This window comes from Nocardioides sp. NPDC101246, assembly GCF_044767415.1.
GTDB lineage: Bacteria > Actinomycetota > Actinomycetes > Propionibacteriales > Nocardioidaceae > Nocardioides.
The window spans coordinates 228,683-285,097 of the sequence record NZ_JBIWNX010000009.1 but is presented as its reverse complement, the minus strand read 5'-3'; the positions used below and the strand labels follow the sequence as shown (position 1 = coordinate 285,097).

Genomic DNA, 56,415 nt, shown 5'->3' with positions numbered 1-56,415 from the left:
TGTGCCCGTGCTGCTGCGCGTGCCCGATGACCGAGGCGACCCAGTCGGCTTGGAAGTCGGTGATCCGAGGGATCGTCCCGGTCACGCTCTGGGCTCCGCCGATCATGAGGAGGTTGGGGAAGCCGGCGGTCATCATGCCGAACCACGTGCGCGGGCCGGCTTCCCAGTGCTCCTTGAGGCTGAGACCGCCCTCGCCGCGGATGTCGATCTTGTTGTACGACCCGACCACGGCGTCGAAGCCGGTGGCGAACACGATCACGTCGACGTCGTAGTGGCCGGCCTCGGTCTCGATTCCGGTCTCGGTGAAGCGGACCATCGGCTCCTCCAAGGTGGCGACGAGCGAGACGTGTGACTCGTTGAAGACCTCGTAGTAGCCGTTCTCCAGCGGGGGACGCTTCTGCCCGAAGCCGTGGTCGGTAGGGATGAGCCGATCAGCGACGACGGGGTCGTCGACACGCGCACGGATCCGCTCGGCGATGTAGGCCGTGCAGAAGTCGTTGGCGCGCTTGTCGAGCGCGACGTCGCGGAAGTTGCCCAGTGCCATCACCAGGCCGGGCGAGTCGTAGAGCTTCGCGAAGCGTCGGCGACGCTCATCGGGGTCGAGGTCCAGGGACGACTCCATCATCGGGCGGTGCGGCGAGCCCGAGGGGGAGAGCTGAGTTGCCTCGAAGATCTCGTCGATCCGGTTGCGGATGTCCTGCATCCGCTCGCTGGTGATGTCGAAGTTGTTGATCGGCGTGCACCAGTTGGGGCGACGTTGGAACACGACCAGGCTCTCGGCCTCCTTGGCAATGATCGGGATGATCTGCACCCCGCTCGAACCGGTGCCGATCACGGCGACCTTCTTGCCGGCGAAGTCGAGTCCGTCGGCCGGCCAGAGACCGGTGTGCGCCCATTCGCCGCGGAAGTCCTCCAGGCCCGGGATCTTGGGGAACGAGGGGGCGGAGAGGATGCCGAGGGCGGTGACGAGGTAGCGCGGTCGCCACACCCCACCGCTCTCGGTCGTCACCGTCCAACGCTGGTCCGAGGCGTCCCAGACGGCCGACGAGACCCGCTGTTCGAGATTGATCCGATCGCGGAGGTCGAACCTGTCGACCGCGTAGTTGAGATAGCGTTCGATCTCCGGCTGAGCGGCGTACTCCTCGCTCCAGTCCCACTCGTCGATGAGCTCCTTGGAGAAGAAGTAGCCGTAGGTGTAGCTCTCCGCATCGAAGCGGGCGCCGGGGTAGCGGTTCCAGTACCACACTCCACCCACTCCGGAGCCGGCATCGAGCGCCTGGACGTCGAGGCCGAGCTCGCGGAGGGTGTAGAGCTGGTAGATACCTGAGATACCCGCGCCGACGACGAGGGCGTCCAGCGTCGTCGGCGCGGTCTGTTGCTCCGTCACAGAGCTTTCCTCCTGTGCACTTGGCGAGCACGCCCGATGGTGCACTCGTGTTATTGATAGACGCCTAACATCATAGCGACATCATTGTAGGATGTGTAGCGCGGTCGGCCGCAGTGGCTCAGGACTGCTCCCGAGGCCCGGGCGCGAAGCGGAGGTGCACGTTCGTGGCGCCCCACGCCTGGCCGAGGTGCTCGTGCGGCGCGGGCTTGTCGGTGTCCAGCTCGAACCGGGGGATCCGCCGGTGCAGCTCCTGGAACGCGATCTTCAGCTCGAGGCGTGCCAGGTGGAGGCCCACGCAGCGATGGGTGCCGATGCCGAAGGCCAGGTGAGGCTTGGCCGGACGGTCGAAGATGACCTCGTCGGGCTTCGGGAAGTACTTCGGGTCGCGGTTGCCGGCGCTGAGCGGCGCATGAATCCGCTCGCCCTGGGGGATCTCGATGCCGCCGATCTCCAGGACATCCGCGGTGACCGTACGCGTCGGGACCGGCGGGGTGAACACCCGCAGCAGCTCCTCGACGGCCGCGTCCAGCGTGTCCGGCTCCGCGAACATCTCGGCCCACTGGTCCTGGCGCCCGGCGAGATAGAGCATCGAGCGGGCGAGCACGCTCTGCACTGTGTCGAGCCCGGCGAGCATCATCAGCAGGGAGAAGTCGAAGAGCTGGTCGTCCGTCATCGGCGCTCCGTCGATCTCGGCATCCAGCATCACCGACATGACGTCGTCCTTGCGGGGCGCGGCGCGCCACTGCGGGATCTTCTCGTCCATGTAGGCGGAGAACGCCTGGTGGGCCTGGCCGCGCGCCGCCAGGTCGTCCGCCTCCGACGCGCCGGCGACCCCGTGCATGATCACGTCGGCCCAGTGGTTCATCCGCTCGAGGTCCTCGCGCGGCCATCCCATGATCGCGAGCACGGTAGCGCCCGGGAACGGCAGGGCGAACCGGTTGCCGAAGTCGACAGTGCCCTCCTCGATGAAGGAGTCGATGAGGCGGTTACAGGCCTCCCGCAGCTCGTCCTCGAGCGCCATCACCTTGCGCGGTGCGAACTGAGGGTCGAGAAGCTGGCGATACTGCTTGTGCAGGGCACCGTCGAGCTCGATCGGAATCATCGCGTCCCGGGTGCCGCCGCGGTTGATCCCGTCGGGCTCGTTCGGGAAGCTGACCACGCCGCGGTTGTTGAGGCGCAGCAGCGCGGAGATGTCGTCATAGGTCGTGAGCACCCAGCAACCGTTGCCGCGGGCGGAGTAGCTCACTGGCATCTCTGTGCGTCGCTCCGCGAGCTCGGCGAGATGCTCCTCGATCGGACGGTCGGCGTACGGGTCGTAGTCCCTACGGTAGGCAGCGTGCAGCTGGTCGATCGCGACGTTGGACATCGAGGCTCCTGAAGATAGTTGCAAATTATGGTCAAACATCAATAAAGCCATCTTGCCGCAGGTAAGGAAACACGACAAGGGCTGCGCCGAGGCGGTCTATCCCGCGTTGTCGAGGGCCTGTTCCAGCAGCAGGAGGCACAGCGGGTCCTCGCCGACGCGGGCGGTGGTCAGGGCGCGCAACGTGTCGCGACCGAGGCGGGCGGCCAACAGCTCTGAGGCATCGGACACGAGTGCCTCGAACCCCGACCAGGCGGTCTCGTCGCGGCCCAGAGCCGCGCTCGGCATCGGGATCAGGACGGCCACCCTGGCGACCAGCTCCGCGGCGCTGACCAGGGGGGAGGTCGACGCCGGGCGGATCGTCCTGGTCGGCATGGCCGACTGCGGGCATTCGCTCCGGCCGAGGCCGCGCGGGTGTCGACCCCCGTGCGGCAGCGGCCGGGGGTCCGCCCGGTGGAGGCCTGTGAACGAGCCTCCGTCATCGTTTCGACCACGCCGGATCTGGCGATTCCGCACGACGTCGTGAGCACGACAGTCCATCTCGATGACCTCCACGTCGGTGTGTCCTGTGTCACCACGAACGATCCGTCAGTGGTCTTCGCCACACATGCGTAGAATTGCGTATCCGGCTACGTATGTGACGTCACTCACGTCGTCGCGATGTGCTGGTGGATGCCCTCAGGTCGGGTCCCGAGGGGTGTCCCGGCCGCCGAGTGTCAAGAGACTGAATGGATGGTGCGCAGGGATGGTGCGCAGAGACGCGCGACCCGGGGACTCACTGCCCGCCGAGGTCACCAGCTTGGTCGGTCGCCAGACCGAGACCGTCGAGATCAAGGGCCTGCTCACCCACTCTCGACTGGTCACCCTGTGTGGTCCCGGCGGTGTGGGGAAGACCCGTCTGGCACGTCACGTCGCCCGCGTGGTGCGTAGCGCGTTCGCGGACGGCGTCTGCATTGTTCCCCTGGCCGACCTTTCCCAGCCTGACCTGATCGCCGCTTCGGTGGCGGCCACGCTGGGTGTGACCCGTTCGTCCGGCGGCGACTTCGGTGGCGACGTGCAGGACCTGCTCGCCGCGATCGGCGACCGGCAGATGCTGCTGGTGCTGGACAACTGCGAGCACCTCGCCGACGCGACGGTGGATCTCGTCTCGGCTCTGCTGCATGGCTGTGGTTCGCTCCGGGTCCTGGCGACGAGCCGTGAGGCACTCCGGGTCGAAGGCGAGGCACTCTTCCGTGTGCCGCCGCTGGCACTCCCTGCGTCGGGAGCCGGCCTGTCGCCCGGCGCGGCCCGAAGCTATGACGGTGTCGCGCTCTTCCTCGAACGGGCGGGTGCGCTCAATCCGGACATCGCTGCGGGCCGCTACGACGAGCAGTCGGTGGTCGAGCTGTGTCGTGAGCTCGACGGTCTGCCCCTCGCCATCGAGCTCGCGGCCGCGGGCAGTCGCTGGCTCTCCGTGGAGTCGATGCTCACCCATGGCGGTGACCCGCTGGCTCCGGCGACCAGGGTGTCGAGATCGCGAGCGGTGCGGCACCGGTCGATGCGTGCCAGTCTCGACTACAGCCTCGACCTGTGCTCGCCGGAGGCTCGCACGCTCTGGGCGAGGTTCTCGGTGTTTCGTGGCGGGGCCACCCTTGCAGCTGTGCAGGCGGTCTGCTCGGACGCGAAGCTCTCCGCCGACGAGGTGTGGACGGCGTTGTGCGAGCTGGCCGACAAGTCGCTCGTGGTGCCGGACGGGTCGCGCTACACCATGTTGGAGACCATCCGGCTCTATGGCGCCCAGCGCCTCGTCGAGGCGGGCGAGGTCGAGGCCGTGCGGGAGGCTCATCTGCGCTACATGCTGCGCCTCGCAGAAGAGGCGCGGGCCGGATGGTTCGGCCCGCACCAGTCGCAGCTGCTGAGCCGGGTGCTCGCGGACCAGGCGAACGTGCGATCGGCCCTCGAAGGCGCTCTCTCCGGGGCGGGAAAAGCCGGCATCGGCCTGCGGATCGCGAGCTCGCTGTGGATGTTCTGGATCGGCTCGGGGCTGCCCGGCGAGGGTCGCCGATGGCTCGGTCGACTGCTGGCGGCCAGTGACCCGAGCGACCCGGAGCGGGCTCCGGCGCTCTGGATCCATGGATTCCTGTGCGCCGTCAACGGCGACACCCCCACCGCTCGAGACCTGCTCGCCGAATGCGCGCGTACGGCCGTCGCGGTCGGCGATGCCAAGACCGCCGCGCACGCCCGGAGTGCGCTCGGTATCGCCGAGCTCTTCGGCGGCCGGCTCGAGGAGGCGATCGATCATCTCGAGGTCGCTGTGGAGATGGAGCGTGCCAGCGCAGGCGAAGCGCCCTATCTGACCGATGCGCTCATCAACCTGGGCCTCGCGTACTGCTATCGGGGGCTCCTCGACGAGGCCCATGCGGTGCTCACCGAGGCCAGGCAGCTGTGTGCCGCCCATGGCGAGGGGCTGCTCCAGTCCTGGGCACTCGCCTTTCTGGGGCTGGAGGCGCTGCTGCGTGGTCAGGCGGAGACGGCCGCAGGCTTTGCGCGTGAGAGCCTGGTCCGCAAGCGCGCCATCAACAACGAGCAGGGCATGGTGTGGGCCATCGAGCTGCTGGCGTGGACGGCAGTGACGTGTGGGGACGCGCATCGTGCTGCGGTGCTGTTCGGGGTCGGCGAGGCTCGAGCGGAGGACTTCGGCCCGGCGTTCCATGGGTTCGCCGGAATGCACGAGTGGCACGACAAGTACGCCGCCCGAGCAGCCGAGATGCTCGGGACGTCCGCACACCGTTCCGCGCTGGCGCATGGCCGGCGGCTCACGTTGGACGAGGCAGCTTCGGTGGCCCTGGGAGAAAGTGTCGCGAAGGTCACCGGTGATCCGGTCCAGGAGCTGCCGCTGACCCCTCGCGAGCAGGAGATCGCCCGGCTGGTGGCGACGGGTAAGACGAATCGTGAGATCGCCGACGATCTGGTGATCGCGTTGCGCACCGTCGACACGCATGTGCAACACATCTTGACCAAGCTCGACTTCACCTCGCGCAGCCAGGTGGCTGCGCTGATCGCCACCTCCCGGTCTGCCGAGCCGTCCACCTCTGCCTGAACCGCCGCTTCCGGCTTCGCCTAATGATCATCGAAGCGGGAATATAGTTGTGTTTTAGTTGTGTCTGTCTTATGGTCAAGGCACCATGAATGATGCAGCGACCGCTCCGACGTCATCGCCGTCAGCCCCCCTCGCCGGGCTGCGGGTCCTCGACCTGTGCAGGGTCGTCTCGGGCCCCTTCGGCTCCCTGCTTCTTGCCGACCTGGGCGCGGAGGTGATCCGGGTCGAGTCGCTTCCCCGGCCAGGGTCCGCGGCCGAGATCGACCCGGCCCGGCTCAGCGAGGACGAGGCCTTCAACTGGGGGCTGAACCGCAACAAGCATTCGGTCAGCATCAACCTCAAGTCCGACGAGGGCCGGCGGATCTTCCATCAGATGGTGGCGCAGGCAGACGTCGTCGTCGACAACTTCCGCCCCGGAGTCACGCAACGGCTGGGTGTCGATCGCGAGTCGCTGTTGGAGTTCAACCCGTCGATCATCACGTGCTCGCTCACCGGGTTCGGTGGTGACGGGCCATGGGCGACGATGCCTGCCTACGACCCGATCGTCCAGGCGATGTGCGGCACGATGAACTACACCCGGCTGGGTGAAGGCATGTCGCCGGTGCGCTGGGGCATCCCGATCGGCGACCTCTTCGCCGGAGTCTTCAGCGCGATCGGCGTCGTCGCGGCGACGATCCATCGCGATCGGACCGGCGCCGGCCAGCACGTGGACGTCTCGATGCTCGACGTCATGCTCGCACTCAACACCTACCGCGTCCCCCAGGCGCTGACCTTCGGCCAGGAGCCGCTTCCCGCTCCCTTCGAGGGCGGCCAGGGGACCGTGCCGTTCGGCAACTTCGAGTGCAGCGACGGCTGGATCGCCACCTGCATCAGCCAGCGGATGTGGCCCGCCGCCGCACGTGTCATGGAGCGCCCCGACCTTCTCACCGACGAGCGGTTCAACACCGGGCCCGCTCGGCACGCGCATCGCGACGAGCTCGTGGCGCTGCTGCAGGACGTCTTCAAGCAGCGCAGTGCCGACTGGTGGCAGGAGAACCTGATGGCCGCCGGCGTCGTGTGCGGCAAGGTCACGCAGGTCGCCGATGTCTTCCGTCATCCGCAGGTCCAGACGCGCGGCATGGCGGTCGACCTCACCGACGAGCTCGGTCGTACGGCGACCGTCGTCGGCGACTCGCTCAAGTTCAGTGACGTCTCGGCATGGCGGGCGCCACGCCAGGTGGGCGCCGACACCGCGATGGTGCTGAGCGCGCTGCTCGGCGTCGATGGTGCCGAGCTGGAGCGTCTGGCCAGCGCAGGCATCATCCATTGCGGTGACGCCGGCGGAAGCGTGCCGCTGCGCGAGCGCACGGCTCCGGTCGGCGAGGTCGACCGTTCCCGGGAGGTCGGGCGCCCGTTGGAAGGTACGACGGTCCTGGAGATGAACGGCGACGAGCCGAGCAAGGCGTTCGCAGCCCAGCTGCTTGCCGACCTGGGGGCCGACGTCATCCGTGTGGAGCGGCCGTTCGGTCAGGTGATGGAGCCCTATCCCGACGAGAGCCGAGAGGCTTCCTTCCGCGCGGGGCTGAACCGCGGCAAGCGCAGCGTCGTCGCGGACCTCAAGACCGCCGACGGACTCGAGTTCCTGCTCGGGCTCGCCGGCCACGCAGACGTGATGATCGACAACTACCGTCCGGGTGTGCTGAAGCGGCTCGGGCTGGACTATGAGGCGCTCAGCGAGAAGAACGACCGGCTGATCGCCACCTCGATCACCGGCTTCGGGCATGACGGCCCGTGGAGTGCGTACCCGGCTTTCGACAACGCGATCCAAGCGCTGGGTGGCGGCATGAGCATCACCGTCGACCACACCCGGCCCGAGGTGCCGATTCGCTGGGGGAACCCGATCGGTGGGCTGACCGGAGCGATGTTCGCGGCACTGGGCACCCTCGGCGCTCTCCGCCTACGAAGCCTGCGGGGCCACGGCCAGCGGCTCGACATCAGCCTGTTCGACTCGCAGGTCGCCCTGTTGTCCTACCGTGCGCCCCAGGCGGTGACGGTCGGCAAGGAGTTCCTGCCCGAACCGCGCCGCGGCGGCACCGGATCCCTGCCCTTCGGCGTGTTCCGTACCGCCGACGACAAGTTCTTCACCATCTGCATCACCCAGCAGTTCTGGGCGAAGTTCTGTGAAGCGGCCGATCATCCGGAGTGGGTGGAGGACCCGCGGTTCGTCACCGAGCCGCTGCGCCGCGAGAACGAGGAGGACCTCTACGCGCTGGTGGAGCCAAGCTTCCTGGAGCGGACCGCGAAGGAGTGGGAGGCGCTCTACTACTCCCTCAAGCTGCCCGGCGCTGTCGTCCTGACCGTGAACGAGGCGTTCGCGCACCCCCAGGCGATCGCCCGCGGCATGCGTCTCCAGCTGTCGGATCCAGATGTCACCGGTGGGGTCATCGAGGTCGCCAACGCCCCGCTGAAGTTCAGCGCCACCCCTGAGCTCGCGCCGGCCGGCGCGCCCCTTCCCGGCGGTGACACGACCGCCGTGGCTGAGGAGTTCGGGCTGCAGGCGCCTGACGTCCAGGTGGCGGCGCCGTCCGCCCGCTGGCGCGACGCCCGCGTCTGACCGAAATCGTCGGCACGATGCTGGAGCAACGGGGGTTCCGGGGAGCGATGTAGCAGGCGCGGTACGACGGCGATGGCCGATCCGAGTCGGATCGGCCATCGCCGTACGTCGTCGTGCGGACCGCCGAGCGTTGTCGACTCGGCGCTCTCCTGATCAGCCGCGCGGCGCGAACGCAGGCACCGGGAACCCAGCGACGGTGCGGAACGCGGCGAGCGCGTCGAGGAGCAGTGTCTCGCAAGGGGCCGTGTCCACGTCGCGGGCGAGCGTGACCGCCAGGGTGGTCACCGACTCGGCGCAGAGGCGCCCGGTCGCGGCGGAGAAGCGCACGGTGGGCAACGGGGTGTGGCTTGTGGTCACATCGTCGGGGACGTAGGACCGGAGGCGCCGCGCCGTGGTGAGCACGAGCTCTTCCCAGGCCAGGTAGCCGAACGCGTCATGAGGAGCTGGGGGCTCTGGCAGCAGCGGCGCGACCTGTCGGGCCATCACCATCAGTCGCTCGTCGGCCACCGTGCGCCCCCTGTCGTGTTGCGGCGGTCGTTGTAACCGTCGTCACACACGCTACGGCGGCTCCGTGGATGCGTCAAGTGATGCCATTGACAAATGAGCATCAATGATGGAGGCTTGGGGTCAGCAGCAGAATGAGGAGTAGATGAGCACCGTTTCCGCCCGAGCCGAGCAGCGTCCTGGCGACGTCGCCGGCCATCTCCCGCGCCACCTGCGGACCGCAGGGCTGTGGGAACGGACGGACCCCGCCTGTGCCCGGGCGGCGGAAGAGCTGATGGGTCACCCCCGTCGGGTCGGCGTGCTCCCCTCGTCGGTGCGGGCCCCTGGCGTCGGACTGGAGGTGCTGGCCGGCCGGAGTGCAGTGGAGAGGTGACGGCTCGATCGCCGGATGATCCGCACGCGGCCGCTCGAGGCGTCGCGGCGGAGTGTTCTTATCTTGAAGTCGATGTGCTATCGTGCTTGTAGTTCGTTCCCGACCGTCGCCCGACCGGCGACAAAGGGTGCGACACGGGCGATACATCACTGGAGGATCAATGTCTCGAGACCGCACCGCACGCACGCGTATCCGGCAGTATCTCGCTGCCTCAGGGCCGATCGTGGACCCCTCCGGATACGCGACAGGCCTGCTCAAGGACGCCGTCGACTACTCCGGATCCTCGGTCGCGTTCATCCAGCTCATCGCCGCGATGGACCGCGATGGTGAGATCGAGCGTGAGATCGTCGGCAAGCGCACGTACAAGATCGAGGGGATCGGTGTCCCGGTGACGCCTTCGCCCGAGGCGCTGACCGCCAGTGGCCACAAGGCAACGGTCGTTGCTCCGGGGCAGCCCGTGATCGAGCTCGACTACAAGCGGCTCGCACAGGCGCTGGTCGCCGAGCTGCTCTCGGCGACGGCGCAGGCTCGCGGGACCTCGGGGACCGATACGGCCGAGGCTCCCAGCGCGGACCAGCTCGAGGTCGAGCGCGACGAGTACGCGCGTCGGCTCGAGATCGCCCGCAACCAGATCGACGAGTTGCTGGGTCAGCCGCTCGGTTCGGCTGCTCGCGGCGACGATGTCGTTGCGGGGCGCTCCACCGACTGACCCGTCGCCAGCTCGCGGCGGGACCTGTTGACCACCCGACCGCGAGGTAACGATGACTTCACGCCAGACTCGGATTCTGCTGGCGGCGCGCCCTGACGGTGCTCCGCGTCTCGAGGACTTCGAGGTCACCTCCGCCCCGATCCCCGAACCTGGAGCAGGCGAGGTTCTGGTCCGGACGTTGTACCTCTCGCTCGACCCCTACCTGCGCGGGCGCATGGGTTCCTCCGCCTCGCACTCCTCCTCGACCCCGCCGGTCGCCCTTGGGGCGGTGATGGAGGGCGGCGCCGTCGCTGAGGTCGTACGCAGTGAGGACCCGCACTTCGGCCCGGGCGACGTCGTCTCCGCAGCGACCGGTTGGCAGGAGTACGGCGTCGTCGCGGCCACGGCCGTGCGGCGCGTCGACCCTGATGAGGCGCCCGTCTCGACGGCCTTGGGCATACGTGGCATGCCGGGGCTGACCGCCTACGGCGCGATCCGGGAGATCGGGCGTCCGCAGCGGGGCGAGACGGTCGTGGTCGCTGCCGCGACCGGCGCCGTCGGTTCGCTCGCCGGCCAGATGGCCAGGCTGGCCGGGGCACGAGTCGTCGGCATCGCTGGGGGTGAGCGAAAGGCCGCCTGGCTGCGTGAGGCGGGATTCGACGTCGCTCTCGACCATCGGGACCCAGCGTTCGAGACTCGTCTCGCAGAGGCCACCCCTGACGGGATCGACGTCTACGTCGAGAACGTCGGCGGGCGAGTCTGGCAGGCGGTCTGGCCCCGTCTCAACAGGCACGCGCGAGTTCCGGTCTGCGGGGTCGCCGCGGCGTACAGCACGACCAGCACCCGAGTCGACACCGACGTCGCGGGGCTGATGTCGGGATTGGTGACGCGGAGCATCACACTGCGTGGGTTCGTCTTCAGCGACTTCGAGCATCTGCGGCCGACCTTCGAGCGAGAGGTTGCCGATTGGCTCCGCTCCGGAGCGGTGAGTCACCACGAGGACATCGTCGACGGGCTGGCCAATGCGCCGGCCGCCTTCCTGGGCATGCTTGCCGGTGAGCACCTCGGCAAACGCCTGGTCCGGGTCTCCGCGGGGTCCGGCTCCTAGACTCAGGCGAGCATCGCCTGGATCTCCGTGGTCGCCGTCTTGGCGGCCTCGGCCTCGGAGACGGCGATGCCGCCGGACTTGATCACACGTGCCACGCCGCGGCGTAGGTCGTCGCGATAGCGGGCCTCGATCACGTCGAACTCGAGGTTCTTCACGTAGATCCGCAGCCGATCGCGCAACGCACCGTCGGTGTGGGCCGCGCTGACGACCTCGGGGAGGAGGCTGGTGGAGACCAGCAGCGAGTGGGCGACCTTGCGTGCCCGCTCGTCACGCATGCCGAGCAGGATCTCCTGCTCCGAGGAGCGGATGATGTGGTCCTTCCACCAGTCGAACTCCTGCTCGGAATCGATCGCGACCAGCTCGACGTTCTGCTGGAGCAGCGTCCGGGTGAGACCGTCGACGGCGTACCGGATGTAGCTGTTGCGCTCCTCCGGCGCCAGGTCGGCCACGTAGGCCTGGAGGTCGCGCCTCGCGTCTGTCGCCGAGAAGCAGTAGCGCCGGATGCCGTGGATGTTGGGATCCAGGAGGCCGTACTCGTAGTTCATCACGCGGAACGGGTTGAGCCCGCTCTCCAGCTCGGCCGGGCGAGCCAGGTGCGCCGCGGAGGACGAGAAGGCCCACGGGTCGGTGGGCCGTGCAGTCCCGGTCATCAGGTCCTGGAAGATCGGGCCGCCGTAGAAGCGGTGGGGGAGCAGGGTGCCGGGACCGCGCGAGTACGCGATGCTCACGCCTGCGGCCTGGGCCTTACGCAGGAAACGGTTGTTGTCCAGATAGGTCAACGACGCGGTGAAGCGGGTCAGCGGCGACCGGCGCAGCTCGCCGAGGTGGAAGACGGCGTCGAGGAAGCGATCCACCCAGTCCTCGCCCCACACCTCGAGCGCGGCAGCTGCGATCTCGCGGCCGGTCTCGGTGTCGGGGCCGGAGTAGCGCGCGCCGACGGTGGCACAGCCGAACAGAGCCAGCAGCGCGGCCGCGGGGGAGTCGAACCCGGCTCTGCCGCTGGCCGACCGGATGAGCAGGCCCAGCGACGAGGTGAGCCGGCCGAACGCGGACGAGGTGTCGAGGGCGATCGCCGGTTCGAGCTGGGAGAGCAGCCGTAGCCCCTCGGGAGTGAACTCGCGCTGCTGCTCGCCGAGCCCCATCGACGCCATCACGAACTCGCCGAGGACCCGGGTCTGCTCGGGTGTGCGGCTCGGGTAGCTGTCGTCCTCCAGCGCGTGCTGGATCTCGACGGCCACCGGGGCGGCGGCGCTGCGGGCGACGAGGCCGAGGAAGTCGAGGAGTTCGCGGCGCCGACGGTTCGAGAACGGCACGTCGCGGGTCCGGCGGTTGGCCGCGATCGCGATCTCGGCCAAGGACACCATCGGACCGTAGCGGCCACTCGTGCCTGACCCGGCGTAGGAGTGCACCACACCGTTTCGCACCCACTGGTTGACCGCCTGGCGGCTGACGCCGACGGTGCGGGACGCCTCCGCCTGCGTGATCAGATCGACGGGCTCGTCGACGGCGGTGACCGACTTGGTGCGAAGCCGCTCTGCGGCACGCTCGAGCGCACGCACCAGTTCGGCGACGGGGACTGCGCCGCTCTCCCCGAGGGTGAGGGCGAGTCGCTCGAGTGCGATCGAGATGGACTCGTCACGTTGGTTCTGCATGATGGCTCGATCCTAGAGCGGCCACGCCTGAACCTGAGTCGAATCGCCCGAGGCCGACCATGGCATTCTAATTGTCGGTCAATGATGTTATCGGTCAGTATCGTCGCGCGCGCCCGGCGGGGCAAGGAGCAGTATCCTCTCGTCATTGCCCGTGTAACGGTGAGATCGCCTGGCGAGGCGAAACTATGTTTGTAATGATGGTTATATGACTTCCAATAGTGATTCTGTGTGCCGGGACGTGTTCGTCGGAGGCGACTGGCGCGCTGGCGGAGCCGGCGAGTTCGAGGTGCTGAACCCAGCCGACGGCAGCCTCGTCTCAGCGATCTCCGACGGTACCGAGGCAGACGGCACCGCTGCCGTCGACGCCGCGGCGGCGGCCCTGCCCGGCTGGGCGTCCACCCCGCCGCGTGAACGCTCCGAGCTCCTCCGCCGTACGTTCGAGCTGATGCTGCGCGACCGCGAGGAGCTGGCTGCGCTGATCAGCGCGGAGAACGGCAAGGCGCTCGCCGACGCTCGTGCCGAGGTGGCGTACGCCGCGGAGTTCTTCCGCTGGTTCGCCGAGGAGGCCGTGCGCTCGGCCGGCGACTACGGGGTAGCGCCGGCCGGCGGCAGCCGTACGATCGTCACCCACAAGCCGGTCGGCGTCGCCGCCCTGGTCACGCCGTGGAACTTCCCGGCGGCGATGGCTACGCGCAAGCTCGCGCCTGCGCTCGCCGCGGGTTGTACCACCGTGCTGAAGCCGGCCTCCCTGACCCCGCTGACGACGCTCGCCATCGTGCGCCTCATGGTCGAGGCCGGTCTGCCGGCCGGCGTCGTCAACGTCGTGCCGAGCAAGCGCTCCGGTCCGTTGGTGTCGACGTGGCTCACCGACCCGAGGGTCCGCAAGATCTCCTTCACCGGGTCGACCGAGGTCGGCCAGACCCTGCTGCGCGAGGCCGCGGGCAGGGTCCTGAACACGTCGATGGAGCTCGGCGGCAATGCGCCGTTCGTGATCACCGAGGATGCGGATCTCGACCTCGCCGTCGAGGCGGCGATGGTGGCGAAGTTCCGTGGTGGCGGCCAAGCCTGCACCGCTGCCAACCGGTTCTACGTCCATGCTGACATCGCCGACGCCTTCGTCGAGCGCTTCGGTGCGGCGATCGAGAAGCTCAGCGTGGGGCCGGCGGCCGAGGGACACGACATCGGTCCGCTGATCTCCGCCGACGCCGTTGCCGACGTCTCCGGTCTGGTCGACAAGGCCGTCGCGGACGGTGCCCGGATCAGTCACCGGGCGACGGCTCCGAGCGGCACCGGCTTCTACTACCCGCCGACCCTCCTTGTCGATGTGAAGCCCGACTCCGCAATCGTCGCGAACGAGATCTTCGGACCGGTGGCGCCGATCGTCACCTGGACCGACGAGGCCGAGATGCTGCGCATGGTCAACGACACCGAGATGGGGCTGGCGGCGTACGTCATCTCCGGCGAGCTCGGCAGGGCGCTGCACATCTCCGAGCGGATCGACGCCGGCATGGTCGGGGTCAACCGCGGTCTCGTCTCCGACCCCTCGGCGCCATTCGGCGGGATGAAGCAGAGCGGCCTGGGCCGCGAGGGCGCCCGCGCCGGTCTGGAGGAGTTCCTCGAGACCCAGTACTTCGCCGTGCACTGGCCGGCGTGACAACCGATCCGAAGGAGAACCACGATGAGTGACATGCTGCAGGACAGGCTCGACATCGAGAAGGCGCTGCGCCACTACGCGATCGGGCTCGACGAGCGTCGCTGGGAGGAGTGGGACCTGGCCTTCGCCCCGGAGGCGGCGATCGACTTCACCCCAATGGGCGGCAAGCGCGAGACGCCGGACGAGATGCGTGCGCGGCTGAGCAAGCCCGATCCCGCTTGGCTGTTCGCCCAGCACCCGCTGTACAACACGGTGATCGAGCTCGACGGCGACACCGCGACGGCCTTCTCGCACTACCAGATGGAGACCGGACGCCGCGGTGACGCCGAGGGCGAGATCATCCGGATCTCGGGCGGGGGAGCCTACGAGGACACCCTCGTACGCACAGCGGCCGGCTGGCGCATCACCGAGCGCAAGGTCTTCATGAAGTGGAAGGAGACCCGGCGGGTGAAGGACGAGGTCACCCGCGGCTGAGGATGCGACGCGCCCGTGCCAGCACGGGCGCGTCGACCATTGCGCCGTCGACGACGACCACGCCGCCACCGCCTGCCGTCATCGCCTCGACGATCCGCCTCGCCCAGGCGATCTCCTCCTCGGTCGGGGAGAACGCGGCATTCACGGTCTCGACCTGGCGCGGATGGATGCAGAGCTTCGCGGCGAGGCCGAGCTCGCCGGACACCGCCAGGTCGGCATCCAGCTGAGCGGGGTCGTCGAGCCGGACCGTGACGCCGTCGATCGGCCCCGGAAGCCCGGCGGCCGCCGAGGCCACGACCAGCCGGCCGCGGCTGTAGGCCATCGCTGCGTACGATGCATGGTCGACGCCCAGCTCGGCGGCGAGGTCGACGGTGCCGAGGGCAAGTCGCGCCACACCCTCGACCGCCGCGATCGCGTCGGCGTCGCGTACGCCGACGGCGGTCTCGACGAGGGCGATCACCGGCTCCCCGGCGAGCCGGGTGACGGTGTCGGTGACCGCGGCGGCCGAGTCCGACTTGGGCAGCATCACCGCCGCGCCGGTCCCGGCCAGTGCGGCGACCTCGGAGTCATGGGTCGGCGTACCGACGCCGTTGATCCGGACGGCGGCGCGGTTGCCCTCGGCAAGCCAGGCCAGTACGTGGGTGAGTGCGGCCTCCTTGGCTGCCGGTGCGACGGCGTCCTCCAGATCGAGGACCACGACGTCGGCGCCACTGGCCGCTGCCTTGGTGAACCGCTCGGGGCGATCACCGGGGACGAACAGCAGGCTGCGGGCACCGGCGACGTCGATCGTGGCGCTCATGCGAGCACTGCCGTGAAACGCCAGTCGAGCACGGGGCGGATCTCGTCCTCGGCGCCGCGGGCATTCACCTGTGAGCGGAGGTGGACCAGGCCGCCACCGCCGGGCAACGGCTCCAGCCGGGTGACCGACAGCGTCGAACCGAGTGCGTCGTCCTCGTGCACGGGTCCTACGTGGTCGCAGCCCTCCCAGCCGGTGACCGTCACCATCGACGGCAGCGCCCGTGTCGCCTGGTGGAAGGCCAGCCCGATGGTGTGACCGCCGTAGACCAGGCGCCGGCCGCCGGCTGCGGCGGCATCGTGATGCACCGCCGCGAGATTGCCGGTGAGGCGGGCGAGCTCCGGAGCGCTGGAGACGACGTCGCGGCCCTCGATCGTCCAGGTCTCGCCGAGCTCGAGGTCGGCGAAGTGTCGGCCGGAGACGTGCGAGCGGAACGCGGTGAGGTCCCAGGCGGCCACCGGTGCGGTCAGGTCGGCGCGGCCGGGTGCGCGGCCGATCGCGTCCAAGTCGTCGCGTCGTGCGAGGGCCGGCGCGTCGTGCGAGGAGAGCGGGATCATCGCGCACCGCCAGTAGTCGAGCACCGGGCGGTCGAGCTGGTCGCTGGTGACGATGTGCAGCGCCACCAGACCGGTGGGTCGCCGACCCGGTTTGCGACTGGTCTCACGCAGGCCGTCCACCGTGGTCACGGTCCGCAGCGTGTCGCCGGGCGCGGGGAAGCGACGGAACGCGAGGCCGCGGTAGAACAGGTTGGCCTTCACGTGCTGGGTCACCGCCGTGGACTGACCGATCGAGACGTCCCACACCAGCGCCGGGGAGATCAGGCCGGAGGAACCGGTGACCTGTCTGGCGAGCTCGTGGTCCAGACCGAGCCGCAGCCGGTTGCCCACGATGCCACGGTGAGTGGCGGCGAGGCCGTCCGTGAGGGTCAGCGCCGGGGCGTCGTCGAATACCTGGCCGACCTCAAGCTCGTCCGCGTACGGCCCGCGGATCACGTTCGTGGGGATCGGGATGCTCACGCTCACGCATCCTCCAGGATGAGCTTGGCCGCATGCCAGGCCAGCGCCTGGGTGGGAGCGGAGGTGTTGCCCGAAGGCTGCCGGGGGAAGACCGAGGCGTCGACCACGCGGACGCCCTCGACGCCGCGGACGCGCAGGCGGGAGTCGACCACGTCGTCGCTGTCGGGACCGATCGCACAGCTGCCCAACGGGTGGTAGCCCGAGGAGCCGGAATAGAGACCCAGACGTTCGAAGTCTGACTCGGTCCGGACGTCAGGTCCGGGGGTGCGCTCCTCGGTGACGAGGTCGGCCACGGGCCCGCTGGCGAACAGCTCGCGCATCCGGCCACCGACCTTGGACAGGATCCGGCGGTCGTCCTCGGTGTCGAGGAAGTTGGGCTGGATCGCCACCGGATCGTCGGGGTCCGCACCGGTGATGTGGATGTGTCCCCTGCTGGTCGGCCGGAGCGGATAGGCGGCCACCATCAGACCGGGCTCGTCCTCGACGGAGAGCTTGTCGTTGTGCATGGTGGCGGCCTTCATCGAGATCGGGTTGAAGAACCCGATCGTGTCCGGCCGCGCGGACGTCTCGTCTGCCTTGAAGTAGATCAGGGAGGTGGCCGATCCCTGGGCGATGATTCCGTTGCGACGCAGCAGATACCTCGCCCCCTGGGTCATCCGCTTCATCGAGCTGTCGACCAGGGGGTTGAAGCCGTTCTCCGCGGGCGTCGTGCCCTTGATCCGGTACATGAACCGCAGGCCGCGGTGCTCGTTGAGTCGCTCCCCGACGTTCGGGCTCTCGGCCACCTGCTTGACCCCGGCAGCGGCGAGGATGTCGCCGCGACCGATGCCCGAGCGCTCCAAAAGGACGGGGGAGTCGAGCGAGCCGCCGCAGACCAGCACCTCGCGCCTGGCCTTGATCTCGATCGTCGAGCCTTTGCGGCGCGCCTGGATGCCCACAGCACGGGTGCCGTCGAAGAGGATCCGGCTCACGTCGGTGCGGGTCATGACAGTGACGTTGGAGCGCCGCATGGCGGGCCGGAGGAAGGCGTTCGCCGCGGTCACGCGCAGGCCGTGACGGGTGGAGAACTGGGTGTAGCCCGTACGGACGTCGTCAGAGCCGTTGATGTCCAGCACCCGACGTGCACCGAGCGCCGAGGCCGACTCCATGAACGCCTCCGAGACCGGCTCGGTCGGTGCGGTCAGCTCGACGTTGACGGGACCGTTGCCGCCGTGCAGGTCGGAGGCGCCGAGCTGGAAGGACTCGATCTCGCGGTACGCATTCAGGAAGGTGTCCCAACCCCAGCCCTCGTTGCCGTCCTCGACGAGGCTGTCGAAGTCATCGGCCCAGCCGCGGTTCCAGACCAGACCGTTGATCGTGGTCGAACCACCCAGGACGCGTCCGCGCCACCAGGCGTCGACCGAGCTGTCCGGACCGAACGGTCCTGCGGTGAACTTCTTGGCGTACCTCGGCGAGTGCATCGTGAAGTAGAAGCCCTTGGGCACCCGGTGCATGGGGTTGCGGTCGGTCCCGCCGGCCTCGATCACCAGGATGCTGGCCCTCGAGCCGGCCGAGAGCCGGTCGGCCAACACCGAACCGCCGGCTCCGGACCCGATGATGATGTAGTCGAACTCCACGTTGATGGTTCCTCTCGTTCCTGCTTGGGTGCGGTGCGCTGAGGCTCAGGCCGGCGCCAAGGTGTCGAGCACCTGGGCGGCGATGCGGTCGAAGTGCTGAGCAGCGGTGCCAAGGGTGAGGGCGTCGGTCGTGGCGCGCTTGAAGTAGAGCTGTGGCGAGCCCTCCCAGGTGAAGCCGAGCCCGCCATGCATCTGGATGGCGCTCGCGCTGACGAACGAGTAGGCCTCGCTCGCCAGGGCCTGCGCCAGGCTCGCCGCCAGCTCGGGATCGTCGCTGCCGTCCATCAGCGCCCAGGCGCCGTGGTACGCCGCCGATCTCGCCGTCTCCACCTGGACGAGCATGTTCGCGCACCGGTGCTTGACCGCCTGATAGGCACCGACCGGCTGCCCGAACTGCTTACGTGTGCTGACGTGCGCGACGGTGGCATCCAGCATCCGCTGGCTGCCACCGACCTGCTCCACGGCGAGCAGCACCGACGCGACCTGGGCGGCCCGGGTGACGGCCGCAACGGCCTCGGCGCCGGTGGCGAGCAGGCGGGCGGGGGTGTCGGCGAAGGTGATCCCTGCCTGGCGACGCGTCATGTCGAGGGTGTTCAACGGCGTACGCTCCAGGCCCGTGGCCACGCCTTCGACGGCAAAGAGCGCAGGACCGGACTCGGTGGCGGCCAGGACCAGCAGGATGTCGGCCGTGCCACCGTCTGGGACCTGGGAGACCGAGCCGTTCAGGGTCCAGCCGCCCTCTCCGCCAGCAGCGCTGACCGTGATCGCGGCCTCGTCGAGCGTGCCGTCGGAGAGAGGCGCGACGAGCGTGGCGACCTTCTCCCCGCTGCACAGCGGGGGGAGAAGATCGGTCTTGGCGCTCTCATCGTCGATCGCGACGAGAGCAGGCATCGCGAGAGCGAGCGTGCCGAGCACGGGGCCACAGACGAGGGCTGCGCCGAGCTCCTCGACGACGATCGCCTGAGCGACCAGGCCGGCGTCGTCCCCGCCGTACGCCTCGGGGACGGCGAGGCCGAGCACACCGATCTCGGTGCCCAGTCGGCGCCACAGGGCCGGGTCGTGGCCGGTCTCGGTCTCCATCGTCTCGCGCACCGCAGACTCCGGGGCGAACTCGGAACAGAACTCGCGCACCATCGCGCGCAGCTCGGTCAGCTCTTCGCTGAACTCGAACTCGGGGGTGAGGAGTGTCATCGGGGGATGTCCTTCCAGGCGATTCCCTTGTCGGCACGGAGCTCCTGCGGGAGCTTGAGTACGCGCTCACCCAGGACGTTGCGGAGGATCTCGGAGGTGCCGCCCTCCAGCGTGGTGGCACGAGAGCGGAGGTACTTGCGCTGGATCGCGGTCGGGCCGGACTCGTCGTCGGGCGCGTCCAGCGAATAGGTGTCGATCAAGGTGCCCTCGGGGCCGAGCAGCTCGATGCAGAACTCATAGATGTTCTGGGTCAGCTCGGAGTTGAGCAGCTTGAGGATCGCGCTCTCCGGGCCGACGACGCCCTTGGAGGCCGTCACCTTCGCCCGGTTGCCGGTCAGGCGCTGGCTCTCGGCCCTGGCCCACAGCCGGACCAGGCGTTCGCGCAAGATCGGGGTGTGCTGCTCGGGATGGGCGGCCCAGAGCTCGAGGGCATCGCCGATCGCGCCGCTGCCGCGGGCGGCGACCCGGTCGCCGAGCGAGTTGCGCTCGTCTCCCAGCGTGCTGTTGGCGACGATCCAGCCTTCGCCGACGTCGCCGAAGCGCTGGCTGTCGGGGATGAACACGTCGTCGAGGAAGACCTCGTTGAATGCCGCCCGCCCGGTCAGCTGACGCAGCGGCCGGACCTCGATGCCCGGGGTCTCCATGTCGACGATGAAGTAGGTGAGTCCCTTGTGCTTCGGTACGTCGGGGTCGGTCCGGGCCAGGAGGATCGCCCAGCGGGACAGGTGAGCCAGGCTGTTCCACACCTTCTGACCGTTGACCCGCCAGCCGTCGCCGTCACGTACGGCGCGGGTGGCGAGACCGGCGAGGTCGGAGCCGGCACCGGGCTCGCTGAAGAGCTGGCACCACTTCTCCTCGCCCGTGGCGAGGGGCCGTAGGAGCCGGCCGGCGAGGGCGTCGTCGGCGTACCGACGGATGGTGCCGGCCACGATGCCGTAGCCGATCGTGTTGACGGTTCTAGGCTCCGGGCCCCCCGCGTCGCGCAGGATCCGGTTGGCGACGGCCTGCAACGACCGGGGGGCGTCCATCCCGCCGAGCCCGACAGGAAAGTGCACCCAGGTCAGCCCGGCGTCGTACCAGGCGCCCATCAGCTCGGGCAGAGAGGTGGTGGGCGGCGGATGCTCGGCGACCACCCGGCGGGCGGCATCCTCGACCAGGGTTCGGCTGTCGGTCTCGGTGGACGCTGTTGTCATGGTGATCCTTTGTGACGGTGGTGCTGATCGATGCGACCCTATCTTGTTCAAGATACCTTTAACAGGTGAGTAGGATCACTGCAATAGCATTGCGATGGTGGCTCGCTCAGGCGAGCACGGCGTCGCCGACCCGCTTTCCCGGGGTGAAGCTCACCGGGAGCGACTCGGGGCCGACCACGGTCGGGGTCTCGAGGCTCTGCACCCAGGTCATGGGGCCGGCGGGCCGCAGGTCGGGCAGTCGGGTGACCAGCGCAGTGAACATGGCGACGAGCTCGGCGCGGGCCAGGTGCGTGCCGAGGCAGAAGTGCCGTCCGGCTCCGAAGGACAGGTGCGGGTTGGGTGAGCGGCTGATGTCGAACGTGTCGGGGTCGCTGAAGACCTCGGGGTCACGGTTGGCCGCTCCGTAGTAGACGGCCACCTTCTGGCCCTTGCGGATCTCGACACCGCCGATCACGGCGTCAGCCTGCAAGGTGCGTCGCATCGAGACGATCGGTGGGTCGAACCGCAGGATCTCCTCGACGGCCTGTGGAACGAGACTGGGGTCCTCGACGAGCGCCCGGTGTGCCTCCGGGTTCTCGAAGAGACGCTGCATGCCGGTGGCCAGGGCGTTGCGTGAGGTGTCGCTCCCCGCGCTGACCAGCAGCTGGAAGTCCAGCTGGAACTGGTAGTCGTCGAACGGGATGTCCATCACGACGCCGTTGGCGATCCGGGTCAGCATGTCGTCGCGGGGCGTGTCGAGGCGCTCCTTGCGAGCCTCGTCCGCCCACTGGTACATCGTGGTCGCAGCGGCGAGACCCTCGCCGCTGGTCTGGTCCGCCCCGCGGGCCAGGGTGGCGGCGGCCTCGAACATGACCAGCGACTTCTCCCGCGGCAGCCCGATCAGGTCGGCCATCACGAAGCTGGCCATCCGACCCGCGATGTCCTCGACGAAGTCGCACTCGCCCTTCTCGATGACGCGGTCGATGATGTCGTCGACCAGCTCCTCGAGCCGTTCCTCGCCGGACCGGACCGCCAGCACGCCGAGCTCCGGGCTGAGGAACTTGCGGTGCTCGGTGTGGTGCGGCGGGTCGGAGAAGATGAGGTGCTTGTGGGTCTCGTCTCCTGCGACGGCGGCGTCGTTGATGATCACGGTCGGTGCGTTCGCGAAGGTGTCGGAGTCGGTCTCGACAGCCTTGACGTCGGCGTAGCGGGTGATGGCGAAGTAGCCGGGGCCGCCGTAGGACTCCTCGTGCCAGTGCACGGGGTCGTTCTCGCGCAGGTAGCGGTAGGCGTCGTAGGGCGGGCCGGAGGCGAACGTGGTCGGGTCGAGAAGGTTGATCTCCATAATGATGGAGCCTACCTTTTTAAATAAGGTTGTACTAGTGTTCTAACCTAACTGGAACATCCCTTAAGGAGGACCCGATGACGGCAACATCGCTGCGCCATCGCACCTATCGGACACAGAACCCGGCCACGGGAGAGCTGCTGCGCGAGTACCCGTTCGTCGAGGACGGCGAGCTGGAGGAGAGGCTCGCCAAGGCCCATTCCGCCTACCTCGCCTGGCGCGACGTCCCGGTCGCTGAGAAGGTCGCTCTCTTCCTCAAGGTCGCCGACCTGATCGAGGCGAAGCTCCCCGAGCTCGCCCATCAGACGACCCTCGAGATGGGCAAGGTCCTCCCGCACTCGCTGATGGAGGGTGCCGGCGCCGTGGAGATGTTCCGCTACTACGCGAAGTACGGCGAGGAGCTGCTCGCCGACGAACCGATCGACGTGCCGAACTTCTCGAAGGTGGTCCTGCGCCGCGAAGCGGTTGGCGTCGTGCTCGGCATCGAGCCCTGGAACGCGCCGCTCTACCAGGCGATGCGCGCCACCGCGCCGAACCTCATGCTCGGCAACACCGTGATGGTCAAGCCTGCCGAGATCTGTGCCGGCTCGACGCTGATGTACGACGAGATCTTCCTCGAGGCGGGCTTCCCCGAGGGCTGCTACCAGACGCTGCTCGCCTCGACCGACCAGTGCTCGACGCTGATCGCCGATGACCGTGTTCGCGCCGTCACCCTGACGGGGTCGGACCGTGCCGGCTCCGCGGTCGGTGCTCAGGCGGGCGAGCACATCAAGCCCGTGGTGCTCGAGCTCGGTGGTTCGGACGCGTTCGTCGTCCTCGACTCGGCCGACATCGACCTCGCCGCCGGCACCGCGGCCGTGTGCCGCCTCGTCCTCGGCGGTCAGGCCTGCGCCCTGCCGAAGCGCGTCATCGTGACCGACAGCGTGGCCGACGAGTTCACCGAGAAGTACGTCGCGGCCTTCGCCGCCCAGGTGCTCGGCGACCCGTTCGACGAAGCCTCCACCATCGGGCCGATGTCGAGCCAGGCCGCTGCTGACCTGCTCCAGGAGCAGATGGACGACGCGATCGCCAAGGGTGCCACCGTGCTGCTCGAGGGTGGCAAGGTCGATGGCCCCGGCTCCTACTTCAAGCCGGCCGTGATCACGGGCGTCACGCCCCAGATGCGAGTCTTCATCGAGGAGCCCTTCGGCCCCCTCGGCATGATTTTCCGGGTCAGCGACGCAGATGCGGCCGTCGAGCTGGCCAACTCCAGCCCCTACGGTCTCGGCGGAGCCGTCTTCGGTGAGCAGGAGGAGGCCCTCCGGGTCGCTGCTCGCCTCGACACCGGTGGTGTGGGGATCAACGCGTTCCTCGGCTCCCCGACGGAGGTGCCCTTCGGTGGCACCAAGCGCTCCGGTGTGGGACGCGAGCTAGGCCGTAGCGGCATGGACCAGTTCGCCAACATGAAGACGTACGCCATCGGCTGATCGGTTCCCACGACCCGACCACCCGACGTCTCCCGATGCAGGAACGGAGATCTGAGATCACTACGCGCCGCACCGTCTCACCCCGACGGAGCTACACCAAGGCCGAGCTCGACGCCATCGCCCAGGGCTACCGCACCTGGGGTCGGTGGGGGCCTGATGATGAGGCCGGGTCACTCAACTACATCACCCCCGAGCGGATCTCTGCTGCCGGTGCCCTCATCCGCACCGGCAGGGCGTTCTCGCTGGCCATCCCGCTGGACCGCAACGGCCCGATGCCGGCACGCACGGCACGGGTCAACCCCCAGCACATGATGTACAAGCACGGTGGCGACCTGCTGGCCGACTGGGAGAACGCCCAGCACGGCATGCAGTCGACCGACGACGGCGTCTACATGCCGTTGCAGTGCGCCACCCAGTGGGACGCCTTCTGCCACGTCTTCTATGACGGGGTGACCTACAACGGTCACGGTCCGCAGACGGTGACGAGCCAGGGCGCGGTGCACAACAGCATCGCGCAGGTCGCCGACCGGGTGGTCGGCCGCGGGGTGCTGCTCGACTTCCCCCGGTTCTACGGCGTCGACTGGCTCGAGCCCGAGGAGGCGATCCAGGACCTCGATGTCGAGGCCTGCGCGAAGGCACAAGGAGTGGAGATCGGCGAGGGCGACATCGTGCTGATCCGCACCGGGCACATGCGTCGGCGACGCGAGGAGGGAGAAGAGCACTGGGGCGACTACGCCGCCGGGCCTGCGCCCGGCCTCGGCGTCAGCGCGGCCGACTACCTGCTGCCGCGTCGGATCGCGGCGGTCGCCTCGGACACCTGGGGCCTGGAGACCGTGCCGAGCGAGTCGCTGCCCGAGGCGAAGTTCGCGCTGCACGTCATCTTCCTGGTCAACGCCGGCGTGCTGATCGGCGAGATGTGGGACCTCGACGCGCTGGCTGCCGACTGTGCTGCAGACGGGGTCTACGAGTTCTTCCTCTCGGCCCAGCCCCTGACGGTGACGGGAGCGGTCGGCTCGCCGCTCAACCCGATCGCCGTGAAATGACGACACAAGAGAGGACAACCATGTCCGACTACCGCTTCATCACCTACGAGGAGCTCGATGAGGGGACGATCGCGCGGATCACCCTCAACCGTCCCCGTTACCGCAACGCCCAGAACCGCGGACTGCTCGTCGAGCTCGACGAGGCGATGCTCCGTGCCGAGGCCGACGACACCGTGCGCGTAGTCATCCTCGGCGGCAACGGAATGACGTTCTCGTCCGGCCACGACATGGGTACGCCGGAACGTGCCGCCGAGCGGGCAGAGGGCCCGGAGCAGCACGAGACCTTCCGCGACCACGGGGCCACCCGACTCAGCACCGAGAAGCGGATGACCCAGGAGTGGCATTACTACTACCAGAACTCGTTGCGGTGGCGGAACCTGCGCAAGATCACCATCGCCTCGGTCCAGGGGCCTGTGCACGCCGCCGGTCTGACCTTCGCGTGGTCGTGCGACCTGATCGTCGGGGCCGAGGGGACCACCTTCTCCGACCCGGTCGGTACGCGGCTGGGCATGTGCGGTGTCGAGTACTTCGCGCACCCGTGGGAGTTCGGTCTGCGGCGTACCAAGGAGCTGATGCTCACCGGTGGAGAGGTCGGGATCGAGGAGGCGCAGCGGATCGGCATGGTCAGCCAGATCTTCCCTGCCGACGAGTTGGAGCAGCGCACCCTCGACTACGCCCGGGAGATCGCCAAGCGGCCCACGATGACCGCCCTGATGATCAAGGAGGCGGTCAACCAGACGCAGGACAACATGGGCTTCTACAACTCCCTGCAGGCATGCTTCAGCCTGCACCAGATCAACCATTCCCATTGGGCCGAGATCCATGGCGGGCGCGTCGCTCACGCCACGGTGGAGGACGGCGCCGTCGACTGGCGCAAGAAGGTCTCCTCGGCCAACCCGGATCAGGACCCGCTGCAGCCGGGGGCGGTGCAGCGATGAGTGCCGAGTGGGTCGATCGCGACGCCGACTGGAGTCCGGACTACGGGTCGCTACTGCGCCTGGACGGTGAGGTCCATGTGGTCCTCGGTGGCGGGTTCGGCATCGGGCTGCAGACCTGCCGTGCGCTTGCGGCGAACGGTGCGACGGTCGTCTGCGTCGACCGTGACGAGGAGCGAGCCTCGCTGGTCGCCAAGGAGGTTGGCGGCGTCGCCTGGACGGGGGACATCACCGACCGTGACGCGATGGCCGCGCTCTTCGACTTCGTCGAGGAGACCTGCGGTCGTCTTGACGGCGTGGTCGACATCGTCGGGCTCGCGATGTACAAGCCGATGGTCGAGCTCAGCGACGACGACTGGACCTGGCATCTGGACATCGTCGTCAAGCACGCCTACCTCGCGCTCACCTTCGCCAGCCGCCTCATGGAGAAGCTGGGCAGCGGCGGGACGATCTCGTTCGTCGCGTCCGTCGCCGGCATGACCAGCTCCCCGAAGACGAGTGCGTACGGCGCGATGAAGGCGGCGCTGATGTCGCTGGTCCGCACCTCCGCCGTCGAGCTCGGTCCACTCGGCATCCGGGTCAACGCCGCGGCACCCGGCGTGGTGCGTACGCCACGCCAGCAGGCGAACCCACGCTGGACCCACGAGCTGGTCACCGCCAACGTCGAGAACACGCCGCTGCGCAAGGTCGCCTACCCCTCGGACATCGCCAGCGTGCTGCTCTTCCTGAGCTCGCCGCTGTCCGGTCACGTGACCGGACAGACGATCACCGTCGACGGCGGCAACAGCATCGTCTTCAACGTGGTCTCCCCGGAGCCCGAGGCGAAGGCCTGAACCGACGAAGCCGCGGTAGCCATCGATGGCTACCGCGGCTTCGTGCGTCACTGCGGCTCGGGCGCTCAGCCCGTGGCGACCTCGAGAGGGTCGAATTCGGCACCTGGGGGATAGACGTTGTTGAACAGCGGTACGCCCTCCTCGGTGAGTGCCGCGTCGGTGCCCGACCAGCCCGCCTCCGTGCGGGTCATCGTCACCGTGACCAGCGGCAGGCGCGGGCCCGAGCCGTCCTCGGTGCGCGGGTCCTCCACGCTGAGCACCGCCGGCCCGTCCGGGCGCAGCTCGATCCTCGGGCCGGCCAGCCGGACGAAGAGCAGACCCCCGTGGCCGGCGAGCCTCAGGTCGCCATGGAACGCCAGCAGCGAGGGCGTGCTGGACGCCGGATCGGCGGGATAGACCACGAGCTGAGGGTCGTCGCGGGTCAGCAGTGCACCGGCGGAGACCGAGGCGCGGGCGTCAGGGAGCGCCGCGACGTACCTCAGGAAGCTGGCTCGAACGCTCCAGCGCAGTTCCCCTCCGGTCGGCTCAGGCATCGGTGGCCGTCTCCAGCAGGTGCTCGACCCGCAGGGTCGAGACGATCTCGCGCTTGACGATCTTGCCGCTGGGGGTGCGCGGCAGCTCGTCGGGCACCAAGGCGATCCGGGCCGGCACCTTGAAGGCGGCCAGGCTCTCGGCCGCGACGGCCCGAAGGTCCTCGGCCGTCAGCGTGCTCCCGGCGCGTACGCGGGCCACGGCCACCAGCTCCTCGCCCAGGCTGGGATGCGGGGCGCCGAAGGCGGCCGCCTCGAGCACGTCGGGGTGGGCGGTGAGCACGGTCTCGACCTCGGCGCAGTAGATGTTCTCGCCGCCCCGGATCACGGTGTCCTTGAGACGGCCGACGATGTAGACCAGGCCATCCTCGTCGATCCGGCCGAGGTCGCCGGTGTGGAACCATCCGTTGCGGAAGTCGTCGGCGTCCGGAGCGTCGAAGTAGCCGCTGACGACCTGCGGACCGCGGACGGCGATCTCGCCGACCTCGCCCTGGGGCACCTCGTTGTCGTCCTCGTCCAGGACGGCGACGTGGGCTGTCGGCAAGGGCCGGCCGACGCTGTCGGGATGCACCGCGAACTCGTGCGGCGGGATGGACATGACACCCGACGTCGTCTCGGTCAGGCCGTAGCCGGTGCGCGGGGTGATCTGATCGCCGAAGCGCTTCTTCATCGCTTCCACGACCTGGAGCGAGGCGGCCGAGCCGCCCATCCCGAGGGCACGCAGGCTGCTGAGGTCGCGGTCGGTGTCACCCGCGGCGTCGAGGAAGGTCTGGACCACGAACGGAGGCCCGGAGAGCTCGTTCACCCGCTCACGCTCGACCAGCTCGACGGCGAGGTCGGCGTTCCACTTGTACATCAGCACCAGGGTGTGGGCCGAGTAGGCGGCGGTGTAGAGCGTGTTCATCCCGGCGATGTGGAACATCGGAAAGGTCATCAGCTTGACCGACGGCAGCGCCGGAAGCACCTGCAGCGGCTCGGTGTCGGAGGCCGGGACCACTCGGACGGCCCGGATCAGCTTGTTGAGCATCGAGGCGGAGTGGTTGCGGTGGCTGTGCAGTGCGCCCTTCGGCCGCCCCGTGGTGCCGGAGGTGTAGAGGATGGTGGAGGGATCCTCGGGCAGCACCTCGACGTCGGGAGCCGTGCTGGGGCCACCGGCGCGAGCCAGCAGGTCGCGGTAGCCCACCACCGCGTTGCGACCGTTGAAGCCGTCCGGAGCCTCTTCGCAGCGCACAGCGACGATCGTGCGTACGCCGCTGGACGCGAGGTCCTCCTCGGCCAGCAGGGCGACGCGCTCTTTGTCGGCGACCAGGACGGCCGGGTGGGAGCCCGCGACGAGGTCGGCCAGCTCGCGAGTGCGCAGCCAGCCGTTGTACGGCACCAGCACCGCGCCGATGAGCTGCGTGGCCCAGAACGTGAAGATGAACTCGGGGTAGTTCCGCATCGCCAGGCCGACATGGTCGCCCTTGCGTACACCGAGCTCCTCTCGGAGAGAGTGGGCGAGGGCGACCACCTCGTTCCACTGCTCGGCGTACGTCCAGCGCTCCTCGCCGTAGACCACCGCGGTGACCTCGGCATGGGCGGCCGTCGACAGGAAGCAGTCGCGCATCGTGCGTGGGTCGCGGTCGAACATCTCCAGGCGTTGGCCGTCGACGACGATCTCGGTGAGGGGGAACGCCCCGTCGGGCGTGGTGAGGAGGCGCAGTCGAGTCGTCTCGTCCAGGGTCATGGTGACTCTTGCCTTTCGCGGAGGGCCCATCTGGCATCCGCCCGGCCTTCCGGGCCCAGCGGCGGCACGTCGCGTCAAGACGCGACGATGCAATACTTGGATTATATAGCAAGATAAGTAGAAGACGATTGTGGGCATGCCTGCAAAGGCCGCGCGACAGGGAGACGACGACATGACAGAGGCGGAGACGGCAGTGGTGGGCGAGACGACATTGGTGACGATCGACCAGGGCGCCTTCCGGGGTGTGCGGGCCGATGCCGGGTGGACCTTCAAGGGGGTTCCGTACGCCGCGCCGCCGGTCGGGGAGGCGCGCTTCGCCGCACCGCGTCCTCCGCTCGCGCACGAGGGCATCGCCGACGCGACCACATGGGGCCCGACGGTCTCGACCCCGCCACAGCGATCCGCGGTCATGGATGCGTTGATCCCCGACCCGCGTCGCCCCGGCGAGAACGGTCTCAACCTCAACCTCTGGACACCCGATCTCGGCGGCTCCGCTCCGGTCCTGGTCTTCATCCACGGTGGCGGGTTCGCCACCGGGACCGGCTCCACGACAGCCTTCGACGGTTCGGCGTTCGCGCGAGACGGCGTGCTGGCCGTGACCATCAACTACCGGCTCGCGGTGGAGGGCTTCGCGCAGCTGCCCGACGCCGCGACGAACCGCGGCCTGCGGGACCAGGTGGCGGCACTGGAGTGGATCCGCGACAACATCGCCGCGTTCGGCGGCGACCCGGCGCAGGTGACTATCGCGGGGGAGTCGGCCGGGGCGATGGCGGTCTGCACGCTGCTCGCCGTCCCGCGCGCCCGCGGACTCTTCCGTCGCGCCATCTCGCAGAGCGGGACCGGGCACCACGTGCACACCCGCGCGAGGGCAGAGGTGGTGGCGGCCGAGCTCGGCCTCGAGCTCGGCGTCGAAGCGACCGCGGCGGCGCTGGCCGAGGTCCCGGTCGGCGAGCTGCACACCGCCACCAACGCGGTGATCACCCGGCTGACCTCGGGCAAGGACCCTCGCTTCGCCGAGTTTCGCCGCCTGGTGTTCCAGCCGGTCGTCGATGGGGACTTCCTGCCGGAACACCCGGTGGACGCGATCGCGGCCGGTGCCGGCGCCGACGTCGAGCTGCTGATCGGCGTCAACGCCGAGGAGTACGGACTCTTCGTCACTCCGACCGGGCTTGCCGGTGCGTTGAACGAGGAGGTCCTCACCGCGACCACCGCCCGGCTCTGCGACGACCCCGCCGCGATGGTCGCCACCTACCGTGCCGAGCTGCCCGAAGCAACGCCCGCCGAGCTGTTCGTGGCCCTGCAGTCCGACTGGTTCTGCGTCGCGCCGACCGACCGCCTGGTCGAGACGCGACGAAAGGCCGGCCGCCCGACGTACGCCTATCAGTTCGCCTGGAGGCCGGCGACGTACGACGGCAGCCTGGGCGCCTGCCACACGCTGGAGATCCCGTTCGTCTTCGACACGCTCGACGACCCGTGGGGGATCGAGCTGCGTGGCGGGGATGCACCCCAGGCGCTGGCCGATCAGATGCACGCCGCCTGGGTGGCGTTCGTGGCCGACGGTGACCCGGGCTGGCCGGCGTACGACGAGGACCGGACGTTCCGTCGACTTGATCTCGAGCCTGCGAGCGTCAGTGATCCGCTGGCCTTCAGCCGGCACGCCTGGGAAGGCATCGCGTTCTGATGACCTCCCTCCGCCTGATCGACGCCCAGATCCACGTCTGGAAGGCTTCGACGCCGGATCGTCCCTGGCCCGCCGACGCCATCGAGCCCCAGCGACCCGACCCGCTGGAGATCCCGGAGGTGCTGAGCGAGATGACCGTAGCCGGGGTCAGTGGTGCACTCCTGCTCGGACCCACGTGGGAGGGCTCGCGCAACGACTACGTGCGGGAGGTGGCCGCGGCCGACCCGTCCCGCTTCGGTGCGATCTGCCGCTTCGCGACGGGGGATCCGCAGGAGGTCGAGCGACTGGCGCACTGGCGCGAGGTCACCGGAATGCGAGCGATTCGGATGTCGCTCAACCGAGGCGATGTCGAGGGAGCGCTCGAGGCGAGCCGAGGCAGCGGATTCTTCGCTGCTGCCGAGCGCTTTGGCGTGCCGCTGAGCATCTATGCTCCGGGCCGCTACGAGCTCTATCGCGCCCTCGCCGAGGAGTTCCCGGGCCTGAAGATCGCGGTCGACCACGCTGCGGTGGAGACCGACGCCGTACCGCTGGCCGAGGCGGTGGCGCCTCTCGCGGACCTGGCCCGCTATCCGGGCATCGCGGTCAAGGCCTCGGCCCTGCCCTGCTTCGTCCGTGAGCCCCACCCCTTCCCCTCCGTCTCCGAGGCGGTCTACCGGCTGGTGGAGGCGTACGGCGCCGAGCGCGTGTTCTTCGGCTCTGACCTGTCCCGTCTGCCGGTGCCCTATGCAGAGCTGGCCGACGTCTTCGTCAACCATCTCCCGGAGCTGAGCGAGGAGGAGCGTGCGCTGGTCGCCGGCCGTGGGCTCACCACCTGGCTGGACTGGACCGAGCCGTTCGATGACTGACCCGGCGGTGGTGCAGGTCCGAGCCGTCGGCCCGATCCTGCAGGTCACCCTCGACCGCCCGCACAAGCGCAACGCGGTGGACCCGGCGATGACCTCGGGGCTGGAAGCGGCGTTCACCCGACTGGAGTCGGACCCAGCGCTGCGAGTCTGTGTGCTGGCTGCGACCGGGGACTACTTCTGTGCCGGCAGCGACCTGGTGCTCGGGGCGGGACCGCACACCGCCGAGGGCGGGCAGTACGGCATGATCCGGCGCTCCCGCTCCAAGCCGCTCGTCGCCGCTGTCGACGGCCCCGCGCTGGGCGGAGGCTTCGAGATGGTGCTGGCTGCTGACCTCGTCGTTGCGTCGCGCACCGCGTGGTTCACGCTGCCCGAAGGTGCCCGCGGCAGGCTGCCTGCCGCGGGCGGTCTGCTGCGGGCACCGGCCAGGCTCCCGCGCAACGTCGCGGTCGAGATGATGCTGACCGGCACCAGGCTGGAGGCCGTACGTGCCCATGAGCTCGGTCTGGTCAACCGCCTGGCCGAGCCGGGCGAGGTGCTCCGTGCCGCGTACGAGCTCGCTCTGGCGACGACGGCGAGCGCACCGGAGTCGGTCGCGCAGATCCTGCGTGGGCTGGAGCGGACGGAAGAGCCCGCCGAGAAGCTCGGCTGGGCCGTCACCTCGGATGCGATGGCTGTGCTGCTCGGCTCTGCGGGCCGTACGGAGGGCACGGCGGCATTCGTGGAGCGGCGCACGCCGGCCTGGGCGATCGGCGCTGAGGAGCGCTCGGCGATCCTCGACGCGACCGACGATCCGCACACCCCTGCGGAGAGGTGACCGGGAGCTGACTCCCAGTTCTGTCCGTGACAGGGGCCATTGACGTGGCGCGCATCACTAAGCATGATTAGACCATCATTGAAAATCATTGCTGAATACATAGAACACTAGTTGGACGCTCGATCTCGCGGCGCGCGCCATCGTCCCTGCTGACCCTGAGGTATCACGTGGACACTCTGCTCCCCTTCATCGTTGCCGGCCTGGTGACAGGCTCGGTCCTGGGCCTGGCCGGAACCGGCTTGGTTCTCACCTATAAGACATCGGGAATCTTCAACATCGGCCACGGCGCGGTGGCCGCCGTCGGTGCGTACACCTTCTACTGGCTCCACGTCGAGAACGGCTGGCCGTGGTGGCTCTCGGCGATCATCGGTGTCCTCGGGGTCGGCGTCGTCCTCGGCCTGGTGCTCTCCGCGGTCAGCCTCAAGCTGAGCAACCAGCGCCCGACGCTGAAGGTCGTCGCAACCGTCGGGCTCGTGCTGCTCGTCCAAGGTGTGGCGACGGTCAAGTTCGGCGTCAACCCGCTGCGACCGCCCCAGTTCCTTCCGGGCGGCACCAACCTGGTCACCGTCATGGGCGTCAACATCACCTACGCCCAGCTGACCATCATGGCGATCTCGCTGGTGGGCGTGGCCGCGCTCTACTACTTCTTCCGGGTCAGCCGGATGGGTCTGGCGATGCGTGCGGTCGTCAACGACCCCGACCTGGTGGCGCTCCACGGCACCAACCCGCAGAGCGTGCAGCGCCTCTCGTGGATCATCGGCGCCTCGTTCGCGGCGCTCTCCGGCGTCCTGATCGCGCCCAGCGCGGGGATCGACTCGGTCGCGCTGACCTTCCTGGTCGTCCAGGCGTTCGGCGCGGCGGCGGTCGGTGGCTTCTCCAGCATCCCGTTGACGTACGTCGGTGCGCTGGCCATCGGCGTGGTGGCAAACCTGATCACCAAGTTCGCGATCGACACCCCGGTGCTCACCGGCATGTCGACCGCGCTGCCGGTCATCGTCCTCATCATCGTGCTGATGGTCATCCCGAAGCACCGTCTCGACATGCCTGCCCGTGCCGAGAAGGCGCCGAAGATCCCCTATCACGGTCCGACGAACACCCGCGTCTTCGCGGGCGTGGTCGTGCTGGCCTTCCTCGCCGTCGTGCCGTACGTGTTCAACTCCAAGCTGAGCTTCTTCACCGTCGGGCTGACCCAGGCGATCGTGATGCTCTCGCTCGGGCTGCTGGTGCGAACGGCGGGCATGGTCTCCCTGTGTCAGGCGGTCTTCGCCGCGATCGGTGCGGTCACCTTCGCGCAGGTCGCCGAGCACTGGCACATGCCCTGGCTGGCCGGGGTCCTCCTCTCGGCACTCGTCGTCGTGCCCGTGGCGGCCCTGCTGGCGTTGCCCGCAATCCGCCTGCAGGGGCTCTTCCTCGCGCTCGCGACCCTCGCCTTCGGCCTCTCCGTCGAGGGATGGCTCTACCAGAAGGAATGGTTCTTCGGAACGACCGGCACCGGACGGCCGATGCCGCGGCCGTCGGGACTGGAGAGCGCGGAGCTGTGGTACTACGTGGTCCTGGCCTTCTTCGTGGCGACGGCGCTGGTCATGGTGGTCATCCACCGCAGCCGGCTCGGCCGGATGCTGCAGGGCCTCTCGGAGGCGCCGCTCGCCGTGCGTACGCTCGGCCTCAACATCAACATGCTCCGCCTGATCGTGTTCTGCATCGCCGGCTACCTGGCGGGCATCGGTGGCGTCCTCTACGGCTCGACGATCAACTACGTCGTGCTGGGTGACGCCAACTACGGCGCGTACTACTCGCTGGTGCTCGTCGCGACCTTGGCCCTGATGCCGTTCCGTGAGCCGTGGTACGCCGTCGTCGGCGTCGTCGCGGCGGTCATCCCCGCCTACTGGCACAGCCCGAACGCCTCGGCGTGGCTCAACGTCATGTTCGGCCTCTTCGCGATCCTCATCGCGACGCAGGGTGGCGCGGACACGCTGCCGCAGCGCTTCCGAACCATGATCGACAACCGCTTCGGCAAGAAGGGCGGACGTACGCAGGTCGTGGTCGAGAACGACCCGTGGAAGATGAAGCAAGGTGCCTCCGGCATGGCCATCCGCGACCTGACCATCAAGTACGGCGGCCGGACCGCGCTGGACCAGGTGAGCCTCGAGGCTCCGGTGGGTCAGATCACCGGACTGATCGGGCCGAACGGTGCCGGCAAGACCACGATGTTCAACGCGGCCAGCGGTCTGCTGGTCCCGGCCACGGGAACGGTCTCGCTGCACGGCCACGACGTCACCCAGCTCAATGCGGCCGCTCGCGGGCGGCGCGGCCTCGGCCGTACCTTCCAGCTGATGCAGCTCGCCGACTCACTGACCGTGGAGCAGAACGTGGCTCTCGGCGTCGAGTCCGGGCTCGCCGGCTCGAGCGTGCGCGGACAGCTGATGGCCTCGGCCGCCGAGCGCCGAGCGACCCTCGAGGCCGCGGAGTACGCCATGGAGCTGTGCGGCATCACCCACCTGCGCGACCTCACGGCCGGAGATCTCTCCACCGGTGAGCGTCGTCTGGTCGAGCTCGCTCGATGCCTGAGCGGTCCGTTCGACACCCTTCTGCTCGACGAGCCGTCCTCGGGTCTGGACCCGGTCGAGACCGAGAAGTTCGGCGAGACCCTGCTCAAGGTCGTCGAGACGCGCGGGTGCGGCATCCTCCTGGTCGAGCACGACATGGCGCTCGTCCTGAGGATCTGCGCCGACATCTACGTCCTGGACTTCGGGAAGATGCTCTTCCACGGCAGCCCGGCCGAGGTCCGCAACAGTCCTGTCGTCCAAGCGGCCTACCTGGGGTCCTCCCAGGAAGACCACGAGAGCATCACCGAAGAGATCGAGGAGACGGTCTGATGGCTCAGCACCTCAACGGCGTGGCCCCCGGGTCGACCGCCACCCTGACCAAGCCTGCACTGGAGCTCAAGGACATCGACGCGAGCTACGGCACCACCGCGGTGCTGCGCAAGGTGTCGCTGAAGGTCGAACCGGCTGCCGTCACCGCACTGATCGGCCCTAACGGCGCCGGCAAGACCACCTCGCTGCGGGTGGCGTCGGGCCTGATGAAGCCGACCGGCGGCACCGTCCTGCTCGACGGTGAGGACATCACCTCGACCGGCCCGGCGCGCCGCGCCAAACGCGGCATGTGCCACGTGCCCGAAGGGCGCGGGATCTACCGCAACCTGACGGTCAAGGAGAACCTGCTGATGCAGGCGAACGAGCTGAGCGCCCAGGAGAGCATCGAGCTCGCCACCAGCGTCTTCCCGAGGCTGGGGGAGCGGCTGAGCCAGAAGGCCGGCACGCTCTCGGGCGGCGAGCAGCAGATGCTGGCGCTCTCGGCGGCGTACGTCGCCTCTCCACGGCTGGTCCTGGTCGACGAGCCGTCCCTGGGCCTGGCGCCGATCATCGTGGACGTCGTCTTCGAGTTCCTGGAGACGTTACGGGACAAGGGTGTGGCCCTCCTGCTGGTCGACCAGTACGCGCTGCGCACGCTGTCGATCGCCGACCAGGCGTACGTGCTCCGTCGTGGCGAGGTCGTCTACGGCGGGGATGCCAAGACGCTGCTGGAGGGCAACATGTTCGAGCAGTACATCGGCGAGGCCTCCTGAGGATCCACGCTCGGGTCATACCCGCGGCCAAGACCGATGGTCCCTCCCGCAACGTGCGGGAGGGACCATCGGTCTGTCGCCGTGCCTGTGCTGAGGAGACGGGGCACAAGCCAGGGCCCGTCTCCGCTGCCTGGAGCAGTGGAGACGGGCCCTGAAGGTTCAGAGTCGATCCGTACGGATCACTTCTTGGGCAGGTAGCCCGCGCAGGTGCTGGCGAGATCGCCCGCGGCACCGTTGCCCGACTTGTCGGGCGCGATGGCGGTCGGGTTCTCATCGCCCGCGTCGAAGTTGAAGAACCAGCTGCAGCCGACAGGGGTCGAGGGCTGGCCCTTGGTGAAGGTGATCGGTTCCGGCAGCAGACCATCGAGGGTCTCGTCCTTGACGGTGTACATCGCCTCCATCGCCGACGTGCGGTCGACCGTGCTCGGCTTGGCGTTCTCGAGCGCCTTCTTGAACAGCTCGAAGCTGGACCAGATCGCAGTCGAGTTGCCGGAGGAGTAGACGCCGTCGGGGGAGAACTTCTTCATGGCGCCACGGTAGGTCGACACCACCGGCGCATCGGCCCACCAGGGGAAGCCGTTGGTGCTGCCGGCGGACTTGAAGCCGGCGATCTTGCCGAACTCGGTCTGGTCGAAGCCGGAGTTCATGACCGAGAAGGTGCCGGTGTAGCCCTGCTGGATGCAGTCGGAGGCGAACCGAGTGCCGGTGCCGTAGCCGATGTTCAAGGCGATGCCGTCGGTGCCGTCGCCGATGAAGGCGAGGCATTGCGCGGTGTAGTCCGAGGCAGAGGACGAGATCGACTGGCCGCCGGTGTAGGACATGTCGAGGGTCTCGCCGTACGGGCCGGCGAGCTCGGCGTTCGCCTGGCAGACGGCGACCTCGGCACAGCCGGCCCAGCCGAACTTCTTCGAGTCGGCGGCCTTGACCAGGTCGACGTACGTCTTGAGTGCGTAGTCCGCACCGGAGACGTCCTGGAAGACGCCGGGGACCTCGGACCAGAGCAGGTCGCTGGAGCCGCCTCCGCTGATGATCGGCACGTCGGTACCCTCGAACAGGCTCGCCATCGATCCCTCGGCGACCAGGTCGGTGAGGAAGATCGCGTCGACGTCCTTGTCCTGCATGAACGTCTTGGCCACCGAGGTGGCACCCGGCACCGTGTTCTTGGTGTCCACGACCTCGACCTCGACGGGGTGGCCGAGGATGCCGCCGTGAGTGTTGGTGTACTCCTGCCAGGCGTGCGCGACCGCCTTGGCCGCGACGCCGTTGACCGCCTGGGCGCCGGAGAGCGAGGCGGCGTAGCCGATCTTGATGGGGTCGCCGGTCACCTTGGCGGTGCTGTCGCTGCTGATGGCGGCGACGTCCTTGTCGTCACGGGCCGAGGTCTGGTCGTCGCCGGCGCCACCGCACGCGGTGAGCGCCAGGCTGGCCACGGCGACCACGGCACCGCGCCGTGTTGCCCTCGCGAAGGGGAAAGTCCTGGATGACACTGCTGGCTCCTCGGGTTTCTGGTCCCGTCAGGCTCGACGGGTGATCTCACGGGAACCTAAATGAGATGACCATCACTTGTCCAGTCTTAGAACATAATTAAAGAACGCTTTGATCTGATTCTTCGTGAGGGGGGCGGGCAAGGGCGTACGCCCGCCCCCGGGTTGCGGGGACGGGCGTCGGTGCCTTGCGTGCGGTCGGGCCTGAGGTCAGTCGAGGTAGCCGCTGCAGGAGCTGGCGAGGTCACCGCTGGCGCCGTTGCCGGACTCGCCCTCCGGCGCGATGCTCTTCGGGTCCTTGTCGCCGGCGTTGAACTCGAAGAACCAGCTGCAGCTGACCCGCTCGGAGGGCTGGCCCTTGGTGTACGTGATCGGCTCCGGCAGGAGGCCGCTGAGGGTCTCGTCCTTGATGGTGTACATCGCCTCCATCGCCGACTTGCGGTCGATGGTCGCCGGCTTGGCGTTGTTCAGGGCCTTCTTGAAGAGCTCGAGGCTGGACCAGATGGCGGTCGAGTTTCCGGAGCTGTAGACGCCGTCGGGGGAGTACTGCTTCATCGCGTCGCGGTAGGTGGCCACGGCCGGGTCGTCGGCCCACCAGGGGAAGCCGTTGGAGCTGCCGGCGGACTTGAGGCCGGCGACCTTGCCGAACTCGGTCTGGTCGAAGCCCGAGTTCATCATCGAGAAGGTGCCGCTGTAGCCCTGCTGGATGCAGTCGGCCGCGAACCGGGTGCCGGTGCCGTAGCCGATGTTCATCGCGATGCCGTCGGTGCCCTTGCCGATGAAGGAGAGGCACTGCGCGGTGTAGTCGGAGGCGGAGGCAGAAACCAGTTGGTTGCCCTCGTCGGACATGTCGACGGTCTCGGCGTAATCGGCGGCCTTGCCGGCGTTCTCCTGGCAGACGGCCACCTCGGCACAGGCTGCCCAGCCGAACTTCTCGGCACCCGCCGCTTTCGCGACGTCGACGTACGCCTTGATGGTGTAGTCCGAGCCGGAGACGTCCTGAAAGACGCCCGGGACCTCGGACCAGAGCAGGTCGCTGGAGCCGCCGCCGCTGATGATCGGCACGTCGGTCCCCTCGAGCATGGCGCCCATCGCGCCCTCGGCGACGAGATCGGTGAGGAAGATCGCGTCGACGTCCTTGTCCTGCATGAAGGACTTCGTCACCGAAGTCGCGCCGGGCACGGTGTTCTTGGTGTCGACGACGTCGATCTCAACGGGGTGGCCGTCGATACCGCCGTTCGCGTTGGTGTATTCCTGCCAGGCGTGAGAGACCGCCTGGGCGGCGAGACCGTTGACAGCCTGCGCGCCCGAGAGCGAGGCGGCGTAGCCGATCTTGATGGGGGTGCCGGTGGGCTTGGGGCCGGAGCCGGCGTTCGAGCCCGCGGCAGCGGTGCTGTCGTCGGCAGAAGCTGCGTTGTCGCTGCCGCTACCGCATGCGGTGAGTGCCAGGCTGGCCACGGCGAAAATTGCACCGAGCCGCGTTGCCTGCTTGAGGGTGAGACTCCTGGATGACACTGGTGCTCCTCATGTGTTAGGTCCCGCCATCGGGCGACGGACGGCCTCGTAGCGAAGTTAATGTGATGAGCATCACTTGTCTAGTAGTATGTTCATAACTTGAAGATCATTTAACTTGTGGGCGCGACGGTCTGGGTCACTCTGGTGGACCTGCTTCTGCTATCGCAGTAGCCTCATTAGAACATCACTAGATGGGACTCTCGACGTAGTGAAGAAGGAGTGAGCATGACTGCGACACCTGACCTGGCGCTGTTGGCCGACAAGATGGAACTCACCGAGCTGGTCGCCCGGCTCGAGCGCGCGGTGGACCGGATGGACCGCGACGGGATCCTGGCGTGCTATTCGGAGAAGTCCTTCGATGACCACGGCCGCTTCCGGGGTAGCCGCGAGGAGTTCGCCGAGTTCATCTGCAACAACCCGGGCTTCACGTCAGCCTCCAGCTTCATCTACCACCTCATGGGCCAGTCGCTCTTCGACGTCGAGGGCGATGAGGCGTACGGCGAGTCGTACTTCGCCTACTGGATGCAGACCTCCGAGGACCGGCTCTACCAGTCGATCGGGCGCTATCTGGACTACTTCCAGCGCACCGAGGACGGCTGGCGGATCACCTACCGGCGCGTCGTCATGGAGTGGGACGGCACGGTTCCCTGCGAGAACGCCGTCCCGGGCGGTCACTTCCGTGGCACGCGCGACCAGAACGACCCGCTCTACAAGCGCCTGAAGTGGCCGGAGAACCCGGAGACCAAGACGTCCATCGGCTGAGGCGGCCGAGTCAGGGCGAGTCCCGGCAGGGCCGGGACTCGCCGTCGGACTCAGATCGACAGGCCGCCGTCGGCTACCACGATCTGCCCGGTGACGAATGACGCATCGGAGGAGAGGAGGAACGCGACGACGCCTGCTATCTCGCTCGGCTCCGAGATCCGGCCCATCGGAATCCGGTTGCTGAGCCTTCTCTCGCCCTCCGGGTCCATCAATCGGTCGATCATCGCGGTTCGCATGTGTCCGGGTCCGACAGCATTCACCCGGATGCCGTCGGCGGCGTGGTCCCGCGCGGCGGCTCGGGTCAAGCCCAGGACGGCATGCTTCGCCGCTGCGTACGACGACACACCGCGCACCTGGACGGTCGTGCTGGCGTAGGACGCGACGTTGACGATCGCCCCGTGGCCGGCCGGGACCATGACGCCCAGCTCGGCCCGCTGACAGCGGAACACACCGTTCAGGTTGACGTCGAGGGTGGCCGACCAGAGCTCGTCGCTGGTGGCGACCGTTGGAGTCGGAGGCGGGCTCACGCCGGCGTTGTTCACTGCTCCGTCGAGGCGGCCGAAGCGCTCCAACGTCGCTGCCACCAACCGGTCGGGGTGCTCAGGGTCGGTGACGTCGCCAGGCAGGACCAACGCCTCCGCGCCAAGTGCCCGGACCGCGGCCGCGACCTCCTCGCAGCGCTCCGCTCGTCGTCCGGTCAGGACCAGGTGGGCGCCCTCCTCGGCGAGGCGCATGGCGCAGGCCTCTCCGAGGCCGCTCGTCGCACCGGTGACCAGCACGACCTGGTCCTCGAAACGGCGTAGACCTGTGCTCATCGAGCGGACTCAGCCCTGTAGCGAGATGGCCTGCATCGGACACATGTCGACCGCTGTCGACACCTCGTCGAGGGCGGCGTCGCTCAGGTCGGCCGAGACGTACTCTCCGGCCGCTTCGGAGCGGAAGCCGAGCTCGCCGGACTCGCTGAACGAGAACACCTCGGGGGCGGAGACGGTGCACTGCCCGAGGTTCTGGCACTGGTGCAGATCGACGGTGAACTTCACGATGGTTTCTCCTGGTTGTCGGTTGGTCTCGCTGTCAGAGGATGGCGAGTGCGTTGGCGGGCGAGCCGGCGGTGCCGGGGCCGTTGAGAGGAGCTGAGGTGAAGAGGAAGTCGAACCGACCGGCGTCCTTGCAGGCGTCGGCCAAGTCGTCGAGGTGCCAGAACTCGCCGATCGGGATGCCCAGCCGGTTGAGCAGGTCCGCGTGCATCCACGGTTCGCGGAACGGGAATGGCTCGAGGGTGAAGTTGTCGGCCGCGACGGCGGCGACGCCGCTGTCCCACAGGTACGCCAGCATCGCGGGGCTCGGCTCGATCCCGGGGCAGCGGAAGTCCGTCGTCGCCAGGGCGGCGCGGGTCTCATACGAGGCCTCGGTGAAGCCGGTCTCCCATCCGGTCCGGATCAGCAGGATCGTGCCCTCGTCGATCGCGACGCCCTGCGCACGTGCACAGTCCTCGAGATCCGCGACGGTGATCTCGCCGTCCGTGCGCCAGTCGAGCTCGCGCCCCTGATCGGTCAGCCAGCGAGCGACGTCGAGCAGGACACCGCGCCCGGCGATGCCGCGCTCGGCCCAGGCCTCGATACCGCGGGACTCGTCGGTGTTGCCGTTGTAGAAGCAGCCATGCTCGACGTCGCGGACGTGCAGGAACCCGTCCCACTGCGAGCTGTACTGCGTGAAGAGCCCCTCCCAGAGGTCGTCCCTGGCACGCTCGCTGCGATGTACGACGTGGGTCGGCGGCCGGCGCCGCGACACCGAGGATGCGGGATGTGGGGAGGGGTAGTAGAGGGAGGCGTTGAGACTGAAGATCTCGCCGGTCCGTACCAGGGCCGCTGCGGCGGCGACCCGTCCGGGCGTGAGCAGGTTGAGCGCGCCGAGCTGCTCGTCGGGTCCGTAGAGGCCGACGGCCCGTCCACCGGGCAGGTCGGCGTAGAGGGGTCGGTCGGGAACGATTGTCATGGTGCTCAGTAGCCGAGCGCCTCGGTCGTCTCGTCCTTCTTGTCGACCCAGCCCACCGGCACCTTCCGGTCGGGATCGAACTCGAAGCCGGGGGTCGCGAACACCTCGGGGCCCAGTCGCGGACGCTCGCCGGGGCCATAGTGCTTGCCGTCGAGTGGCCAGTCGAAGCCCTCCAGGTCGTCGCTGCCCTTGCCCAGGATCGTCCCGCTGCGCTCGAACTCGCCGAGAACCGCCGGCAGCCCGAAGCGCTGCACCGGGCAGGTCTTCATGCAGACCGAACAGCCGGCGGTCTTGCCCATGACCGGGAGGCAACGCTTGGTGTTGAGCTTCGCCTTGACCACGCCCCGGCTTTCCTTGCGGGTCGCCGGGATCGCGCCGGCAGGGCAGCGCTTGACGCAGATCTGGCACTCGTCGCAGATGCCTTCGATGCCGAAGTCGATCGGGGCGTCGTGCACCAGCGGCGCGTTGGTGGTCATCACCTCGATCCGGCAACGAGAGCCGGCGTGCGGGGTGAGCAGCTGCCCGTTGAGGCCGAGCTGGCCGAGACCGGCCTGGACGGCGTACGGGATGACCATCGACTCGCCGACGAAGCCCTCGGCCCGGGCGTCGTAGCCCTGGGCGCGGATCCAGTCGGCGAGGAGCCGCATCCGGTCCTCGAGCCCGGCGTACGCGGTCAGGGCCGCCTTCTCGGCGCGCAGGCTCGGTGCCATCTGGGTGGAGTCGAAGTTCTGCTCCAGGATTCCCACGATGACGGTGTCGCCGACCGCGAGGCCGTGGTACTCGGCGTAGTTGTACTTGATGTCGTAGGCCGTCACGCCGACTGCGCCCAGGCCCAGACGGGCGGCTTCGGCCTTCACCGCGCGGGTCAGCTCGGCCGGCGTGACGCGGGCGGGGACGGTGGTGGCACCGGGGTCGAGGTTCGCCTGAGCCCGGCGGCGGGCCGCGCCCTGGACCCGCGGCGAGGTGGAGAGCAGGGAGATCCACATGTGCCCGGTCGGGCTGTTCTCTCCACGCATCTCCGGGTGGAGCCGGATGAAGTCGTGCAGGGGGACCTCGTCGTACGCCTGCTGCTGTGCCTCAGGTAGGAGCGTGACCCCTGGGGAGGTCAGCAGGTCCGCGGCCGGCGTCGGGATCGGTGCGGTCCAGGCCCGGGCGTGCGGAGCGCGCCGGGGGTGGGCCCAGATCGGCAGTCGAGGGATCCACCACATCTTCGGCCGGAAGGGGAGTGTCTTGCGTGCGATCGGATAGAGCAGGTCACCGAGCTGGTGACCCCACTTCAGCGCCGCGCGCTGCAGACCGTTGCGGGTGAACTTGCCGGGCATCGTCCTCGCCCCTTCTTGTCGACGCCTATTGTGTCGAAGTGATGTTACTATGAGTCTGAAGTGAGATCCACCTCACCGCTAGCCGAGATCGAGAGCCGATGACGAACACTGGATCGATGACTCTGCCGCTGGATCCCTCCGCGGCTGCCGAAGGCACCTTCGCCGCCACGATCAGTGCGCTGACCGCCGAGGCCGAGGGCGTGCGCTCGATGGTGCTGACCCGCACGGACGGCGGCCCGATGCCGGTGTGGCAACCCGGCGCCCACATCGATCTGGTGCTAGCCAACGGCATCGAGCGGCAGTACTCGCTGTGCGGCGACCCGGCCGACCGCTCCGCGTGGCGCGTCGCGGTCCTGCGCGAGCCCGAGAGTCGTGGCGGGTCGTCGTACCTGCACGACGAGATCGAGGCGGGCGAGATGATCGGCGTGCGCGGCCCCCGCAACGAGTTCCCTCTGGACCGGGCCGACAGGCACCTCTTCATCGCCGGGGGCATCGGCATCACGCCGTTGCTGCCGATGATCGCCGAGCTCCATGCTGCCGGTGCCGAGTGGCGGTTGGTCTACGGCGGCCGTCGCCGAGGATCGATGGCGTTCCTCGGCGAGCTCGAGAGGTACGGCGACCGGGTGACGATCTGGCCCGAGGACGAGCGCGGCCTGATCGACCTGCCGGGCCTGCTGGCCGAGCCGGTGACGGGCACGCATGTCTACTGTTGCGGCCCGGGCGTCCTGATCGACGCCGTCGAGGCACAGAGCGCCGCCTGGCCTCACGGCACCCTGCACGTCGAGCGCTTCCGGCCCAAGGACGGCGCCCTGAGTGGCCCGACGACGAGCTTCGAGGTCGTCCTGGAGACCAGCGGTCTGACGCTCACCGTCGGTGCGGACCAGAGCGTCGCCGACGTCGTCGAGGCCGCCGGCGTCGACATCCTGACCTCATGCCGCGAAGGGACGTGCGGCACGTGCGAGACAACGGTCATCGAGGGCATTCCTGACCATCGCGACTCGTTGCTCACCGAGGCCGAGCAAGCGGAGAACGATGTGATGATGATCTGCTGTTCGCGCTCGAAGTCGCCGCGTCTGGTGCTGGACCTGTGAGCACGGTCGCCGAAGCCGCCGACATCGAGGACAGGGCGGCACGCTTCTTCGCGCTCGATCCGGAGCTGCTGGCCGACCCCTGGGCGCTCTACGCCGACCTGCGTGAGCGGGCGCCCCTGCTTCGGGTCGGGCCGGTCGTCGTGGTCTCGCGCTATGACGACATCAAGATGATCCTCCGGGACACCGAGCGTTTCTCGAACCGGCGTCAGACCGGATCGCGGGTCACGCAGCGGCGAGCGAGCCTGTCCGGCGCCGAGCTGGCCATGTACGACCACCTGATCGGTCACGACTCGCACCACCTGGGGCTCAACGACCAGCCGGACCACACCCGGCTGCGTCGTTTCGTCGCCCAGGCGTTCTCCGCCCGCGCCGTCAACGCGCTTCGTGGGGAGGCCGAGCAGATCGCCGAGGAGCTGCTGGACCGAATCGATACCCGGGGTGAGGAGCCCTTCGACCTGGGCGACTTCTCCTTCTACCTGCCGTTCCGGGTGGTCTGCCGGATGATGCACATCCCCGACATCGACGTCGAGTCCTTCCGCGGCTGGGCGCTCGCGGCCCGGCGCGGGCTCGGCACTAACTATGAGAACCTCGCCGAGGCCCACGACGCGGTGCGGAACATCGAGGCGTACGTGCACGAGGTGATCCGTTCGCGTCGCCCCGGTTCCGCGGGTGAGGAGTCGGGCGACGACCTGGTGTCGAACCTGCTCGCCAAGGGCGAGGACGGATCCGGGCTCAGTGACGCCGAGCTGACCACCATGTTCACCGTCATGCTCACCTCGGGCAACGCCAACGACATGATCTCCAACGCGGTCATCGCGCTGGATGCCTGGCCCGAGCAGCGGGCCCTGCTCAACGAGCGCCCGGAGCTGCTGAAGAACGCGATCGAGGAGTTCTTCCGCTACTGCCCCTCGGCCCACGGGGTGCACCGCGCGGTCGCGATCGACACCGAGATCGACGGCTTCGAGATCAAGGCGGGGGAGACCCTGCGCCTGGTGGTCGCCTCGGCCAACCATGACCCGGCGAGGTTCACCGATCCCGAGCGGCTCGACATCGAGCGCGAGGACGCCAAGCATCACCTCGACCTCGGGTTCGGCATCCACACCTGCCTGGGGCAGTGGCTCGCCCGCCTCGACATCGAGGTCGGGCTCACGGCCCTCTACCGGCGTTATCCCGACCTCCGGGTGGCCGGTGCCTTCGACTACCGGCCCGAGTACAACTTCCGGGGCCCGGTGCGCCTGATGGTTGCCCGCTGACGGGCAGCGACCCGGCGCCGGCGGCGTCGAGATACCGGTCCGCTTCGTGCTCGACCTGGTGAGCAGATCGCTCAACAGGGTCGCTGCAGTCGCGGGAGCACGTCCTTCTCGATCACGTGCAGCGACCGCCACGAAGCGTGCGGCTCGAGGCCTCCCAGGAGCGGCTTGAGATGCAAGCCCTCCCCGCGGCGTACGCGATCGACCGCCTCATCGGGGGTCAGCACGAGGTGACCGCCGGCCTCCCTGAGGTCCTCGGCCGTCGTCGCGGATTGCTGTCGGTAGACACCGGGCTGATCCTTGGTCCACTCGACGTAGGAGTTGGTGTCGTGGAGCGCATGCGGTCCGATGGCTCGCCAGGTCGCCTCGACGTCATGGGTCACGAAGGTGGTCGGGTGTCCCGCGAGCGACGGCGCGATGTCGGGAGCGCCCTTGCCGAGCCGCCGCAGCTCGTCCAGGTAGACATCGACCAGCCCCGGTTTCGAGGGCCGGTAGCCGTCGGCTATCCGGGCAGCACGGCGTGCGCTGCCCTCCGAGCCGCCCCCGAGGACGATCGGGATCCGCGGGCGCTGAAGCGGCCGAGGTCGCACGCGGGCCGTCCGGCCCCGATAGGTGAACGGCTCGCCGGTCCACGCACGGGTCATCACCTCGACGCCCGCGTCGACGAGCGCGGCACGCGACGCGAACGGTCGTCCGAACATGTCGAACTCTGAGCGTCGATAGCCCGCCGCGACCACGACGGTGAGCCGGCCGGCCGAGATGAGATCCAGGACCGCGAGCTCCTCGGCGGCCATCACCGGATCGTGCAGCGGCAGGACGAGTGCAGAGACCCATATGCGGATCCGCGTCGTGCGCGCGGCGACCGCGGCGGCGAACACGAGTGGCGACGGGAGGTAACCGTCCTCGCTGCCATGGTGCTCCATTACATGGATGGCGTCGAAGCCGACACGATCCGCCCATGCCGCCTGATCCAGTGCGGCTTGGTAAAGATCCGATGGAGAGGCGCCGAACTCGGGAGCGCGCAGATCGTAGGAGACGGTCAGGAGATCGTTCATGCGGGATGTCTCGTCGGGTCTGCTAGACAGGCTGTACGCCGGCGTGGATCTTGGTCGTGCGCAGCCACTCCTCCGGCACCGGGTGGCGGAAGATCCGCTCCGCCGTGCGGTAGGCGAGGTTCAGCTGGTCATCGAGCGGCAGATTCTTCAGCCGGCTGTGGAACAGCTCCTGGGAGTTCGGCCAGGTCGAGTCCGAATGCGGATAGTCCGTCTCCATCATGACGTGGTCGCTACCGATGAGCTCGACGGCGTCCATGTTCCGCGGGTTGTCGATCACGCAGAAGTAGATGTGGTTGAGCAGCGTCTCCGCGGGAGTCTCGTCCCACTTCCAGCTGCGGTGGAACTCGGCGATCGCACTGTGATCCTTGATGTACTCGAGCCGGTCGACAGCCATGGGCAACCAGCCGATGCCGCCTTCGGACAGCGCCAGCTTGAGCGTCGGGTACTTGTTGAGCACGCCTGACATGACCCACTCGATGCCCGTCACGAACGAGGTCGCGGAGAACAACGCGGCCAGCGTGAGATCCAGCGGGTCCGTCGCCTTGCCGCGCAGCTGCATCGCGACGTCCTTCGGGAGCGGGTCGACGACGTAGCCCGCCGAACCGAGGTGGGAGCAGATGACCGTCTCGGTCTCCGCCAGCGCCTCCCAGATCGGGGTCCAGTAGTCATCGCCGATCCGGGGCAGGCCCATGTGCGGTGGGAGGTCGGGCATCGTCGCGCACTTGAAGCCGCGCTCGGCGTTCCGACGGATGTCGTCGGCGGCGGTCTTCGGGTCCAGGCACCAGACCAGCTGCATCGGGACGATGCGCCCGGGGTGGGTGCCGGCGAGGTAGTCGAGGTGCCAGTCGTTGTAGGCGCGAAGCGTGGCCAGGCCGAGCTCAGGATCCTTGGCCGCCATGAGCTGTCGACCGGCGAAGCCGAAGCCGCCGCCTGGAAAGCACATGTGGGCGTAGACGCCGTCGATGTCCATGTCCGCGACGCGTGCGTCGATGTCGTACGAACCGGGGCGCATCTCGGTGTCGCGCACCGGGTCCCGGTCCCAGGTGTACGGGTCGAGGCCGACGACGTTCTCCAGCCCGCTGTCGACCAGCAACCGGTCGTCGAACAGCCAGCCTTCGCCGCCGTCGGGGGTGTCCACGCGCCGGGGAGCGCGGGCCTGCAGGGCGGCGGGCAGGCGACCTTCGAACATGTCGCGCGGCTCGCGCAGATGGTCGTCGACGGAGATCAATGGATAGTGACGCTCGCGCGGTTCCGGCTCGGGAAGGAACTTCGGCTCGGGACGGTCCATGACTACTCCTGGGATGCAGGTTGGGGGTGTAGGTCAAACGCGGCGACACCTATGACGTTCAGGTGTTTCCTACCACTTATTCAATGGTTGTGCAATGATGATTAAATGGTGTAGAAAACGGAGGGCCACCACGGCAAGGACCTAGCGACGGAGGATCTGTGAGCGTGAGTCATGAGGCTTCGCCGGCCGGTCGACGCGAGTGGGGTCCGATCGACGTGCCTGTCTACTGCCGTTCGTGCGGCAAGGGCACCGAGCATCGCTGGGCCGACTTCCTCGCCGAGCGGATCGAGTGTCAGGTGTGCCGTACGAGCAGGCCTGTCGAGCACGTCGAGGGCGATCCCGCGCTCTGAGAGTGAAGAGGAACCCATGAGACTCGCTTCTCATATCGCTATCGGTGTCCGCGATCTCGAGCGGTCGCTGGGCTTCTATCGCGACGCCCTCGGGATGACGGTGATCCGTGATGCGAGCAACGCCCCGCCGGCCGATCAGCTCTACGGACCAGAGGTCGGCTCGACGTTGCGGCGCGAGGTGATGCTGCGCTGTGGCGGGAACGACGGTGAGGGGTACGGCGACCGACTGTTCCTCGCCATCTCGCAGTCCGACGAGCTCGCCGATAATGCACCACTCCATCTGGGGCAGATCGGCATCCATCACATCGGGTTCTGGGTCGATGACGTCCTGGATCTCGCGAGCCGGCTCGAGGACGCCGGCTATCCGCCCGTGTCGGTCAAGGAGACCACCGGCATCGGGTACGGCGAGAGCGGCGAGCAGCCGATGCGCGCGATGTTCGTCAAGGACCCCGACGGCGCGATCCTCCAGTTCGACGAGCGGGTCTGCTAACTTGTTGCTATTGTTTACATGCATCATTAAAGCAATGGAGAGGAAGGTACGCCGTGGAGGACAGGCTGGCTGTGCTGGAGGCGCGACTGCGGGAGCTCGAGGACGAGCGTGAGATCCGCGAGCTCCTGGCCCGCTACGGCTACTACGCCGACGCGCCTCTCGACGAGGAGTACTTCGCGCTCTTCACCGACGACTGCGTCATGGACGTGTCCGCCGGACGCGGCGAGGACCCCTACGAGGTCGTCCGCTGGGAGGGACTGGACGAGATGCGCCGGTTCCTGTCCGAGCGCACCGCGCAGCACGACAACGGCTTCTACGGGCGCAGCTTCCACGTGCAGGGGAACAACCTGGCGGTCAAAGTGAGCGGCGACGACGCCGTGGCCAACGGCTACTCGTTCATCTTCCACCAGGACGGCGCCACCCTGAAGCTGCTCAGCGCCTCGATGAACGAGTGGGCCTTCCGTCGCGAGGGCGGCCGGTGGCGGATCCAGATGCGCAAGCGCCGGATGGCCGGTGCTCCCGACATCGCTGAGGTCCTCCGGGCGGCGGAATGACGGCGGCCCTGGAGGGTGTGCGGGTCATCGACCTCTCGCGCGTCCTGGCGGGCCCGTACTGCGCTCAGATGTTGGCCGACCATGGCGCCGAGGTGATCAAGGTCGAGCCCACCGCGGGTGACCTGACCCGCACCTGGGGCCCCGCACGGCCGGACGGCGTGAGCTCCTACTACGCCGGTCTCAACCGCAACAAGGAGCACGCGAGCGCCGACCTGTCGACCGCCGAGGGGCGGGCGCTGGTGCTGCGGCTGCTGCAGGACGCGGACGTCCTGGTGGAGAACTTCAAGCCCGGCGTGATGGAGCGCTGGGGCCTGGCGGCCACGTCGCTCCAGGAGCGGTTCCCACGACTGGTCCACTGCCGGATCACAGCCTTCGGCACCGAAGGCCCGATGGCCGGTCTCCCGGGCTATGACGCGGTGATCCAGGCGTACACCGGGATCATGCATCTGAACGGCGAGCCGGATGGCGGCCCGATGCGGGTGCCGATGCCGGTCACCGACCTCACCGCCGGTCTGCTCGCGCTCTCGGGTGTTCTGCTGGCGCTGCACGAGCGGGCGACCTCGGGCCGGGGACAGCTGGTCGACCTGAGCCTCGCCGACGGCGCACTCAGCCTGTTGCATCCGATCGCCGCGAACTACTTCATGACCGGTGAGCCTCCGCGCCGGCTCGGCAGTGGTCACCCCAACATCGCGCCGTGCGAGGTGTTCGACTCGCCGGTGGGCCAGGTGTACGTCGCGGCCGGCTCGGATCAGCAGTTCGCCCTCCTCGTCGACTTCCTGGGCGAGCCGGCTCTGGCTGCCGATCCGCACTACCGCACCAACGGCGACCGACTGGCCAACCGGCACGAGCTCAACGCCGCCCTGGCCGCGCTAGTGGGCCGCCTTGACCCGGACACCGACATCGCCGGCGACATGATCACCAAGGGTGTGCCGGCCAGCGTCGTCCGACCGGTCGAGCAGGTGCTCGGCGACCCGTACCTACGCGAGCACGAGATGGTCACCGAGGCCGGCGGGGTCCGGATGCTCGGCGTCCCGGTGCGGCTCTCGCGTACCCCCGGCACCGTGCGCACCCCGCCGCGCAGACAGGGCGCCGACACCCGTGCCGTGCTCGCGAGCGCCGGCCTGACCTCCTCGCAGATCGAGGACCTGATCACCCGCGGAGTCGTCGTCGCCGACGACAGCCCGATCACGATGCACCCACCCGAGGAGAGATAGTGGAGTTCGAGAACATTCTGTACGGCGTCGAGGATCGGATCGCCACGATCACGCTCAACCGCCCGGAGAAGCGCAACGCGCTCAGCCCGGCCCTTCGCCACGACATCCTGACCGCGATCAAGGCGGCCGAGCGTGACGACGACGTCGCCGTCATCCTGTTGCAGGGTGCCGGTCACGGCTTCTGCGCCGGGTACGACATGAACAGCTACGCGGGCGGGAACAAGAATCCGGAGCGCCCCGAGGGCTGGAACCACTCGGAGCACTTCGAGTCCTGGACGGGCCAGTTCCCCCGTAGCTGCCTGCGTGACTGGTTGACGATCTGGGACTGCCTCAAGCCGGTCGTGGCCAAGGTCCACGGGTTCGCGCTGGCCGGTGGCTCGGAGATCATGTCGATGTGTGACATCGTCTTCGCGGCTGACGACGCCATCATGGGCTATCCGCCTACCCGTGCTCAGGGGACGCCCGACGTCGAGTACTTCCCGTGGAAGATGACGATGGCGCAGGCGAAGTACCTCCAGCTCACCGGCAACTCGGTGACCGGCAAGCGGGCCGAGGAGATCGGCTGGATCGCCAAGAGCTTCCCGGCCGACGAACTTGACGCACAGGTCGCTCGCGAGCTGCGCGCGATGTCCTCGATCCACCCCGCGATGCTCGCCGCCAACAAGCAGGCGCTCAACCAGACTTACGAGACGATGGGCTTCCGGGCAGCGCTGCAGTCCGCCGTGCCGTGGTACGTCATGGGCGCGAGCTTCCGTCCCGGCGCCGGTGAGTTCCGGCAGATCGCCGCTAACGAGGGAATCAAGGCGGCCCTGACCTGGCGGGACGGCGCGTTCCGTGAGGAGGGGTTCGTGCTGTGAGCACCTCGAACGCTGTCACCGGTGTGGCTGACGACGACTACCCCAAGGTCGGCAGCCTCAACCACGTCGCCCTCGGCGTACGCGACCTCGAGGCTTCGGTGCGCTTCTACGTCGAGGGGCTCGGCATGCGGCAGACGCTGACCAAGGAGACCAGCGACCTCACCCCGACCCTGATGCGGCTCGCCGAACACGCCAAGGCGACCACCGTCTTCGTGCAGGGCGCCTCGAGGGTCGGCCAGATCGAGCTCGCCCAGTGGAACCTGCAGGCAGGGGAGGGGAACCGGCCCAACCGTCCCGGCGACATCGGGATGGGGCAGCTGTCCTTCCCCGTCGACCCCGAACACATCGGCCCACTTCACGACCGGCTGGTCGAGATGGGCTACGAGGTCTACTCCGAGCCCACCACCAGCGTGATCAAGAACTACGGACCGGTCACCCTCTTCCTCTGCGAGGACCCGGACGGCAACCAGGTGGAGCTGATCGCTCTGCCGTCACCCGAGACGGTGCGCCAGTTCCGCGCCGAGGCCAAGGAGGCCCAGATCCGATGACCCAGCTCGACGACGCCCTGGACCTGAGCGCTCCGGAGACCGACCACGACGCGGTCGTCCGCGACTGGCTCGACCGGTTGAACAGCGCAGTGGCGGCCGGCGACCTCACCGCGATGCGGTCGTTGCTCTCCGCCGACCCGTGGTGGCGCGACATCTATGCGCTGACCTGGGACCTGGTCGCCATGCACGGGGCCGACGACATCGTCGAGGGCATCGCCACGGCCCGGAAGCTGGCCGGCTTCGGCGACCTGCGGCTCGACGAGTCCTGGCCGGTCTCGTTCAACGGCACCTACATCGAGGCGATCTACCACTTCGGGACCGAGGTCTCCACCGGCCGCGGCGTCGTCCGCCTGGTGCAGGAGGACGACGGCGCCTGGCGATCCTGGATCGTCTCGACCAGCCTGGAGACGCTGCGCGACTTCCCGGAACCGGTCGTGTCCATCGATGACGCCGCCAAGGACGAGCACAACGCGCCGACGGCTCCCGTGGAGCCGGGTGGGCGCCGGTCCCTGACCGAGGTCCGCGCCGAGCGCGCGGAGTACCGCGACGACGACCCGAGCGTGCTGATCATCGGTGCCGGGCACTCCGGCATCTTCCTGGCCGCCCGGCTCGCTCAGCTCGGGGTCTCCACCCTGATGGTCGACCGCTACGCGCGGGCCGGGGACAACTGGCGGCTGCGCTACAACGGCCTGCTGCTGCACGACACCAAGTGGGCGACCCAGTTCCCATACCTGCCCTACCCGACGACGTGGCCGCTGTTCACGCCGAAGGAGAAGCTGGCGGACTGGATGGAGTCCTACATCGACCTGCTCGACCTCGACCTGTGGACGAGCACGAACGTCACCAGCGCGACGTACGACGAGCAGGCCGGTCGGTGGACGGTCCAGCTGGACCACGCCGGCGAGAGCCGGACGCTGCACCCGCAGCACCTCGTCTTCGCGACAGGACGCGAGACGATGGCGCGTCAGCCGGCGGTCGAAGGCTCGGAGGACTTCACCGGCATCGTGGCCCACTCCAGCACGCACGTCGGTGGGGAGGCGGTGCGCGGCAAGCGGGTCGTCGTGGTCGGCGCGGGCGCCAGCGCTCACGACATCACCCAGGACGCGTACGAGCACGGCGCCGCGTCGGTGACGATGGTGCAGCGCAGTCCCGTCCTGGTGTTCTCCCAGCGACACGGCCTGAAGATGATCTTCGGCAACTACTACGGCGAGGACGGCCCCGAGCTCGCCACCGCGGACCTGCTCTCCAGCGCGACCCCGCTCGCCCTGGGCACGTCACTGGCCCCGACCGTGACCCGCAGGATCGCCGAGCTCGACGCCGACCTGCTCGCCGGCCTGGCGACGGCCGGCTTCCGCACCACCCTCGGTCCGGGCGACGCCGGACAGGCGTACCTGACCACCCGGGGCGGCGGCGCCGTCTACATCGACAAGGGCAACTGTGCGCTGATCATCAACGGCGATGTCCGGGTGCAGCCGGGCGAGGTCGCGCGGCTCAGCGCCGACGGCGTCGTCTACACCGACGGCACCGAGGAGCAGGCCGACGTCGTGGTGTTCTGCACCGGCTTCGAGAACATGCGCGAGGCCACCCGGCCCATCGTGGGCGACGAGGTCGCCGACTCCCTGGCCACCGTCTGGAACGTCGACGACCGCGGCGAGCTGCGGACCACGCTGCGGCACTCCGGGCACCAGCGGCTCTGGTTCATGGCCACCGGCCTGCGGCTGGCGCGGTTCTACTCGCAGCACGTCGCGCTGCTGATCAAGGCCATGGACGCAGGCCTCATCGACCCGAGCATCAACGTCGACCGCAAACAGGCTCTGGTCGGCTGAGTCAGAGCCCCTGCTCGAGCGCCCCAAGGAGGATCAATGTCCACGACGAGTGGCGAGGTCGTCATCGACCTGTTGGACCCAGCGCAGTACACGACCGGGCTTCCGTACGACCAGCTCGCCTGGCTCCGGGAGAACGAGCCGGTCTACTGGCACGAGGAGCCGAACGGTCCGGGTTTCTGGGTGCTCACCAGGCACGCCGACGTCAAGGCACTGGAGACCGACTCGGCCACGTACTCATCCGAGCCGTGGACGGTGATCCCGGATGCCCCGCCGGTGGGGGACGAGGAGCACAAGCTGCTGATCTTCTCCGACGCTCCCGGCCACACCGTGCGGCGCAAGTTCCTCGGGGTCGAGCTCAACCCCATCCAGGTGCGGACCCAGCGCGAGCACGTCCAGGACCTCGCTCGCGAGATCGTCGACGACATCATCGAGCGGGGCGAGTGCGACCTGGTCGATGATGTCGCCGGCCGGCTGGCCAGCTTCGTGATCGCCGACATGATGGGGATCGCTCGCGACGAGGCGGTCGAGCTCTTCCCCGCCGCTGAGCTGCTCACCCGTGGAGTGCGCACGGACGTCGGCCCGGGCGCCGAGGCACAGCAGACCGTCTTCGGTCACGCGGCCCGGGCATGGGCGGACCGTCGCGCCCGTCCCGGGACGGACTGGCTGAGCCGACTGGCCAACGGCGTCTGGGAGGGCGGCGTCGAGGACGAGGCGTACTTCAATCTCGACTTCTTCCACCTGATCACCGCCGGTAGCGACACATCCCGCAACGTGATCTCCACCGGCATGCTCGCGCTGATCGAGCACCCCGAGGCCTACGCCGAGCTCTCCGCCGACCCGAGCAAGGTGCCGACGGCCGTCGAGGAGATCCTGCGGTGGGATCCGCCGCTGGGGTACCAGCGCCGGACCGCGACCCGGGACACAGAGATCCACGGGCGGCGGATCAAGTCCGGGCAGAAGGTGACTGGCTGGTACGCCGCCGCCAACCGCGACCCACGGGTCTTCGAGAACCCCGAGGTCTTCGACATCCATCGCGACCCCAACCCGCACCTGACCTTCGGCGCGGGCCGGCACTTCTGCCTGGGATCCCATCTCGCCCGGGTCGAGCTGGTCGAGATGTTCACCGAGCTGGTCACGCGCATCCCCGACATGGAGCTCGCCGGGCCTGTGAAGACGTTCGAGTACGACGAGATCCCCTCTGCCCACGGCCCGGAGAGGATCGACGTGCGGTTCACTCCGGGCCCACGGGTGGCGCGGTGATGCGAACCGCGCTGCTGGTCGGCGGCAGCGGTCCGACCGGGCCGCACGTCGTCGAGGGACTGGCCGAGCGTGGCTACGCGGTCACCCTGCTGCACCGGGGCAACCATGAGCTGCCGGAGCTGGCGCGCCACGAGCACCTACACGCCGACCCGCACTTCCGTGACTCATTGGACGAGGCGCTCGCCGGACGTACGTTCGACGTCGTAGTCGCGGCCTACGGCCGGCTCCGCCTGGTGGCGGACGCGGTCGCCGGGCGCTGCGGCGCCTTCGTCGCGGTCAGTGGGCTCCCCGCCTACGCCGGCTATCACGATCCTGGCAGCACAGGGTCCCACGGGATGGCGGTGCTGGCACGCGAGGACGCCGTCGACCGGGGCCGCGCCGTCTCGGCCGACGAGGTCGCGGTCGAGGAGCCGGGGGAGGGTTTCTCGCGCAAGATCCGCGCGGGGGAGCTGCACGTCCTGGACCACCACCACGAAGGTTCCTTCTCGGCCTCGCTCGTACGCTACCCGTCGATCTACGGTCCGCGCCAGGTCTACCCCCGGGAGTGGTCGGTGGTACGACGGGTGCTGGACGGCCGCGACCGGATCATCCTCCCCGACAACGGCCTGACCGTCGCGATGCGCTGCGCGGCCGAGAACGCGGCAGCGTTCCTCCTCGCCGCCCTCGATCGGCCGGACGCCGCGGCCGGGGAGACCTTCAACGCCGGCGATCGCGACCAGCTGACGATGAGGCAGTGGGTCGCGGTCTGCGCCGCGGCAGCGGGCGGGCAGCTGAACCCGGTCTCGCTCCCCTTCGACCTGGCCGGTCCCGGGCGTGGGCTCTATCCGGTCGGTCACGACGAGCACCTGCTCGCCGACACCCACAAGGCGGCGGACCTGCTCGGCTACACCGAGCCGGTCGCCGCCGCGGACGCGCTTGCCGCGACCGTGCGCTGGTACGTCGAGAACCCGCCGGCTGAGAGCGCCGCCTCCCTGAGAGACCCGTTCGACTATGCAGAGGAAGACCGCGTGATCGAGGCCTACCGTCGTGCCACCGCCGACCTGCTCGCGGCGCAGGAGCCGACCGGTCCGACCGTCCACCCCTATGCCCATCCCAAGGTCGCCGGCGAGCGCGACCACCGGGGCCGATGAGCCTGATCAGCGAGCAGATGCGGGCCGCGGTCGGCGGGATCGTCGACTGGCGGGTCTCGTTTCCGGTCGCCGCCTCGGACATCCGACGCTGGGCGATCGCCGTCTACCACCCCGAGCCGCCGCCGCGGCGCTTTCTGGATGACGGACCCGGCCTGATCGCTCCCGAGGAGCTCAACCCGTTCGCCTGGGCGGTGGCCGACCAGATGACGCCGGCCGTCGCTCCTGGGCTGCGTGATACCGACAAACCCGAGAAGGCGCTCGGGATCATCGGCCCGGGGCTCACGCATCAGCTCAACGGCGGCAGCGAGGTGACGTACGGAGCCCCGATCCGGTCCGGCGACGTGATTCGTGCGGAGACCCGACTGCACGCCTACCGCGAGCGGGCAGGTCGGATGGGGCCGATGCTGATCACCGTCTTCGAGGTCGAGTGGACCAATCAGGACGGCGCCCGGGTGAAGCTCGGCCACGACACCTCGATCCGCTACTGAGCCACCAGCAGCAGGAGCAACGATGAACGCCAGCACCGAGGTGACGGTCGGCGACCGGATCTCGACCGGGCCGCGCCGTACGGGCTATCCGGAGTGGAACCGCTTCGCCGCGGTCAACGACGAGTTCGTGCCCATCCACATGGACGACGAGGAGGGCCGCCGCGCGGGCTACCCCGGGTCGATCGCGATGGGGCGACTGCTGTGGTCCTATGCGCATCGGCTGCTGCGGGACTGGCAACCCGAGGGCCGCGTCGTCGCGCTGTCGCTCCGGTTCCGGGGCCCGGTGCTGCGCGATGCTCCCTTCGAGCTCCGGGCCACTGTCACCGGTGTGCGCGAGCAGCAGGGCGAACGGCTGGTCGACGTCGACCTGTCGATCGAGGACGAGGCCGGCAGCGTGCTCGCCCCGGGCACCGCCACCGTGACG

51 protein-coding genes (2 of these 51 only partly in view) are annotated in these 56,415 nt (G+C 68.7%); 30 read left to right on the top strand and 21 right to left on the bottom strand.

Going from position 1 to position 56,415, the window contains the following annotated elements; genetic code table 11:
• The 3 genes from ACIRON_RS18715 to ACIRON_RS18705 all read right to left on the bottom strand — a co-directional run.
• Positions 1–1,387 carry the 5' portion of a flavin-containing monooxygenase gene (locus ACIRON_RS18715; protein ID WP_402994252.1) on the bottom strand. The gene continues 224 nt to the left of window position 1, outside the view, so the window shows 1,387 of its 1,611 coding nt (coding positions 1–1,387); the start codon lies at positions 1,385–1,387; its stop codon lies off the left edge, out of view.
• 118 nt (positions 1,388–1,505) lie between these two features.
• Complete coding sequence (locus ACIRON_RS18710; RefSeq protein ID WP_402994250.1) at positions 1,506–2,753, bottom strand: cytochrome P450; 1,248 nt, start codon at positions 2,751–2,753, stop codon at positions 1,506–1,508.
• 96 nt (positions 2,754–2,849) lie between these two features.
• Entirely contained in the window at positions 2,850–3,125 is a 276-nt protein-coding gene (locus tag ACIRON_RS18705) for a hypothetical protein (protein ID WP_402994248.1), read from the bottom strand.
• Positions 3,126–3,495: 370 nt separating this feature from the next.
• On the opposite strand from ACIRON_RS18705, the gene ACIRON_RS18700 reads away from it, so the two are divergent.
• Positions 3,496–5,829 carry an ATP-binding protein gene (locus ACIRON_RS18700; RefSeq protein ID WP_402994246.1) on the top strand — a complete coding sequence of 778 codons (2,334 nt, stop codon included), beginning with the start codon at positions 3,496–3,498 and terminating at the stop codon, positions 5,827–5,829.
• 85 nt (positions 5,830–5,914) lie between these two features.
• A complete protein-coding gene (locus ACIRON_RS18695; protein ID WP_402994244.1) occupies positions 5,915–8,422 on the top strand; it encodes a CaiB/BaiF CoA transferase family protein in 2,508 nt (835 codons plus the stop codon).
• Between the two features lie 153 nt (positions 8,423–8,575).
• Here ACIRON_RS18695 and ACIRON_RS18690 read toward each other — a convergent pair whose 3' ends face one another.
• Positions 8,576–8,929, bottom strand: a complete 354-nt coding sequence (locus ACIRON_RS18690) for a hypothetical protein (RefSeq protein ID WP_402994242.1) — start codon at positions 8,927–8,929, stop codon at positions 8,576–8,578.
• Positions 8,930–9,071: 142 nt separating this feature from the next.
• Here ACIRON_RS18690 and ACIRON_RS18685 point away from each other — a divergent pair, with 142 nt between their 5' ends.
• The 3 genes from ACIRON_RS18685 (at position 9,072) to ACIRON_RS18675 (ending at position 11,095) form a co-directional block, all read left to right on the top strand.
• The gene (locus ACIRON_RS18685) at positions 9,072–9,299 is read left to right on the top strand and encodes a hypothetical protein (protein ID WP_402994240.1); all 228 of its coding nucleotides are present in this window, start codon (positions 9,072–9,074) and stop codon (positions 9,297–9,299) included.
• A 160-nt stretch (positions 9,300–9,459) separates the two neighbouring features.
• On the top strand, positions 9,460–10,008 hold the full coding sequence (locus ACIRON_RS18680; protein ID WP_402994238.1) for a hypothetical protein: 549 nt from the start codon (positions 9,460–9,462) through the stop codon (positions 10,006–10,008).
• A gap of 52 nt (positions 10,009–10,060) precedes the next feature.
• Positions 10,061–11,095: an NADP-dependent oxidoreductase gene (locus ACIRON_RS18675; protein WP_402994237.1), complete on the top strand. Its 1,035-nt coding sequence runs from the start codon at positions 10,061–10,063 to the stop codon at positions 11,093–11,095.
• Between the two features lie 2 nt (positions 11,096–11,097).
• On the opposite strand, the gene ACIRON_RS18670 is transcribed toward ACIRON_RS18675, so the two are convergent.
• Positions 11,098–12,747: a hypothetical protein gene (locus ACIRON_RS18670; protein WP_402994235.1), complete on the bottom strand. Its 1,650-nt coding sequence runs from the start codon at positions 12,745–12,747 to the stop codon at positions 11,098–11,100.
• Positions 12,748–12,952: 205 nt separating this feature from the next.
• Between ACIRON_RS18670 and ACIRON_RS18665 the strand changes: the two genes are divergently transcribed.
• Together ACIRON_RS18665 and ACIRON_RS18660 are read left to right on the top strand one after the other, a co-directional pair.
• Entirely contained in the window at positions 12,953–14,401 is a 1,449-nt protein-coding gene (locus tag ACIRON_RS18665; RefSeq protein WP_402994233.1) for an NAD-dependent succinate-semialdehyde dehydrogenase, read from the top strand.
• A 24-nt stretch (positions 14,402–14,425) separates the two neighbouring features.
• The gene (locus tag ACIRON_RS18660; protein WP_402994231.1) at positions 14,426–14,875 is read left to right on the top strand and encodes a nuclear transport factor 2 family protein; all 450 of its coding nucleotides are present in this window, start codon (positions 14,426–14,428) and stop codon (positions 14,873–14,875) included.
• Here ACIRON_RS18660 and ACIRON_RS18655 read toward each other — a convergent pair.
• The 6 genes from ACIRON_RS18655 to ACIRON_RS18630 form a co-directional block, all read right to left on the bottom strand.
• Positions 14,862–15,674 carry an HpcH/HpaI aldolase/citrate lyase family protein gene (locus ACIRON_RS18655; protein WP_402994229.1) on the bottom strand — a complete coding sequence of 271 codons (813 nt, stop codon included), beginning with the start codon at positions 15,672–15,674 and terminating at the stop codon, positions 14,862–14,864. The two genes, ACIRON_RS18660 and ACIRON_RS18655, sit on opposite strands and share 14 nt — an antisense overlap.
• The gene (locus tag ACIRON_RS18650; RefSeq protein WP_402994227.1) at positions 15,671–16,687 is read right to left on the bottom strand and encodes a MaoC family dehydratase; all 1,017 of its coding nucleotides are present in this window, start codon (positions 16,685–16,687) and stop codon (positions 15,671–15,673) included. Before ACIRON_RS18650 ends, ACIRON_RS18655 begins: the two co-directional genes overlap by 4 nt.
• Positions 16,688–16,689: 2 nt before the next feature.
• Positions 16,690–18,303, bottom strand: a complete 1,614-nt coding sequence (locus tag ACIRON_RS18645) for a GMC family oxidoreductase (protein WP_402994225.1) — start codon at positions 18,301–18,303, stop codon at positions 16,690–16,692.
• A 45-nt stretch (positions 18,304–18,348) separates the two neighbouring features.
• Positions 18,349–19,494, bottom strand: a complete 1,146-nt coding sequence (locus ACIRON_RS18640) for an acyl-CoA dehydrogenase family protein (RefSeq protein ID WP_402994223.1) — start codon at positions 19,492–19,494, stop codon at positions 18,349–18,351.
• Complete coding sequence (locus ACIRON_RS18635) at positions 19,491–20,687, bottom strand: acyl-CoA dehydrogenase family protein (RefSeq protein ID WP_402994221.1); 1,197 nt, start codon at positions 20,685–20,687, stop codon at positions 19,491–19,493. Before ACIRON_RS18635 ends, ACIRON_RS18640 begins: the two co-directional genes overlap by 4 nt.
• Before the next feature lie 106 nt (positions 20,688–20,793).
• Positions 20,794–22,011 (bottom strand): cytochrome P450, encoded by a 1,218-nt coding sequence (locus tag ACIRON_RS18630; protein ID WP_402994219.1) that lies wholly within the window; start codon positions 22,009–22,011, stop codon positions 20,794–20,796.
• A 77-nt stretch (positions 22,012–22,088) separates the two neighbouring features.
• Between ACIRON_RS18630 and ACIRON_RS18625 the strand changes: the two genes are divergently transcribed.
• From ACIRON_RS18625 to ACIRON_RS18610, 4 genes are read left to right on the top strand one after another with little or no spacing between them, the layout of a single operon-like run.
• On the top strand, positions 22,089–23,477 hold the full coding sequence (locus tag ACIRON_RS18625; RefSeq protein ID WP_402994217.1) for an aldehyde dehydrogenase family protein: 1,389 nt from the start codon (positions 22,089–22,091) through the stop codon (positions 23,475–23,477).
• A gap of 35 nt (positions 23,478–23,512) precedes the next feature.
• Positions 23,513–24,520, top strand: a complete 1,008-nt coding sequence (locus tag ACIRON_RS18620) for a cyclase family protein (protein ID WP_402994215.1) — start codon at positions 23,513–23,515, stop codon at positions 24,518–24,520.
• A gap of 20 nt (positions 24,521–24,540) precedes the next feature.
• A complete protein-coding gene (locus ACIRON_RS18615; protein WP_402994213.1) occupies positions 24,541–25,458 on the top strand; it encodes an enoyl-CoA hydratase in 918 nt (305 codons plus the stop codon).
• Positions 25,455–26,288, top strand: coding sequence for an SDR family NAD(P)-dependent oxidoreductase (locus ACIRON_RS18610; protein ID WP_402994211.1), 834 nt, complete (start codon positions 25,455–25,457; stop codon positions 26,286–26,288). Before ACIRON_RS18615 ends, ACIRON_RS18610 begins: the two co-directional genes overlap by 4 nt.
• A 65-nt stretch (positions 26,289–26,353) precedes the next feature.
• Here ACIRON_RS18610 and ACIRON_RS18605 read toward each other — a convergent pair whose 3' ends face one another.
• Both ACIRON_RS18605 and ACIRON_RS18600 read right to left on the bottom strand, forming a co-directional pair.
• Complete coding sequence (locus ACIRON_RS18605) at positions 26,354–26,821, bottom strand: HtaA domain-containing protein (protein WP_402994209.1); 468 nt, start codon at positions 26,819–26,821, stop codon at positions 26,354–26,356.
• A complete protein-coding gene (locus ACIRON_RS18600) occupies positions 26,814–28,544 on the bottom strand; it encodes a class I adenylate-forming enzyme family protein (RefSeq protein WP_402994207.1) in 1,731 nt (576 codons plus the stop codon). The genes ACIRON_RS18605 and ACIRON_RS18600 overlap by 8 nt, the downstream gene beginning before the upstream one ends.
• A 172-nt stretch (positions 28,545–28,716) precedes the next feature.
• On the opposite strand from ACIRON_RS18600, the gene ACIRON_RS18595 reads away from it, so the two are divergent.
• The 5 genes from ACIRON_RS18595 to ACIRON_RS18575 all read left to right on the top strand — a co-directional run bounded on the left by ACIRON_RS18595 (position 28,717) and on the right by ACIRON_RS18575 (position 35,512).
• Positions 28,717–30,225, top strand: coding sequence for a carboxylesterase/lipase family protein (locus ACIRON_RS18595; protein ID WP_402994205.1), 1,509 nt, complete (start codon positions 28,717–28,719; stop codon positions 30,223–30,225).
• The gene (locus ACIRON_RS18590; RefSeq protein ID WP_402994203.1) at positions 30,225–31,070 is read left to right on the top strand and encodes an amidohydrolase family protein; all 846 of its coding nucleotides are present in this window, start codon (positions 30,225–30,227) and stop codon (positions 31,068–31,070) included. The genes ACIRON_RS18595 and ACIRON_RS18590 overlap by 1 nt, the downstream gene beginning before the upstream one ends.
• A complete protein-coding gene (locus ACIRON_RS18585) occupies positions 31,063–31,884 on the top strand; it encodes an enoyl-CoA hydratase-related protein (RefSeq protein WP_402994201.1) in 822 nt (273 codons plus the stop codon). Before ACIRON_RS18590 ends, ACIRON_RS18585 begins: the two co-directional genes overlap by 8 nt.
• Before the next feature lie 167 nt (positions 31,885–32,051).
• The gene (locus ACIRON_RS18580) at positions 32,052–34,760 is read left to right on the top strand and encodes an ATP-binding cassette domain-containing protein (protein WP_402994199.1); all 2,709 of its coding nucleotides are present in this window, start codon (positions 32,052–32,054) and stop codon (positions 34,758–34,760) included.
• A complete protein-coding gene (locus ACIRON_RS18575) occupies positions 34,760–35,512 on the top strand; it encodes an ABC transporter ATP-binding protein (RefSeq protein ID WP_402994197.1) in 753 nt (250 codons plus the stop codon). The genes ACIRON_RS18580 and ACIRON_RS18575 overlap by 1 nt, the downstream gene beginning before the upstream one ends.
• A gap of 179 nt (positions 35,513–35,691) precedes the next feature.
• Here ACIRON_RS18575 and ACIRON_RS18570 read toward each other — a convergent pair whose 3' ends face one another.
• Positions 35,692–36,999: an ABC transporter substrate-binding protein gene (locus ACIRON_RS18570; RefSeq protein ID WP_402994195.1), complete on the bottom strand. Its 1,308-nt coding sequence runs from the start codon at positions 36,997–36,999 to the stop codon at positions 35,692–35,694.
• Between the two features lie 207 nt (positions 37,000–37,206).
• Positions 37,207–38,511 (bottom strand): ABC transporter substrate-binding protein, encoded by a 1,305-nt coding sequence (locus ACIRON_RS18565; protein WP_402994193.1) that lies wholly within the window; start codon positions 38,509–38,511, stop codon positions 37,207–37,209.
• A 225-nt stretch (positions 38,512–38,736) separates the two neighbouring features.
• Here ACIRON_RS18565 and ACIRON_RS18560 point away from each other — a divergent pair, with 225 nt between their 5' ends.
• Positions 38,737–39,273 (top strand): nuclear transport factor 2 family protein, encoded by a 537-nt coding sequence (locus ACIRON_RS18560; protein WP_402994191.1) that lies wholly within the window; start codon positions 38,737–38,739, stop codon positions 39,271–39,273.
• 50 nt (positions 39,274–39,323) lie between these two features.
• Here the strand turns inward: ACIRON_RS18560 and ACIRON_RS18555 are convergent, their stop codons facing one another.
• Genes ACIRON_RS18555 through ACIRON_RS18540 form a run of 4 tightly spaced genes read right to left on the bottom strand, consistent with a single transcriptional unit; the run spans position 39,324 to position 42,590 of the window.
• Complete coding sequence (locus ACIRON_RS18555; protein ID WP_402994189.1) at positions 39,324–40,088, bottom strand: SDR family NAD(P)-dependent oxidoreductase; 765 nt, start codon at positions 40,086–40,088, stop codon at positions 39,324–39,326.
• Between the two features lie 9 nt (positions 40,089–40,097).
• Positions 40,098–40,313 (bottom strand): ferredoxin, encoded by a 216-nt coding sequence (locus tag ACIRON_RS18550; RefSeq protein ID WP_402994187.1) that lies wholly within the window; start codon positions 40,311–40,313, stop codon positions 40,098–40,100.
• A gap of 34 nt (positions 40,314–40,347) precedes the next feature.
• A complete protein-coding gene (locus ACIRON_RS18545; RefSeq protein ID WP_402994185.1) occupies positions 40,348–41,268 on the bottom strand; it encodes a cyclase family protein in 921 nt (306 codons plus the stop codon).
• Positions 41,269–41,273: 5 nt separating this feature from the next.
• Entirely contained in the window at positions 41,274–42,590 is a 1,317-nt protein-coding gene (locus ACIRON_RS18540) for a hypothetical protein (RefSeq protein ID WP_402994183.1), read from the bottom strand.
• Positions 42,591–42,706: 116 nt separating this feature from the next.
• Between ACIRON_RS18540 and ACIRON_RS18535 the strand changes: the two genes are divergently transcribed.
• Positions 42,707–43,681: a PDR/VanB family oxidoreductase gene (locus ACIRON_RS18535; RefSeq protein WP_402994181.1), complete on the top strand. Its 975-nt coding sequence runs from the start codon at positions 42,707–42,709 to the stop codon at positions 43,679–43,681.
• Positions 43,678–44,934 (top strand): cytochrome P450, encoded by a 1,257-nt coding sequence (locus tag ACIRON_RS18530; protein WP_402994179.1) that lies wholly within the window; start codon positions 43,678–43,680, stop codon positions 44,932–44,934. The genes ACIRON_RS18535 and ACIRON_RS18530 overlap by 4 nt, the downstream gene beginning before the upstream one ends.
• A gap of 71 nt (positions 44,935–45,005) precedes the next feature.
• On the opposite strand, the gene ACIRON_RS18525 is transcribed toward ACIRON_RS18530, so the two are convergent.
• On the bottom strand, positions 45,006–45,986 hold the full coding sequence (locus tag ACIRON_RS18525) for an LLM class flavin-dependent oxidoreductase (protein ID WP_402994177.1): 981 nt from the start codon (positions 45,984–45,986) through the stop codon (positions 45,006–45,008).
• A 22-nt stretch (positions 45,987–46,008) separates the two neighbouring features.
• Entirely contained in the window at positions 46,009–47,274 is a 1,266-nt protein-coding gene (locus ACIRON_RS18520; RefSeq protein WP_402994175.1) for an amidohydrolase family protein, read from the bottom strand.
• 164 nt (positions 47,275–47,438) lie between these two features.
• On the opposite strand from ACIRON_RS18520, the gene ACIRON_RS18515 reads away from it, so the two are divergent.
• The 11 genes in view from ACIRON_RS18515 to ACIRON_RS18465 are tightly spaced (at most 53 nt apart) and all read left to right on the top strand, a layout consistent with a single transcriptional unit that may run on beyond the window.
• Positions 47,439–47,624 carry a hypothetical protein gene (locus tag ACIRON_RS18515; RefSeq protein WP_402994173.1) on the top strand — a complete coding sequence of 62 codons (186 nt, stop codon included), beginning with the start codon at positions 47,439–47,441 and terminating at the stop codon, positions 47,622–47,624.
• A 16-nt stretch (positions 47,625–47,640) separates the two neighbouring features.
• Positions 47,641–48,114, top strand: coding sequence for a VOC family protein (locus tag ACIRON_RS18510; RefSeq protein ID WP_402994171.1), 474 nt, complete (start codon positions 47,641–47,643; stop codon positions 48,112–48,114).
• A gap of 53 nt (positions 48,115–48,167) precedes the next feature.
• A complete protein-coding gene (locus ACIRON_RS18505) occupies positions 48,168–48,668 on the top strand; it encodes a nuclear transport factor 2 family protein (RefSeq protein ID WP_402994169.1) in 501 nt (166 codons plus the stop codon).
• Entirely contained in the window at positions 48,665–49,882 is a 1,218-nt protein-coding gene (locus ACIRON_RS18500) for a CaiB/BaiF CoA transferase family protein (RefSeq protein WP_402994167.1), read from the top strand. The genes ACIRON_RS18505 and ACIRON_RS18500 overlap by 4 nt, the downstream gene beginning before the upstream one ends.
• A complete protein-coding gene (locus ACIRON_RS18495; RefSeq protein WP_402994165.1) occupies positions 49,882–50,739 on the top strand; it encodes an enoyl-CoA hydratase-related protein in 858 nt (285 codons plus the stop codon). Before ACIRON_RS18500 ends, ACIRON_RS18495 begins: the two co-directional genes overlap by 1 nt.
• On the top strand, positions 50,736–51,287 hold the full coding sequence (locus ACIRON_RS18490) for a VOC family protein (protein ID WP_402994163.1): 552 nt from the start codon (positions 50,736–50,738) through the stop codon (positions 51,285–51,287). Before ACIRON_RS18495 ends, ACIRON_RS18490 begins: the two co-directional genes overlap by 4 nt.
• Positions 51,284–53,113: an FAD-dependent oxidoreductase gene (locus ACIRON_RS18485; protein ID WP_402994162.1), complete on the top strand. Its 1,830-nt coding sequence runs from the start codon at positions 51,284–51,286 to the stop codon at positions 53,111–53,113. The genes ACIRON_RS18490 and ACIRON_RS18485 overlap by 4 nt, the downstream gene beginning before the upstream one ends.
• A gap of 36 nt (positions 53,114–53,149) precedes the next feature.
• A complete protein-coding gene (locus ACIRON_RS18480; protein ID WP_402994160.1) occupies positions 53,150–54,373 on the top strand; it encodes a cytochrome P450 in 1,224 nt (407 codons plus the stop codon).
• The gene (locus ACIRON_RS18475; RefSeq protein WP_402994158.1) at positions 54,373–55,503 is read left to right on the top strand and encodes an NAD-dependent epimerase/dehydratase family protein; all 1,131 of its coding nucleotides are present in this window, start codon (positions 54,373–54,375) and stop codon (positions 55,501–55,503) included. The genes ACIRON_RS18480 and ACIRON_RS18475 overlap by 1 nt, the downstream gene beginning before the upstream one ends.
• A complete protein-coding gene (locus tag ACIRON_RS18470; RefSeq protein ID WP_402994156.1) occupies positions 55,500–55,991 on the top strand; it encodes a MaoC family dehydratase N-terminal domain-containing protein in 492 nt (163 codons plus the stop codon). Before ACIRON_RS18475 ends, ACIRON_RS18470 begins: the two co-directional genes overlap by 4 nt.
• 22 nt (positions 55,992–56,013) lie before the next feature.
• Positions 56,014–56,415 carry the 5' portion of a MaoC family dehydratase gene (locus tag ACIRON_RS18465; RefSeq protein WP_402994154.1) on the top strand. Its footprint extends 15 nt past the window's final position, so 402 of the gene's 417 nt are visible here — the first part of the coding sequence; it begins with the start codon at positions 56,014–56,016; the stop codon falls past the right edge of the window.

Bases quoted from the DNA above. Each gene is read 5' to 3' on its own strand.
- ACIRON_RS18485 (WP_402994162.1), top strand. From the start codon at position 51,284: ATGACCCAGCTCGACGACGCCCTGGACCTGAGCGCTCCGGAGACCGAC.
- ACIRON_RS18575 (WP_402994197.1), top strand. From the start codon at position 34,760: ATGGCTCAGCACCTCAACGGCGTGGCCCCCGGGTCGACCGCCACCCTG.
- ACIRON_RS18520 (WP_402994175.1), bottom strand. From the start codon at position 47,274: ATGGACCGTCCCGAGCCGAAGTTCCTTCCCGAGCCGGAACCGCGCGAG.
- ACIRON_RS18640 (WP_402994223.1), bottom strand. From the start codon at position 19,494: ATGACACTCCTCACCCCCGAGTTCGAGTTCAGCGAAGAGCTGACCGAG.
- ACIRON_RS18670 (WP_402994235.1), bottom strand. From the start codon at position 12,747: ATGCAGAACCAACGTGACGAGTCCATCTCGATCGCACTCGAGCGACTC.
- ACIRON_RS18555 (WP_402994189.1), bottom strand. From the start codon at position 40,088: ATGAGCACAGGTCTACGCCGTTTCGAGGACCAGGTCGTGCTGGTCACC.
- ACIRON_RS18600 (WP_402994207.1), bottom strand. From the start codon at position 28,544: ATGACCCTGGACGAGACGACTCGACTGCGCCTCCTCACCACGCCCGAC.
- ACIRON_RS18525 (WP_402994177.1), bottom strand. From the start codon at position 45,986: ATGAACGATCTCCTGACCGTCTCCTACGATCTGCGCGCTCCCGAGTTC.
- ACIRON_RS18710 (WP_402994250.1), bottom strand. From the start codon at position 2,753: ATGTCCAACGTCGCGATCGACCAGCTGCACGCTGCCTACCGTAGGGAC.
- ACIRON_RS18660 (WP_402994231.1), top strand. From the start codon at position 14,426: ATGAGTGACATGCTGCAGGACAGGCTCGACATCGAGAAGGCGCTGCGC.
- ACIRON_RS18545 (WP_402994185.1), bottom strand. From the start codon at position 41,268: ATGACAATCGTTCCCGACCGACCCCTCTACGCCGACCTGCCCGGTGGA.
- ACIRON_RS18620 (WP_402994215.1), top strand. From the start codon at position 23,513: ATGCAGGAACGGAGATCTGAGATCACTACGCGCCGCACCGTCTCACCC.
- ACIRON_RS18510 (WP_402994171.1), top strand. From the start codon at position 47,641: ATGAGACTCGCTTCTCATATCGCTATCGGTGTCCGCGATCTCGAGCGG.
- ACIRON_RS18590 (WP_402994203.1), top strand. From the start codon at position 30,225: ATGACCTCCCTCCGCCTGATCGACGCCCAGATCCACGTCTGGAAGGCT.
- ACIRON_RS18595 (WP_402994205.1), top strand. From the start codon at position 28,717: ATGACAGAGGCGGAGACGGCAGTGGTGGGCGAGACGACATTGGTGACG.
- ACIRON_RS18655 (WP_402994229.1), bottom strand. From the start codon at position 15,674: ATGAGCGCCACGATCGACGTCGCCGGTGCCCGCAGCCTGCTGTTCGTC.
- ACIRON_RS18705 (WP_402994248.1), bottom strand. From the start codon at position 3,125: ATGCCGACCAGGACGATCCGCCCGGCGTCGACCTCCCCCCTGGTCAGC.
- ACIRON_RS18475 (WP_402994158.1), top strand. From the start codon at position 54,373: ATGCGAACCGCGCTGCTGGTCGGCGGCAGCGGTCCGACCGGGCCGCAC.
- ACIRON_RS18685 (WP_402994240.1), top strand. From the start codon at position 9,072: ATGAGCACCGTTTCCGCCCGAGCCGAGCAGCGTCCTGGCGACGTCGCC.
- ACIRON_RS18635 (WP_402994221.1), bottom strand. From the start codon at position 20,687: ATGACAACAGCGTCCACCGAGACCGACAGCCGAACCCTGGTCGAGGAT.
- ACIRON_RS18675 (WP_402994237.1), top strand. From the start codon at position 10,061: ATGACTTCACGCCAGACTCGGATTCTGCTGGCGGCGCGCCCTGACGGT.
- ACIRON_RS18610 (WP_402994211.1), top strand. From the start codon at position 25,455: ATGAGTGCCGAGTGGGTCGATCGCGACGCCGACTGGAGTCCGGACTAC.
- ACIRON_RS18470 (WP_402994156.1), top strand. From the start codon at position 55,500: ATGAGCCTGATCAGCGAGCAGATGCGGGCCGCGGTCGGCGGGATCGTC.
- ACIRON_RS18665 (WP_402994233.1), top strand. From the start codon at position 12,953: ATGACTTCCAATAGTGATTCTGTGTGCCGGGACGTGTTCGTCGGAGGC.
- ACIRON_RS18560 (WP_402994191.1), top strand. From the start codon at position 38,737: ATGACTGCGACACCTGACCTGGCGCTGTTGGCCGACAAGATGGAACTC.
- ACIRON_RS18680 (WP_402994238.1), top strand. From the start codon at position 9,460: ATGTCTCGAGACCGCACCGCACGCACGCGTATCCGGCAGTATCTCGCT.
- ACIRON_RS18630 (WP_402994219.1), bottom strand. From the start codon at position 22,011: ATGGAGATCAACCTTCTCGACCCGACCACGTTCGCCTCCGGCCCGCCC.
- ACIRON_RS18605 (WP_402994209.1), bottom strand. From the start codon at position 26,821: ATGCCTGAGCCGACCGGAGGGGAACTGCGCTGGAGCGTTCGAGCCAGC.
- ACIRON_RS18625 (WP_402994217.1), top strand. From the start codon at position 22,089: ATGACGGCAACATCGCTGCGCCATCGCACCTATCGGACACAGAACCCG.
- ACIRON_RS18695 (WP_402994244.1), top strand. From the start codon at position 5,915: ATGAATGATGCAGCGACCGCTCCGACGTCATCGCCGTCAGCCCCCCTC.
- ACIRON_RS18700 (WP_402994246.1), top strand. From the start codon at position 3,496: ATGGTGCGCAGAGACGCGCGACCCGGGGACTCACTGCCCGCCGAGGTC.
- ACIRON_RS18500 (WP_402994167.1), top strand. From the start codon at position 48,665: ATGACGGCGGCCCTGGAGGGTGTGCGGGTCATCGACCTCTCGCGCGTC.
- ACIRON_RS18615 (WP_402994213.1), top strand. From the start codon at position 24,541: ATGTCCGACTACCGCTTCATCACCTACGAGGAGCTCGATGAGGGGACG.
- ACIRON_RS18480 (WP_402994160.1), top strand. From the start codon at position 53,150: ATGTCCACGACGAGTGGCGAGGTCGTCATCGACCTGTTGGACCCAGCG.
- ACIRON_RS18535 (WP_402994181.1), top strand. From the start codon at position 42,707: ATGACTCTGCCGCTGGATCCCTCCGCGGCTGCCGAAGGCACCTTCGCC.
- ACIRON_RS18585 (WP_402994201.1), top strand. From the start codon at position 31,063: ATGACTGACCCGGCGGTGGTGCAGGTCCGAGCCGTCGGCCCGATCCTG.
- ACIRON_RS18540 (WP_402994183.1), bottom strand. From the start codon at position 42,590: ATGCCCGGCAAGTTCACCCGCAACGGTCTGCAGCGCGCGGCGCTGAAG.